The following is a 53,155-nucleotide window of genomic DNA, read 5'->3' on the forward strand; positions in this document are numbered from 1 at the left end:
TGATGCCGCGCGCTTTCTCTTCCGGCGCACCGTCGATTTGGTCATACGCTTTGAAGTCACCGAAATACTTGGTGATCGCTGCGGTCAGCGTGGTCTTGCCGTGGTCAACGTGGCCAATCGTGCCGATGTTGACGTGCGGTTTTGTACGCTCAAACTTTTCCTTTGCCATGATGGCCTCCTTTGTCGGTAATGAAGGGAGCCCCAGACCGGAGCTCCCTCAAATCTTCGCTTATGCGTATTTCGCCTGAATCTCGTCCGAGATGTTCTGCGGAACCGGATCGTAGTGCGAGAACTGCATGGTGAACTGGGCACGGCCCGACGACATCGAACGCAGAGTGTTGATGTAGCCGAACATGTTCGCCAGCGGAACGTTCGCATCAATTGCGATGGCGTTGCCGCGCGGCTCTTGGCCCGACACCTGGCCCCGACGCGAGGTCAGGTCGCCGATGATACCGCCGGTGTATTCTTCCGGGGTGATCACTTCGACCTTCATGATCGGTTCCAGCAGTTTCGCGCCTGCTTTGCGCATGCCTTCACGCATACACATCCGCGATGCGATTTCGAACGCCAGAACGCTCGAGTCAACGTCGTGGAACTTACCGTCCAGCAGGGCAACCTTGAAGTCGATCACGGGGAAGCCAGCCAGAGGGCCGCTATCCATGACCGAGTTGATGCCTTTTTCAACACCCGGGATGTATTCCTTCGGAACCGCACCACCAACGATGCGGCTTTCGAACGAATAGCCTTCGCCCGCTTCGGTCGGCTGGATCTCCAGCTTGACTTCCGCGAACTGACCCGAACCACCCGACTGTTTCTTGTGGGTGTAGGTGTGCTCGACCGGCATCGAGATGGTTTCACGATAGGCCACCTGCGGTGCACCAATGTTCGCTTCAACCTTGAACTCGCGCTTCAGACGGTCAACCAGGATGTCCAGGTGAAGTTCGCCCATGCCCTTCATGATGGTCTGACCCGATTCCAGGTCGGTTTCCACGCGGAAGGACGGGTCTTCGGCGGCCAGACGGGCCAGACCCTGGGACATCTTCTCTTGGTCGCCCTTGGTTTTGGGCTCAACCGCGATCTCGATCACCGGATCGGGGAAGGTCATGGTTTCCAGAACCACTGGATCCTTCGCGTCACACAGGGTGTCACCGGTGGTGGTGTCTTTCAGACCCGCCAGCGCGATGATGTCGCCTGCAAACGCTTCTTCGATCTCTTCCCGGTTGTTCGAGTGCATCATCATCATACGACCGATGCGCTCTTTTTTACCTTTGGTCGAGTTCAGGATCGAGTCGCCCTTGTTCATGGTGCCCGAGTAAATCCGGGTGAAGGTCAGCGAGCCAACGAAGGGGTCGTTCATGATTTTGAACGCCAGACCCGAGAAGGCCATGTCGTCGTCTGCACGACGCGCAATGTCACGAACTTCGTCCTCGTCGCCGGGCTTGAAGCCCATGTAGTCGACAACGTCCAGCGGGCTGGGCAGATAGTCGATCACAGCGTTGAGCAGCGGCTGAACGCCTTTGTTCTTGAACGCCGAACCACCCAGAACCGGAACGAACGCGATTTCCAGCGTACCTTTGCGCAGCAGTTTGCGCAGGGTCGGAACGTCGGGCTCATTGCCTTCCAGGTATTCCATCATCGCGTCGTCGTCCATTTCGACGGCCGCTTCGATCATCTTGCCGCGCCATTCGTCAGCCATGTCTTTCAGGCTGTCGCGGATCGGAGCTTTGATCCAGCTTGCGCCCAGATCTTCGCCCTGCCACAGCCACTCTTCCATGGTGACCAGGTCGACCAGGCCTTCCAGCTCGGTCTCGGCGCCGATCGGAATACCAACCGGAACAGCGCGTGCGCCGGTGCGGTCTTCGATCATGCGAACGCAGTTGAAGAAGTCTGCGCCGATCTTGTCCATCTTGTTGACGAAAACCATACGCGGAACCTTGTAGCGGTCAGCCTGACGCCACACGGTTTCGGTCTGGGGCTCAACACCGGCGTTTGCGTCCAGAACGCAGACGGCACCGTCGAGAACCGCCAGCGAGCGTTCGACTTCGATGGTGAAGTCAACGTGGCCGGGGGTGTCGATGATGTTCAGGCGGTGCTTGGGAGTTTCTGCGGTCTGACCGTCCTCGGTGCGCTCCCAGAAAGTGGTGGTCGCAGCCGAAGTGATGGTGATGCCGCGTTCCTGCTCCTGCTCCATCCAGTCCATGGTGGCTGCACCATCGTGCACCTCACCGATGTTGTGGGATTTACCAGTGTAATACAGGATACGCTCCGAGCAGGTGGTCTTACCTGCGTCGATGTGCGCCATGATACCGAAGTTACGGTAAAGTTCGAGCGGATATTCGCGTGCCATTTTTGATAAGCCTCTGAATTACCAGCGATAGTGGCTGAAGGCTTTGTTCGCCTCGGCCATCTTGTGGGTGTCTTCGCGCTTCTTCACGGCGGTACCGCGGGACTGTACAGCGTCCAGCAGTTCACCGGCGAGGCGTTCTTCCATGGTGTTTTCGTTGCGGCCGCGCGCAGCAGTGATCAGCCAGCGGATGGCCAGTGCTTCGCGGCGTTCGGGGCGAACCTCGACCGGAACCTGATAGGTTGCACCACCAACCCGGCGCGAGCGGACCTCGACCGACGGTTTGATGTTGTCGAGCGCTTCGTGGAACACTTCGACCGGGGCGCGCTTGATCTTGGTCTCAACGCGGTCAAATGCGTTGTAGACGATGCGCTCTGCGACCGACTTCTTGCCGTCGATCATCAGGTTGTTCATGAATTTGGTCAGAACCTTGTCGCCAAATTTGGCGTCAGGCAGGACTTCGCGTTTTTCGGCGGCGTGACGACGTGACATATCAGCCTCTCCTTCTTACTTGGGACGCTTCGCGCCGTATTTCGAACGGCGTTGCTTACGATCTTTGACGCCCTGAGTATCCAGAACACCGCGCAGGATGTGGTAACGCACACCGGGAAGGTCTTTCACACGGCCGCCACGGATCAGAACAACCGAGTGTTCCTGCAGGTTGTGGCTTTCACCGGGGATGTACGAGATGACCTCGAACCCGTTGGTCAGGCGCACTTTGGCAACCTTACGCATAGCCGAGTTCGGTTTCTTCGGTGTGGTGGTATAAACACGTGTGCAGACGCCGCGTTTCTGCGGGCACTGCTCCAGGTGCATGGACTTCGAGCGTTTTACTTTGGGCTGCCGCGGTTTGCGGATCAGCTGTTGAATAGTTGGCATTCCGGTTTCTTCCCCGTTTTGCAACACACATGACATGCACGCGGGTTGCGTGCGGTTAAATTCGCTGCACTCATGCGTCCACAAGCGCAAAACCCGCGAGCGTTCCCATTCCGAGGTGAACGTCGCGGTTTGTTATCAGAGGGCGCGAACGATAAAAGTGTCCGGGCCTTGACCAGTTCATTACTGAAATCGGTTATGGGGCGGCCCCCGGTACCGAGATGACGCGCGTAATAGGGGGAGTCGGGCCAAGTGTCAACAGTAACTCCTTGTCAGAAAGTCACGCTAGCCGCACCCCCACTTACCTGCCCGGTCATGCGTTTTCTGGCCTGTTGCGCGTTGCGGGTTTCTGGACGCGAGGGCATAGTCGCAACGACGACCTGAACCACGGATGATTCATGCAAGTCATAGGCCTCTGCCGCTTTTCCTACCCCGCCCTTGGCGGCTTTCAGGTCGAACATGACACGATCGAGGAACGCCGGCGGTATCTCTACAACCCGGCCCGTCTGGAAGAGCGGTTCCGCCTGTTCGAAACCACCACCCTGCCCTGTTTCAAGGAACAGACCGATGAGGATTTTCAGTTCCTGATTGTGATCGGGGAGTGCCTGCCGAAACCTGCCTTTGACCGGCTGCACGATCTGACCTCTGGCATGAAACAGGTCCGGATCATCGCGCGCGAACCCGTCCGGCACCGTAAAGTGATGAAACAGATCCTGAACGCGGCGCGCGACAACCCCAGCGCGCCGTGCCTGCAGTTCCGTCACGACGATGACGACGCCGTCTCGGTGGATTTCGTCGAACGCCTGCGCATCGCCGCGGTCGAGGGCGAAACTCTGATGGCGAACAACAAAACCGTCGCCATCGACTATAATCAAGGGTTCCTGGCCCGTTTCGGCCCGGATGGCATTCGGGCCGCACAAGTGTTTCGCCCTCTGCTGGGCGTTGGGCTCGCCATGCATGTGCGCGGCGGCTGCGAGCAGACGATCATGAATTTCGCCCATCATCGCATCGGGAACTTCATGCCGGTGATCAGCTATCCGGACGCGCCAATGTGGGTGCGTACGCTGAACCAGTTCAACGATTCACCCCATGCCCGCAAAAGCACCACAGAATTGTCCCCGCTGACACCCGAGCAGGAGGGCGAATTCATCGCCCGCTATGCTATCGAGCAGGACGCGGTCCGGCGGGCTCATTCCGCGGCGTGAGAGTGCCGTTCGCGGAACAGCGTAAATAGTCCGGCGCCCACCACCAACGCTGCCCCGAACAAAGTGACCGCGTCTGGCCAGTCTCCGAACACCAGCCAGCCCAAGGCCAGCGCCCAGATCAGGCTGGAATAACGGAACGGCGCGACAAATCCGACGTCTCCAACGCGCATGACCATGACGCTGCACAAGTAACCGGTCAGCACGAACACCGCAGCACAGGCAACCATCAGCCCGGCGCCCGTCGGGACCGGCTGCCAGCCTGACGCGAGAGAGGCGCATCCGGCCGCAACGGTGATGGTGAACGAAGTCGCCAATGTGACGGCCAGCGAAGGCACATGGATCGACATGCGCCGCGTGATCAGATCGCGGATCGTGACTGATACAACAGCGATCAGCGCGTAGATGGCATAGATGCTGAACCCCTCGGGGCCTGGTCGCACAATCAGCAGCATTCCGAGGAACCCCAGCACAATGGCCAGGACCCGCCGCCAGCCGATCTGTTCACCGAAGAACACCACCGCGCCCAGCGTCACGGTCAGCGGCAAGGCCTGCAGCACGGCCGTCACATTGGCCAGCGGCATATGCAGCAGCGCGGTCAGGAAGAAGAATGTGGCGGATAGTTCAGCCAAACACCGTGCCGCCACCAGCCACTTGTCATGGCGCGGAAAATTCAGATGCAGCGCCCCCAGATTGCGCGCCAGCAGGTACACCAGAGCCGTCGCCAGAACCCCACGCATGGCGACCATCTGGAACAGCGGCACCTCCGCCCCGGCGGCCTTGATCAACGCATCATTGATGGTAAAGGCCGCCATGCTGCCGTTCATCAACAGCGCGCCTTTTATGTTTGGGGTCATGAACGTGTCCTGATCAGCAGTGTTCAAAAACTGATACTATCTGCTTCGAATTGATCTGTCCGGTCAGATGGCGCACCCCGCCGATGACATCTTCGGTCGTCCACTGATCCAAACAAAGCCTGTCAACATCTTCCACCGTAATTTCCAGAACTGGTCCCGGATCGGCAATATCTGCGAGCACAGCTTTGGTGTTTGCTTGGCTCAACACACCCTCGTGATACGCCAATAGGGCAAAACTCACCTGAAACTCTTCGAGACCATCCAGGCGCATATCACGAAGCGCACCATAGGCTTTGGCAAAAGAGCTCTCCAAGTCCTCCAGACACCTTATGACCACGAAATCCATCAGCCACTCTGGCGGCGCCTCGACCTGCAGCAATAGTTGCGCTGCCCAGTCAGAGAGGTCTTCGGTTGTCCAGTAGCGTCCTTTGACAGCAGCGTAGACAGCACAGATTAAATCCTCTTGTGATCGAATTCTCAAGTTTTCGATTTGCATTTATAGAACCTACAATTCCCCGCGAACCTTCATCAATATCTTACCAAGCTTGTTCAATCCCTGCCCGTCCGGCCCGCAACCCCAATAGGAATCCATCGGCGCATTCTCGACGATCTCCGCTGTTCCAGTCCCCAGCAACACGTCACGAGGGCGCTCGTGCGTTGCGAACTTGACCCGAACAGCATCCAGCATGATCAGATCTTTCACCTCATCCCAATCCGACCGCAGAGCAACGTTCCGGGTCATGCCCAGCGCCTTGGCATTCTTCGGCCTGTTGCTGAGCCGAATACGTTCACGATATCCCGCATCATGGAATTTCTGTGCTTGGAAATAGTGCTCGACCGTGCGCCACCACATTCCATCCATAGCGACGCCAAATGGTGCAAAGTTCGAGAACTCGGCATACGGGTCCGTTTGCGCATAGAAGTAAACGGTTGATTCAAATTCGTTTTCACTCATACGGCAAGCGAACACCAGAATGCACCGCAAACGCAAGCGCGGCGGCTTCTTCCACGATGCCAAAAGAAAAGGCCCCGCGTTTCCGCAGGGCCTTTCCTGAAATTATACCAAAGCGCTTACTCGCGGCTTTCAGGTGTTTCCACCAGAACGTCCAGTTCGTCGCCGACCATGTCGTCTTCGACCATCGGCGCAGCCAGGGCAGCGGCGGCTTCGGCCTCTTCCCGGCGGGCTTCAATCACGACGTTGTCGCGCGACTGGGCAACCTGACGCACGGCCTGGGTCGCACCACCGGTACCGGCCGGGATCAGGCGGCCAACGATGACGTTCTCTTTCAGGCCAACCAGCTTGTCCTTCTTGCCCTGAACCGAAGCTTCGGTCAGCACGCGGGTGGTTTCCTGGAACGACGCCGCCGAAATGAACGAACGCGTCTGCAGCGAGGCTTTGGTGATCCCCAGAAGGATCGGCTCGCCCTGTGCCGGACGTCCGCCACGCGAGATAGTTTTCTCGTTGGCCGCGTCGAACTCTTGTTTGTCGACATGTTCGCCTTTCAGCAGGGTGGTGTCGCCTGAATCCAGGATCTCCCACTTCTGCAGCATCTGGCGCACGATGACCTCGATGTGCTTGTCGTTGATCTTCACGCCCTGCAAGCGATAGACGTCCTGCACCTCGTCGATCATGTAATCTGCCAGCGCTTCGACACCCATGATGGACAGGATGTCATGCGGCGCCGGGTTACCGTCCATCAGGTATTCACCCTTCTGGATGAAGTCCCCTTCGGCGACCGGGATGTGCTTGCCCTTGGGCACCATGTATTCGATGGTCTCCATGGACTCGTCAGCCGGTTCGATGCTGATGCGGCGCTTGTTCTTGTAGTCGCGACCAAAGCGCACGTAACCATCGGCTTCTGCGATGATCGCGTGATCTTTTGGACGGCGGGCTTCGAACAGTTCGGCCACACGCGGCAGACCACCGGTGATGTCCTTGGTCTTGGCGCCTTCACGCGGGATACGCGCAACAACGTCACCGGCTTCGACCTGCTGGCCATCTTCAACCGACAGGATCGCATCCACCGACATCGGGTAGTGAACCGGGTTGCCCGCATCGTTGCGGACCGGCTCGCCATCTTCACCGACCAGAATGATCTCGGGCTTGAGGTCGCTGCCTTTGGGGGCGGCGCGCCAGTCGATCACGATCTTCTGGGTCATACCGGTTGCTTCGTCGGTCTCGTCGCGGACAGCAAGGCCCGAAACAAGGTCGACGTATTTCGCGGTACCGGCTTTCTCAGCGATGATCGGCAGCGTGTAGGGATCCCATTCGAACAGCTTGTCGCCACGGGCCACTTTGGTGCCGTCCTTGACGAACAGCTTGGAGCCATAGCCCAGCTTGTGGCTGGCACGCTCTTCGCCATGCTCGTCTTTGATCACCAACTTCATGTTCCGGCCCATGACCAGGCTTTCGCCTGCCGCATTGACCAGAATCTGCGGGTTCTCGAAGGAAACGACACCGTCCTGGCTGGCTTCCTGGAACGACTGCTGACCACCTTGCGCAACACCACCGATGTGGAAGGTCCGCATGGTCAGCTGTGTACCGGGTTCACCGATGGACTGGGCGGCGATGATGCCGACAGCCTCACCCGTGTTCACCATGGTACCGCGTGCAAGGTCACGACCGTAGCAGGTTGCACAAACGCCTTCCTCGGACTCACAGGTCAGAGGCGAGCGGATGCGCATCGAGGCAACAGCTGCCTCATCGATGGTGTCAGCCATACGTTCGTCGATCAGCTGACCAGCGGCCACCAGAACCTCATCCGTACCCGGACGCAGAACGTCGTCAGCTGCCACACGGCCCAGCACACGTTCGGCCAGCGAGGCGACAACCTCACCGTCGTTCACGGCGGCTTCGGCAGTGATCGCACGCTCGGTGCCGCAGTCGATCTCACGAACGATGCAGTCCTGTGCCACGTCCACCAGACGACGGGTCAGGTAACCCGAGTTCGCCGTCTTCAGAGCGGTATCCGACAGACCCTTACGGGCACCGTGGGTCGAGTTGAAGTACTCGAGAACGGTCAGACCTTCTTTAAAGTTCGAGATGATCGGCGTCTCGATGATGTCACCGTTCGGCTTGGCCATCAGGCCGCGCATACCGCCCAGCTGTTTCATCTGAGTGACCGAGCCACGCGCACCCGAGTGGGCCATCATGTAGACCGAGTTCGGTTCCTGCTCGGACCCGTCTTCTGCCCGATCCGACGACGAGATCGTCGACATCATCGCCTCGGTGACGCGGTCGTTACACTTCGACCAGGCATCGACAACTTTGTTGTACTTTTCGCCCTGAGTGATCAGGCCGTCCATGTACTGCTGTTCAAAGTCCTTCACCTGACCGCGGGTGTCATCAACGATGCCCCACTTGTCGTCCGGGATGACCATGTCGTCCTTACCGAACGAGATGCCCGCCTTGAACGCTTCTTTGAAGCCCATCGACATGATCTGGTCACAGAAGATAACCGACTCTTTCTGACCGCAGTAGCGGTAGACGGTGTCGATCACCTGCTGCACTTCTTTCTTCCGCAGCAGGCGGTTGACCAGCTCGAACGGCGCCTTGTTGTTCATCGGCAGCAGAGCACCCAGACGCAGACGGCCCGGAGTGGTCTCGTAACGCTTCTGAACTTCGTTGCCTTCGTCGTCGATCTGCGTGATCCGCGCGGTGATCTTGGTGTGCAGATGCACTTCACCCGCGTCCAGCGCGTGCTGAACTTCTTCGATCGAACCAAACACTTTGCCTTCGCCCGGCATGCCCTCACGTTCCAGGGTCACGTAGTAGAGACCCAGGATCATATCCTGCGACGGAACGATGATCGGCGCGCCGTTTGCGGGCGACAGAACGTTGTTCGTCGACATCATCAGAACACGCGCTTCCAGCTGCGCCTCAAGGCTCAGCGGCACGTGAACGGCCATCTGGTCACCGTCGAAGTCGGCGTTAAAGGCCGAACAGACCAGCGGGTGCAGCTGGATGGCTTTACCTTCGATCAGGACCGGCTCGAACGCCTGAATGCCAAGACGGTGCAGCGTCGGCGCACGGTTCAGCATGACAGGGTGTTCGCGGATCACCTCGTCGAGGATATCCCACACTTCGGGACGCTCTTTCTCGACCAGTTTCTTCGCCTGTTTTACGGTCGAAGACAGACCCTTGGCTTCGAGGCGCGAGTAGATGAACGGCTTGAACAGCTCCAGCGCCATCTTCTTGGGCAGACCACACTGGTGCAGCTTGAGTTCCGGACCGGTCACGATGACCGAACGGCCCGAGAAGTCGACGCGTTTCCCCAGAAGGTTCTGACGGAAGCGACCCTGCTTACCTTTCAGCATGTCCGACAGCGATTTCAGCGGACGCTTGTTGGCGCCGGTGATCACGCGGCCACGACGGCCGTTGTCGAACAGAGCGTCAACAGATTCCTGCAACATCCGCTTTTCGTTGCGGACGATGATGTCAGGCGCGCGCAGTTCGATCAGACGCTTCAGACGGTTGTTCCGGTTGATGACGCGGCGATACAGATCGTTCAGATCCGAAGTCGCGAAACGGCCACCATCCAGCGGAACCAGCGGACGCAGTTCCGGCGGAATGACGGGGATCACGGTCATCACCATCCACTCGGGCCGGTTGCCCGACTCGAGGAAGGATTCAACAACCTTCAGACGCTTGATGATCTTCTTGGGCTTCAGTTCGCCGGTTGCTTCGGCCAGATCAGCGCGCAGTTGCTCGGCTTCGGCTTCCAGATCGATCTGGGCCAGCATCTCACGAATGGCTTCGGCACCGATATTCGCGGTGAACGCGTCCATGCCATAGGCATCCTGCGCGTCCATGTACTCTTCTTCGGTCAGCATCTGGCCGTAGGTCAGGTCGGTCAGACCGGGCTCGATGACGACATAGTTTTCAAAGTACAGAACGCGCTCCAGATCGCGCAGCGTCATGTCCAGCATCAGACCGATGCGGGACGGCAGCGATTTCAGGAACCAGATATGTGCGACGGGCGCGGCCAGCTCGATGTGGCCCATACGCTCGCGGCGGACTTTCTGCAGGGTGACTTCCACACCGCATTTCTCGCAGACAACACCGCGATACTTCATCCGCTTATATTTGCCGCACAGACATTCGTAATCTTTGATCGGGCCAAAGATACGCGCGCAGAACAGACCGTCACGTTCAGGCTTGAACGTCCGGTAGTTGATGGTTTCGGGTTTCTTGATCTCGCCATAGGACCAAGACAGAATCCGCTCGGGCGACGCCAGCGAGACCTTGATCTCGTCGAAGACCTTCGGGGGCGTCAGCGGGTTGAACGGGTTGTTGGTGATTTCCTGGTTCATTGGATTTCCTTTCCAAGCTCCGGGCAATTGATCGTAGACGTGTTGGTGATGTCGACGGGCCCGCGCGGCCCGTCACCGTGGACGTGAACATCGTCCGTCCAATCCACATCTTCTTTCGTGAGCAATTGCTTGGACCCACATGTTTCTGAAATTGCGGTCATGATTCCTTCGGGTTGAGATGCCCGAGACGTCGCTTGGTAAATTGCCACTTGGTGAGTGGCCGGTTTACCAAGCAAAGACGTCGATCCAGCAGGCAATTCCGAAATTGTGAAGCTCGACTCAGCCGAGCAAGCACACAGAACTGCTATTGGAGCGACAGACGTCATCGCTAATCTCACTCCTCAACCTCCGCATCCAGGAGTTCCATATTCAGGCCGAGGCCACGGACTTCTTTCACCAGAACGTTGAACGATTCCGGTACGCCCGCTTCAAAGTTATCCTCGCCCTTGACGATCGACTCGTACACTTTGGTCCGTCCGGCGACGTCATCCGATTTCACGGTCAACATCTCCTGCAGGGTGTAGGCGGCGCCGTAAGCTTCCAGAGCCCAGACTTCCATCTCACCAAAGCGCTGGCCACCGAACTGCGCCTTACCACCCAGCGGCTGCTGAGTAACCAGGCTGTACGGCCCGGTCGAACGCGCGTGGATTTTGTCATCCACAAGGTGGTGCAGTTTCAGCAGGTACTTGATGCCCACAGTGACCGGACGCGCGAATTGCTCACCGGTACGACCGTCGAACAGAACCGACTGACCGCTTTCCGAGAAGCCCGCACGCACCAGCGCGTCGTTGACGTCAGCCTCTTTGGCACCGTCGAAGACCGGGGTTGCGATCGGAACACCGCGGGTCACGTTGCCCGCAGCCTCGATCAGGCCATCCTCGTCCAGACCGCTGATGCCTTCTTCGTAGACATTCTCGCCATAGGCCAGCTTCATCGCTTCGCGAACCGGGGTCAGGTCGCCGGAACGGCGGTATTCACCCAGAGCGTCGTCGATGTTCAGACCCAGACCGCGCGCGGCCCAACCCATATGGGTTTCAAGGATCTGACCGACGTTCATACGCGAAGGCACACCCAGCGGGTTCAGACAGAAGTCAACCGGCGTACCATCGGCCAGGAACGGCATGTCTTCCATCGGAACAACCTTGGAAATCACACCTTTGTTCCCGTGACGACCGGCCATCTTGTCACCCGGCTGCAGCTTGCGCTTCACGGCGATGAAGACTTTGACCATCTTCATCACACCCGGCGGCAAGTCGTCGCCACGGCGAACCTTCTCGACCTTGTCCTCGAAACGGGCGTCCAGAGCGCGTTTCTGCACTTCGTACTGCTCGTTCAGAGCCTCGACGATCTGTGCGTCCTGCTCACCTTCAAGCGCCAGCTGCCACCACTGACCACGGGTCAGGGTTTCCAGCAGGTCCTCGGTGATCACCGACCCTGCCTTGACGCCTTTCGGGCCTTTGACAGCGGTTTTACCCAGGATCAGGCCTTGCAGACGCGCATAGATGTTGCGGTCAAGGATCGCCAGCTCGTCGTCCCGGTCACGGGCCAGACGTTCGACTTCCTCACGCTCGATCTGCAGCGCACGCTCGTCTTTTTCGACACCGTGACGGTTGAAGACGCGGACCTCAACGACCGTACCGTAATCGCCCGGCTTCACGCGCAGCGAGGTGTCGCGCACGTCAGATGCTTTTTCACCAAAGATGGCGCGCAGCAGCTTTTCTTCCGGGGTCATCGGGCTTTCGCCCTTCGGAGTGATCTTGCCGACCAGAATATCGCCTGGCTCAACATCCGCACCGATGTAAACGATGCCCGCCTCGTCGAGGTTGCGCAGCGCTTCTTCACCGACGTTCGGAATGTCGCGGGTGATCTCTTCCGGACCCAGCTTCGTGTCACGGGCAGCGACTTCAAACTCCTCGATATGGACCGAGGTAAAGACGTCATCCCGCGCGATACGTTCCGAGATCAGGATCGAGTCTTCGTAGTTGTACCCGTTCCACGGCATGAACGCGACGACCACGTTCTTACCCAGAGCCAGTTCACCCATATCGGTCGACGGACCATCGGCAATGACCTCGCCCTTCTGGACGGTGTCACCCACCTTGATCAGCGGACGCTGGTTGATGCAGGTGTTCTGGTTCGAACGCTGGAATTTGCGCAGACGATAGATGTCAACGCCCGCGTCGCCCAGTTCCAGATCCTCAGTGGCGCGGATAACGATACGCTGGGCATCGACCTGGTCGATGATCCCGGCGCGTTTCGCCTGAATCGCAGCCCCCGAATCGATCGCAACCTTTTCCTCGATCCCGGTACCGACCAGCGGCGCTTCGGCGCGCAGCAGCGGAACCGCCTGACGTTGCATGTTCGAGCCCATCAGAGCGCGGTTGGCGTCGTCATTTTCAAGGAACGGGATGAGCGATGCAGCGACCGAAACCAGCTGTTTCGGCGACACGTCGATCAGGTCCACATTCTCGCGCGGGGCGAGGGTGTAGTCACCGGCCTGACGGGTCGACACCAGATCGTTGATGAACTTGCCATCAGCGTCCAGAGTCGCGTTCGCCTGCGCCACGGTGTGACGCATTTCCTCGGTCGCGGACATGTAGTGAACCTCATCGGTCACCTCGGCGTCTTTGACGACGCGATACGGTGTTTCGATGAAGCCATACTTGTTCACGCGGGCAAAGGTTGCCAGCGAGTTGATCAGACCAATGTTCGGACCTTCGGGCGTTTCAATCGGGCACATCCGGCCATAGTGGGTCGGGTGTACGTCGCGAACCTCAAAGCCCGCACGTTCGCGCGTCAGACCACCCGGGCCAAGCGCCGAGAGGCGGCGTTTGTGGGTAACCTCCGACAGCGGGTTGGTCTGGTCCATGAACTGCGACAGCTGCGACGAGCCGAAGAATTCGCGGACAGCAGCGGCTGCCGGTTTCGCGTTGATCAGATCCTGAGGCATGACAGTGTCGATTTCGACCGACGACATACGCTCTTTGATCGCGCGCTCCATGCGCAGCAGACCGACGCGGTACTGGTTTTCCATCAGTTCGCCGACCGAACGCACACGGCGGTTGCCGAGGTGGTCGATATCGTCCACGTCGCCTTTGCCGTCACGCAGTTCCACCAGCGCCTTGATGCAGGCCACGATGTCTTCGCGGCGCAGCGTGCGCAGGGTGTCCGGCGCGTCCAGAGCCAGACGCATGTTCATCTTCACACGACCAACGGCGGACAGGTCATAACGCTCACTGTCGAAGAACAGGGTGTCGAACAGGGCCGACGCAGCCTCGACGGTGGGCGGCTCACCCGGGCGCATGACGCGGTAGATGTCCATCAGCGCGCTTTCACGGTTCAGGTTCTTGTCCTGAGCCATTGTGTTGCGCATGTAGGGGCCAACGTTGACGTTGTCGATGTCCAGAACCGGGATGTCGGTGATACCGGCATCGATCAGTTCCTTGACGGTGCCGCCGATCAGGTCGCCGTCTTTGTCGTATTCCAGAGTCAGTTCATCACCGGCTTCGACATAGATCGCGCCGTTTTCTTCATTGATGACGTCCTTGGCGACGTATTTGCCAACGATGTGATCGAACGGAACCAGCAGGTCGGTAACTTTGCCTTCGTCGATCAGCTTCTTGACCGCGCGCGGGGTGACTTTCTTGCCCGCTTCGGCAATCACTTCACCGGACTTGGCGTCGATCAGGTCATAGGTCGGACGGGTACCGCGGACACGTTCGGGGAAGAACGGCGTGATCCAGCCCTTCTTCTTGTCCAGCTTGTAGGACACGGTGTTGTAATACGCGTCCATGATCGCTTCCTGATCCAGGCCCAGCGCATACAGCAGGGTGGTCACAGGCAGCTTACGGCGACGGTCGATACGGGCGAACACGATGTCCTTGGCGTCGAACTCAAAGTCCAGCCAGCTGCCGCGATACGGGATGATGCGGCAGGCAAACAGCAGCTTGCCCGAAGAATGGGTCTTGCCCTTGTCGTGGTCAAAGAACACACCGGGCGAACGGTGCATTTGGGACACGATCACACGCTCGGTGCCGTTCACGATGAACGTGCCGTTCGGTGTCATCAGGGGCATGTCGCCCATGAACACGTCCTGTTCCTTGATGTCCTTGACCGATTTGGCGCCGGTGTCTTCATCGACATCAAACACGATCAGGCGCAGAGTGACCTTCAGCGGCGCGCTGTAGGTCATGTCGCGCTGCATGCACTCTTCGACGTCGTATTTGGGTTTTTCCAGATCGTATTTCACGAACTCCAGAACGGAGGTTTCGTTGAAATCCTTGATCGGGAAAACCGACTGGAACACGCCTTTGATGCCTTCGCCGTCAGTGGGCTGCTCTGCATCGCCGGAGCGCAGGAAAAGATCATAAGAAGATTTCTGCACCTCAATGAGGTTCGGCATTTCCAAAACTTCGCGGATTTTGCCGTAATATTTACGAAGACGTTTCTGGCCAAGGAACGTTTGAGCCATGTCAGATGTCACCTTTCGATGTTCTCAGCGGGCAAAGACACCGTCGGGCCCCGGCATCTTGCACATTCGAGACGACACGTCCGGATCAATTCATGGCCACCGTCCCGAAGGCAGCCTCCCGATCCAAGAACCGCGTCTTAGAAAACGCCCCACCCCATGAGGCCCTTTCTAAGACAGGTTCGGCTGGACCCGGATTTCTCCGGACCCAGCCAAATTTTTCGGCGCATCAGCGATGCACCAGAGACCAAGCTTAGGCCAGCTCGACTTCGGCGCCAGCTGCTTCCAGCTTGGCTTTGACGTCTTCTGCTTCTGCTTTGTCCACGCCTTCTTTGATCTTGCCGCCGGCTTCGACCAGTTCCTTGGCTTCTTTCAGGCCCAGGCCGGTGATGCCGCGAACTTCTTTGATGACGTTGATTTTCGATGCGCCGGCGTTCTTCAGAACGACGTCGAATTCGGTTTTTTCTTCCTCAGCTGCGCCACCGGCGTCGCCGCCAGCTGCGACCATTACGGCGCCGCCAGCTGCGGGCTCGATGCCGTATTCGTCTTTGAGGATGGTTTTCAGTTCTTGTGCTTCCAGCAGGGTCAGACCCACGATGCTTTCTGCGAGTGCTTTCAGATCAGCCATTTTATCAGCTCTTTCCGTTTACAGTGTGTGTTCCAACGTCAGGGCAAATGCCCCACGCAGATCATTCAGTGCCAACCGCTTACGCAGCTTCCGCCTTCTCTTCGATGGTGGAAAGGATGCTTGCGATGTTGCTTGCAGGTGCGCCAATCGCGCCGGCGATGTTCGAAGCAGGTGCGCCAATGCAGCCCACGATCGAAGCAATAAGCTCCTCACGCGACGGCATTTTCGAAACGGCTTCAACGCCTTTGCGGTCCAGAGCGTTCTCGCCCATTGCACCGCCGAGGATTTCAAAATTCTTGTTATCCTTGGCGAAGTCCTCGGCCACCTTGGCTGCTGCCACGGGGTCCTCGGAATAGGTCAGAACGGTCATCCCTGTCAGCAGGTCGGCCATGCTTTCACACGGCTTACCCTCAAGGGCGATTTTGGCGAGCCTGTTCTTGGCAACACGCACGGAGCCACCCGCGTCACGAGCACGTGCGCGAAGGTCCTGCATCTCGGCAACTGTCAGACCGGCGTAGTGCGATACCACTACGACGCCAGAGCTTTCGAAGATTTGGCCGAGTTCCTCGACCACTTTCTCTTTCTGGGCTCTATCCACAGTTCTCTCCAAGTTAGGGGCGATATCTCACCCCGGCTCATATTTGCCGCGGCTTGCGCCCCGGCGTTCAGGTCCGTTGTTACGGGATTGGCCAAAACTCGCCCGAGGATCGTGACCCTCAGAATTCTTTGGTCTTACCCGTCTCAGGCAGGGAATTAAGGGGCCAGATGGACCCACCCACCGTCTTGGACGAAACGAAATAAAGCGCACGACGAATCGCACGCTTTACTCCGCAGCTCTCTTTAGGGCAGATGGCCGGGGTTTCCAAGGGGTAAATTGACCGCCCGAGCGGTTTGGCAAGACCATGCCGCCGCGCCCCGGCCCCTGTCAGCGATTGACATGGCCTGCGCCCTGGGGTCCAGTCAACCAAACCCCTTGTTTCGCGTCCAGCTTTTGCCCCCTATGCCAACTCTCACAGAAGATGAACACAGGCGCGCAACCGAGTTTGCCGCAGAGTTCGCGCGCCATGCCGGGCTGGACGGGGCGTTGCAATTCGATTGCGTATACCGGTCGCACGGCTTTCCCGACACGCGACTGGTTCTTCGGGCACAAGGACCTTTGCGGGACTATGCGATAAAGATCGACACCACCTCGCCCGAGACCGGCCGGCTGCAGACAGAATTCGATATTCTGACCCGGCTGGCGCGGTATTTCGACCAGCACGAGACATCGCGCGTGGTGCACCCCCATTACCTGTCACCGGGGAACATGTTCTTTGTGTCCGAATTCATCGACCGGCCCACCGCCGTCGACGTGATCCACAACAGCGCAGACGACGAACAAGTTGCCCGGATCTACCGCCGCGCCGGGGCGTGGCTGCACGATCTGCATGGCTTTCAACCTGCCACGGAATATGAGTTCCGCCCGCGCTGGATGACTGACACCATCAACGATCTGCTGCCATCGGTGCCGCCGCACATCCGCACAGCAGGCGGCCAGATGGCGAAAATCCTGGAAAGCGCTGCGCTGCACCTGAAGGGTATCCCCGAAACACGGGTGTTTTCGCACGGCGACTTTCACGGCCAGAACCTGATTGTCGGCAAGGGCGAGATGATCGGGCTGGATTTCACCGAGGTGCGCGAGAAGCTCGCCGTCTACGACATCGTCGACTTCCTCAAATCGGATATCTTCCGCGATGCGGACCCTTCTGATGTGGACCGCAGCGGCATTGTCAAACTGAACAAGGACATGTTCTTTCGCCGTTATCGGCATCCGATCCATATGGGGATATTGGATTTCTGCATCCGCGGACGCCTTCTGAAAGATTGGCTGGCGTCGTGGCACGTCGATCACACCTGCAGCCCCTACGAAGAGGATCGACGGAAGCGTCTGGGTGTTCGGCTACACCTCGCCTTCAAGCAGGGCTAGGGCCAGGCCCCGGCCGCTGTTTGATAACGCCCTTGTTAACACCAATCTCAGGTTGACTGTTTACATCGGGGCCGTTTTATACCCAGATCAAACAGTAGCCGGTCTTTGACGAAAGACCCGCGAAAACAGGCGTTTTAAAGGTCTCTTTACTAAATGGTACTTCGCAGTTTTTTCGCCCAGGACAGTTCCAGCCTGGTTGTTACGTCAAGCTCTGATCCGGGAATTGTCGGCGATCCGATCATCAACAATTCCGACACTCCGAACGGGACCGTTTTTCAATATTCCGGCGGCACGGGAACCACGGTCACACTTGATGACACCAGTGGCAGCCGAGCTGTCTTCAATGACGATCAGGAATCGGGTCACGTTATTACCAATGGTGGTGGAATTGTCACCAACGGAACGCAGGTCGAATCCGAGTCGATCATTACCGTGCGCGCCCTGGACACCAACGGAATCCCAACCGGCCCCACGATCCAAATCTATGTGTTTTCGCAGAACGGGGTCACTCAGGATGTCTGGGGTTATGCAACTTCGGCGCCCCTGACACCCGGCACTTCGTATGTCAAAATCAGCGGCTCCAATTCGGGTAGCTCCTCTTATTCGGACTACATCACGTGCTTCGGGGCGGGAACTCTGATTGAAACCGCAGAAGGAGAGGCTGATGTTCAATCTCTCAAGCGTGGTCAGCATGTCTGGACCCGGGACAGCGGGCTTCAGCCAATCCTTTGGATCGGCACAACCGAGGTTCCCGGCGTCGGCGCATTTGCTCCTGTTGTCATTGAACCGGGCGCAATCGGAAATACGCGGGAACTGGTTTTGTCTCTGCAGCACCGGGTCCTGATTCAATCACCCGCGACCGATATGCTGTTCGCCTCGCCCGAGGTCTTCGTGGCAGCCAAGCATCTTTGCGGCCTTCCGGGCATTTCCATCCGCGAGATGGACCATGTCACCTACACGCATTTCATGTTTGACCGTCACCACATCGTCCGCTCGAACGGCGCACTGACCGAAAGCTACTATTACAGCGACACCGCGAAAAAAGCGCTCTCGTCACCGCAGCAAACGGAAATTCTTGCGCTGTTTCCGTCGATCCAGCACGCCAGCGACGCGTTCCGGCACACTGCGGCGGCGACGATTGGCGCGCGCGAGGCCAGCGTACTCCGCGCCTACCTCTGAACCGACGGAGATCAGAAACAGAAAAACCCGGGTTGCATCCACAACCCGGGTTCAATCTGTCTAAGCGGTAGCTTGCGGCTTATTCGCCCGATGCAGCCGCCACATCCAGAGTCACGCCCGGGCCCATGGTCGAGCTCAGCGCGATTTTCTTCATGTAGGTGCCCTTGGCGCCCGACGGCTTGGCCTTGGCAACAGCCGAGACGAAGGCACGGACGTTTTCGGCCAGCTTGGCTTCGTCGAAAGACGCTTTGCCAACGCCAGCGTGCACAACGCCGCCTTTTTCCGCCTTGAACTGAACTTCACCGCCCTTGGCTGCTTCCACGGCCGCTTTCACGTCCATGGTCACGGTGCCGACCTTGGGGTTCGGCATCAGGTTGCGGGGGCCCAGAACCTTACCCAGACGGCCGACGATCGGCATCATGTCCGGGGTGGCAATGCAGCGATCGAATTCGATGGTGCCGCCCTGAATGGTTTCCATCAGGTCTTCTGCGCCAACGATATCCGCGCCTGCTTCTTTCGCTTCGTCAGCTTTCGGGCCGCGAGCGAAAACAGCAACGCGCATCGCTTTGCCGGTGCCGTTGGGCAGACCGACAACGCCGCGAACCATCTGGTCTGCGTGACGGGTGTCAACGCCCAGGTTCAGCGCGATTTCGATGGTCTCGTCGAATTTCGAGGTTGCGTTGGCTTTGACCAGGGCAACAGCTTCTTCGACCGACAGGTTTTCCTTGCCGGCGAAAGCTTCGCGCGCAGCGCGGGTACGTTTACCGAGTTTTGCCATCTTACTTCACCTCGATGCCCATGGAGCGGGCCGAGCCCAGGATGATCTGCATTGCGCCTTCGACGTCGTTGGCGTTCAGATCTTTCATTTTGGCTTCGGCGATTTCGCGAACCTGCTTCGAGGTCACGGTGGCCACGGTCTCACGACCGGGGTTTTCCGCGCCACGGGGACGGTTACGCTTGCCGACCGGCTTCAGACCAGCTGCTTTTTTCAGGTAATAAGACGCGGGCGGCGTCTTGATGTCCATGGTGAAGGACTTGTCCTGATAGTAGGTGATCACGGTCGGGCACGGAGCGCCGGGCTCCATGTCTGCGGTCTTGGCGTTGAACGCCTTGCAGAATTCCATGATGTTGATGCCGCGCTGACCCAGCGCCGGACCAACTGGCGGCGACGGGTTCGCCTGACCTGCAGGAACCTGCAGTTTCATTGTACCAGCAAGCTTCTTGGCCATTTGGTTTTCCTTTCAACGTAGGTGGAACGCGTCCCACCCGGTTTATGTTGCGTGGTCCGATCCGGGATCGCGATCCCTGCAACCTCCCACGAGAGAATCTCGCCCGCAGACGATAGAGGCGGCGTTTACAGGGGAATGCAGGGGTTGGCAAGGGGACGAGCGTTCCGCTTTGAGTTTTCGAATCGGCACCGGTGACAAATCGCCAAGCCTTGGGGAACCGTGCGCGTTTCCCGGTTGCGCCAATAGCGCCTAACCCTTCGAAAAAACACCCAAATCCAGCAGGCCCCGAAGTGTTGAGCACGTCTTTGTCATTGCCTCACATCAAAACCCGCGCCTGTGGTATAGTCATAAAAAATAGGTTTTTTAGTGGAGGTTTATTATGATCTTTCGATTAATCGCAACGTTTGCCATTGCATTCTCTTTTGCAGGGACCGCGCCGCAAATCGCGCGGGCTGACGCAGGCGAAATCCTGGGCGGCGCTGTCGTCGGCGGCGTCATCGGGTACGCAATAGGCAAGGATCAGCAAAGAAAGCAGCAAGCCAGAACGACCACGAGGTCCTCACCGACTTACCGGTCGGGTATTCCGTCGACCTCGCAGGGCGCGCAGACACAGACCGCGCTCAACTATTTTGGCTACAATGCGGGACGGGTCGATGGCCAGGTCGGACGCGGCACGCGCACAGCGATCGAACGGTATCAGGCCTCCATGGGTTATCCTGTGAATGGCTATGATTTCCAACCCTATCAGCGCGACTTCCTTATGCAGGCCTACTATTGGGGAACCAGCGGCGGTCAGGCCTCAACTCAACTCTCGGGTCAGCCACTGCTGATGGCCTACCGCCAGCAGGTACATACCGGTTCTGCGCTGGCAGCCGCTCCTCAGGTACAGGCAACGCCCACACCGGTTGTGACCGCGCCTGCGCCAGCACCCGCGCCGGCACCCGAGGCGGCCGCGACTGAAACAACCTCCGCCAGCCTGCCGAGCCTGTTTTCCGGTGGTACCGGGGGTCCTTCCCTCGCCAATCGCTGCAGCGGAGTAATGCTTCAGACGTCAACAAATGGCGGCTATACGACTCTGTCAAACATGTCCGATCCTGATTTTGCACTCAGCGAACAGTTCTGCCTTGCCCGTAGCTATGCGATGTCGCGCGGAGAAGATTTGATGCAGGGCATCCAGGGTCTGACCCCGGATCAGGTCGCCGCTCAGTGCGACTCGTTTGGTGACATGTTGGCGCCGCAGGTTGTTTCGCTGTCTCTCAGTTCAAAAAATGAGGCGGAAACTCAAATGCGCAAACTTGCGTTGGATTCCGGGCTTAGCCCCGAGGATCTCGCCGCAACAAGCAAGGTTTGTCTGGCTATAGGCTATCGCGAGGACAACATGGATGCCGCCGTTGGCTCGGCGCTGATGTTGGTTGCAATGGGCGAACCCGCCTATGGAGAACTGATTGGCCACCATCTACGCGAAGGTTTCGGCGTACAGAAACGCCGCGACCTTGCCATGCAGTGGTATGATGCAAGCCTGTCGGCGCTGGACGCAGGATCTCAGGCCGTCTTCTTGCCCTCTCAGACCGACCGCCCGCAACTCTTGCGCGCTGCCATGGTCCAGACGCAATAAGCTGGCCATACTGCGCCGCTTGTGATTGCGGCAAAAAACAAAAAAGCCGCGATGCGTTGTGCATCGCGGCTTTTCAAATTCCTGAAGCGGCTTGCTCAGCCCTGCTTGGTCACCTGGGTAAAGTCCAGCTCGACCGGCGTTTCCCGACCAAAGATCGAAACCGAGACCTTCAGCTTCTGGTTCTCGTCGTCCACGCCTTCGACCATGCCATCGAAATCTTCGAACGGACCGTCGTTGACCTTGACCTTCTCGCCCACTTCGAACGAGATCATCAGCTTGGGCGCTTCTTCACCTTCCTGAACGCGGTTGAGGATCTGGTTCACCTCGGCGTCGCGCATCGGCATCGGGCGGCCTTGCGGGCCCAGGAAACCGGTGACGCGGTTGATCGAGTTCACAAGGTGATAGCCCTGATCCGACATCTCCATATGCACCAGCACATAGCCGGGCATGAAGCGGCGTTCGGTTGTGACCTTCTTGCCCCGGCGCACTTCGATCACCTCTTCGGTGGGCACCAGAACCTCATCGATATCGTCCTCAAGGCCCTGCTCGGCCACGGACGTGCGGATCTGCTCTGCGATCTTCTTTTCGAAATTCGAAAGAACGCTGACCGAGTACCACCGTTTCGCCATGAACCTGTCGTCCTTGTTTACTTTCGGTGCGTTCGGATCGCCGTAGGCACCGTCATTGAAATTCTATCGCATCACCCGGAATAAAAAGCGGCGCACAGCCCGAATCGCCGCACGCCCATTCCGAATAATACCGCGTCACCTACTCTGACATCGGGCTAGGCGCAAGGGGGCAGTGGCGTTTCCGCCCGCCCGGGTCGGTTTAGCCGAACACACCCAGGATCGCCTGAAGCCCACCGCGAATGGCCAGATCGACCAGCGCAAAGAACACGGCCGTCAGCGCCGCCATGATGAACACCATGACCGTGGTCAGCAGAACTTCGCGCCGGGTCGGCCAGACGACCTTTGCGACTTCGGCACGGACTTGCTGAATGAACTGGATCGGATTCATAGTTGCCATGTGGCTTGGTTCTCTCTGCTAGCGGATGGGCCGGACATAACCGGGCATTGCGGCAATTTCAAGGGCCGTCAGGGTCTGGGCTTGTCGTCCCATTCATCGCTGAGGATACGGCGCGCGTCCCCTTCGGGATCGTCATACTGGTTCGACCTCACCGTATAGATGAACGCCACTAGGCCAACCCCGCCCAAAAGCAGGGAAATCGGTATCAGATAGGCCAGAACTTCCATCGGTTTACCTCAGACGCAGGGCGTTCAGGGACACGGTGATGGACGAGGTCGACATCGCCAGCGCCGCAATCAGCGGCGTGGCCAGGCCAACCACGGCCAGCGGAACCGCGATGATATTATACACGGTGGCGATGCGGAAGTTTTCACGAATCCGTTTGGTCGCCTTCACGGCGGTATCGCAGGCATCTGCGATCGGGGCAAGATCATTGCCCAGCAGCACGATATCCGACGCCACCCGCGCCGCGTCCAGCGCCGAGGCCGGAGAGATCGACACATGCGCCGCTGCCAGCGCCGCCGTGTCATTCAGCCCATCGCCGACCATCAGGACGTGACGGCCCTGATCGCTCAGCTCCTGCACGCGGGCCGCCTTGTCCTGCGGCAGGGCCTGCGCGACCCAATTGTCGATTCCCAGTTTTTCAGCCAGCGCCTGCACTGCGCCCTGCGTGTCACCGGAAATCAGGATGACATCCTTGCCCGCATCGCGCAGGGCCTGAACTGCCTCGGCCGCGCCGGGGCGCAGGCTGTCCGTGAACAGGAAGGTTGCGGGGGCTTGCCCACCAACAGACAGCCAGGCCGCCGTCTGGTTACCTTCTTCCGCACCAGTCCATGCGGCGCGACCCAGACGCACGCGCTGGCCGCGCCAGCTGCCTTCGGTGCCATAACCCGGCACCTCGGTGACGTCTTTGAGGCTGGCCGGTTTGATCCCGGCGTCCCGCGCCGCCTTGGTCAAAGCCACCGACAACGGATGCGAGGATGCCTCGGCCAATGCCAGCGCGATCTCGAGGTCCGCGCGGGAATGATCGCCCAGATTGGTCAGTTCGGGCGTGCCCGAGGTCAGTGTGCCGGTCTTGTCGAAGACGACTGTGTCGACCTCAGCCAGGCGCTCCAGCGCGGTGGCGTGCTTGATCAGCATCCCCTTGCGAAACAGCCGTCCCGAGGCCGCCGTGGTCACCGCAGGCACGGCCAGACCCAACGCACAGGGACAGGTGATGATCAGAACGGCGGCAGCGATGTTCAGCGCGGTGCGGATATCGCCGGAATAGATATACCAGCCCAGAAAGCTGAGCGCCGACAGGATGTGCACGCCGGGCGCATAAAGCTTGGCCGCCTTGTCCGCCAGCGAGGTATAGCGCGACCGCCCCGATTCAGCGATGGCAACCAGATCGGCCATACGGTGCAGCGAGGTATCCTCGCCCACCGCCGTCGCCCGGATGGTCAGGGGGCCGGTCAGGTTGACCTCACCAGCACTGACGGTCAGGCCTGCTTCGGCGAAAACCGGCAGAGTTTCACCCGTCAACAAAGAGCGATCCAGTTCGGATTGGCCCGAGACGATTTCACCATCCACCGGCATTCGGCCACCGGGCCGGACAAGGATCAGATCACCAACGGCCAGCGTGGCCACGGCAACCTCTTCTTCGGCCTCATCGACCAGCTTGATGGCGCGGGGCACCTCAAGCGCAGTTAGCTCCTCGGCCGCAGACCGGGCGGCGGCGCGGGTGCGGTAGTCCAGATACCGGCCCGCCAACAGGAAAAAGGTCAGCGTCAGCGCCGCGTCGAAATAGGCGTGCTCACCGCTGAGCGCGGTTTCCCACAGCGACGTCACCAGCGCCAGCACGATGGCCAGCACAATCGGCACGTCCATGTTCAGACGGCGTACGCGCAAGGCGCTCCAGGCGTTGGAAAAGAAGGGCTGCGCGGAAAAGGCAATCGCGGGCAGCGCAATCGCCGCCGAGATCCAGTGGAACATGTCGCGCGTGGCGTCCGAGGCCCCCGACCAGACCGACACCGACAACAGCATCACGTTCATCGAGGCAAACCCGGCCACCGCCAGCCGCATCAGCAAATCGCGGCCCGCCTTATCCGCCTGCGTGGCCGACAGGGCGCCGGGGTCCAGCTCATGCGCTTCGAAACCCGCATTCTCCAGCACCGGGATCAGGTCGGCAGCGCGCAGATCGGGCGCCGCTTTGACCATCGCGCGCTTCAGGGTCAGGTTCACCCGCGCATCTTCCACACCGGGATGGGCGTTCAGCTCACGTTCCACCGTGGCGATACAGGCCGAGCAGTGAATGCCCGGCAGCGACAGCGCGATCTGCACATCCTGCGGAATGGGGCGCGCCGGTTCCGCCGGGCTGGCAATGCATCCAGGACAGGCCGCCGTGCCGGATGTTAGCTGCGCCGTCATCCGGTCACCCCTTCACATACAGCGGCACACGCTGCGCGAACTCAGCGCCCGAGCTGTCCTTGGCCACCAAACGGATGTTCCAGTTGCCCTTGCCCAAAGCCGCCGGGGCTGCGTAGGCCTGACCGTCAAAGGTGAAATCAGGCGCGAAATCCTCTTTCACATGGGTGGCGCGTCCGACGACGGCCTGCAATTCGGTCACTTTGACCGGGGCGCCGGTCTTGTCGGTGATGTGCAGGATCAGCAACCCGCCGGACATTTCGGCGCGGATGGTCCAACCCAGCGCCTGCTGTTCCTGTAGACGCTCGTTGAACTCCTGACTGGCGACATACGAGTTCTTCACCTCGAGCCCCGGAAAGGTCTTCACCGCGCTATAAGCCAACACGAGGTTGACGGCGATGATCACGCCAAAGGCGGCGACAAACACCGCCAGGGCGTGCTTTCCGGTGAACTGACGCTGGGCCATCTTAGTTTCCTCGTCCATTGAACGTGGTGTCCTTATAGGCGCGCTCACCGCTTTCCACATCCTCGACCCAGATGCGCACAGGCGTAGAGGCCGCAGCCGCAGGTCCGGTGCCTTTTGCCGAAATGATGTAAACGCGGGTCAATTGTGCCGTATCCGCTGTGACATTAACAGTGCTGCCCTCTATCCCTTCGATTTGCAGCTGCAGCGCCGGATCACCGGCCAGCGTCAGCTCGAACGGCCGGTCTTCACCATGTTTGTTGCGCAGGCGCACGTCATAGGTGTTGCGGATGGTGCCGTCGGACAGGGTCACGAAGGTCGGGTTGCGCACCGGTGCTACGGTCAGATCGATATCCGAGCGGATGAACAACGCAAACAGCAGGCCAAAGCCGACCGCCGCCCACATCGCCGTATACATGATGGTCCGTGGCCGCAGGATGTGTTTCCAGACATTCTTGGGCGGCTCGCCCGCGCGTTCACGGGTTTCATCGCTGAGCGCCATATAATCGATCAGGCCGCGCGGCTTGCCGATCTTGGCCATCATGTCATCGCAGGCGTCGATGCACAGCGCGCAGGTGATGCATTCCAGCTGCTGGCCATCGCGGATGTCGATGCCCACCGGGCAGACATTCACGCAGGCCATGCAGTCGATGCAATCACCCAACTCGGAATCCGCTGTCCGCTTGCCCTTGCCGCGCGGCTCACCGCGCCATTCGCGGTAGCCGACGACCAGAGTGTCCTCGTCCATCATCGCAGCCTGAATACGCGGCCACGGGCAGGCATAAATACAAATCTGCTCGCGCGCGAAGCCACCGAACAGAAAGGTCGTGCCGGTCAGGATCAGAACGGTTGTATAGGCAACCGGGTGGGCATTGCCTGTCACCAGATCACGCAGCAATGTCGGTGCGTCAGCAAAATAGAACACCCATGCGCCACCGGTGGCCACGCCGATCAACAACCACACGGTCCACTTGGTCAGACGCAGCCGGGCCTTGCGGAAATCCAGTTTCTCCTGCCGGTGCAGGCGCAGGCGGGCGTTGCGGTCGCCCTCGATCCAGCGTTCGACCAGAATGTAAAGGTCGGTCCACACGGTCTGCGGGCAGGCATAGCCGCACCACACACGCCCCAGCGCCGATGTAAACAGAAACAGCCCGAGGCCCGCCATGATCAGCAGGCCAGCGACGAAATAAAACTCATGCGGCCAGATCTCGATCCAGAAGAAATAGAATCGCCGGTTCGCAAGATCCAGCAGCACCGCCTGATCCGGCAGGCTGGGGCCGCGGTCCCACCTGATCCACGGCGTCAGATAATAAATCCCTAGCGTAACCGCGAGGATGATCCATTTCAGGTTTCGAAAAGGACCGGACACGCGCCGGGGATAGATGGGCTCCCTAGCGACGTATAGGCTGGGGGCGGGGTCGGAATCGCTCACGAGCTGGCTCCAGATGTGGCTGTTTTTTAGGCATCTTGTCCCAAATCACAACGCGTCCCACTTTGACATGGGTCAAAAGCGCATCGCACAGACACCTTTTGTCACATGCGACCGGATTGCCGCCTGAGCCATCCCACAAAAACCTTGACCGCGGGCCGAAGCGGCGTGTCACCGGTGACGATATGATAACCCCGTTCACCCGGTTCGCAAAACAGCTCGACAAGGCGGCCCGCTTTTATGTCGGGTTCGACGAAATGCCGCGCGGTGACGGTCACCCCCTGCCCGGCCCGCAGCCCTTCGAGCACCAGATTGCCCGGCAACACGATACGACCGGCACGGGGGCCGTGTTCGACACCCTGCCGGGCCAGCCACGAGGTCGCCTCGGTGGTTCCAAGCTCTTCTAGCCAGGGCAGCTGGCTCAGCTCGTCCGGGGTCATAGACAGCCTGCCCCGCAGCAGAGACGGCGCGGCAACAATCACGATCGGGCTTTGCAGCAATAGTTCCGATTCTAGGCCAGGCCAGTTCCCGTCCCCATACCGGATCGCCACATCCACCCCACCCGGACGCAGACTGACCAGATCAGGCGACGGATCCAGCACCAGAGGGATATCGGGATGGTCGAGTTGAAAAGCAGGCAGGCGCGGCATCAGCCACGAGGCCGCAAAAGACGCGGTCAGCGAAATGTGAACCGGACGGTCCTCGGCCAGGTGCATCAGGTCGGCCACGGCGTCCCCGATGGCGCCAAATCCCAGTTGCAGGGCACGGGCCAGCTTCTCGCCTGCGGGGGTCAGGGTCATGGACTTTCCGCTTCGGTCCAGCAGCGCGGCGGCAAGATGCTTCTCCAACGCGCGCAATTGCTGGCTGATGGCAGCGTGGCTGACATTCAGCAGCGCGCCCGCTTGCACCACATTCCCCGTTTCCGCAAAGGCATGAAAGGCCCTGAGTGACGCAAGGGGCGGCATCCGCAACCAATCCATATGTAAATCCTGCTTACACGTTTGATTTCCAATTGAGTCGCATTTTCACACCCGCAGATCAATCCTGAACCCAATTGCAACCAGAATCAGGAGAGATCAGATGCTGTCTGTTTTTGCCAGAACCTTCATGGTCGCCACCCAAACCGAGACGCGTCACAAACCGAAACAGCGGCTGCGCGATGATCCCTGGTGGAAAGTCAGCTTGCGCGTCACAGGTTCGGGCCCAAGATAACGGGTCCTCTGGACCGGGTCGGGGCGGAACACTAGTTTGGGGTTGTAGCACCGGCTGTTCAGGAAACGCGCGAACAGATGGAACAGCCGGTGCCTCAACCTTCGGGCGGCAAGCCGTCCGAAGGTATTCTTTAAACCTTACTGACCACCACCAAGCTGGTGGACATAGGCAGTGACAGCGCGGATTTGCGCGTCGGTCAGACGGTTTTCCCAAGCAGGCATCACACCAAAGCGGCTATAGGTCACCGTTTCGGTCAGAGCCTCTTGGCTGCCGCCATAGAGCCAGATGGCGTCGGTCAGGTTCGGCGCGCCCTGGAAGACATCGCCCTTACCGTCTTCACCGTGACAGGCCGCACAGTTGTCTTCAAAGACAACCTTGCCCGCCTGCGCCGCCGCATCGTCGGTCTGCGCATTGGTCAGCGACATGACGTACTGAACCACCTGCGTGATCTCTTCGCCTTCGAGAATCTCGCCAAAAGCCGGCATCTCGGAATAGCGCGCATCGTCGCTTTCCTCGTTCCGAATGCCGTGGGCGATGGTGAACTCGATATCTTCGAGCGTACCGCCCCACAGCCAGGCGTCATCCAGCAGGTTCGGGAAGCCGGTGGCACCCTGCGCACCCGAGCCGTGGCACTGCGCGCACCAGGTGCGGAACACAGCGCCGCCCGCGTTCACCGCATATTGCTGCAGTTCGGCATCGGCCGAGATCTGCTCCAGCGGTGTTTCAACCAGCTTGGCATTCCAGGGGGCGTTCGCCTCTTCGAAGGAAACCATTTCCTCCTGCACTTCCCCGCGCGAGGACCAGCCGGTCACACCAGCCGTTGCCGACTGAACCAGAGGCCATGCGGGATACATGATCGTATAGATCACGCCCCAGATGATGGTGACGTAGAAGGTCCACAGCCACCAGCGGGGCATCGGGTTGTCGAACTCTTCCAAGCCATCCCAGCTATGTCCGGTTGTCTTAGGATCGCCCGGCAGTTTTTCAGGTGTCTTGCTCATTGCCGCGCCTCCTCGGATGTGGCGGGTTTGTCTTGATGCCGGAACGGGATGTTGGCGGTGTCCTTGTATTCCTTGCTGGCACCGGGGCGGAAAACCCAGATGACGATGCCGACAAAGAAGGCAAACAACAGCAGCAGCATCCAGCTATCCGCGAATTGCCTCAGGAGTGTATATTCTTCCATCACACCCTCCTTAGCGGTTCGCGTCCGGGGTAAAGGTCGAGAAGTCGACCAGCGTACCCAGCATCTGCAGATAGGCCACCAGCGCGTCCGCTTCGGTCAGTTCAGCCTGACCGTCGAAGTTGCGCACACTGACCTTGTCGCCATAGCGTTCCAGCAGCCCGTCATAGTCGCTGTCCGGATCGGCCTGCGCACGGAAATCCGCCTGGGCGTTGGCCAGCATCTCTTCGGTATAGGGCGTGCCGACAAGGGCGTTTGCCTTCATGATGTCACCGATATACTTGCCGTCCAGCTTGCGGTGCTCGAGGAAGCCGTATTTCGGCATCACCGATTCCGGCACAACCGACTGCGGGTCACGCAGGTGGTCCACATGCCACTGGTCCGAGTAACGGCCACCCACACGTGCTAGGTCAGGCCCGGTCCGTTTGGAGCCCCACTGGAACGGGTGGTCATACATCGACTCAGCCGCCAGCGAGTAGTGGCCATAGCGTTCGACCTCGTCCCGCATCGGGCGGATCATCTGGCTGTGGCAGACATAGCAGCCTTCGCGGATGTAGATCTCGCGCCCCGCCATTTCGAGAGGGGTGTAAGGGCGCATGCCCTCCACCTTCTCGATGGTGTTCTCAAGGTAGAACAGCGGGGTGATCTGAACCAGGCCACCGATGGTCACGACCAGAAAGCTGAAGATCAGCAGGAGGGTCGCGTTGGTCTCGAGGATCTTATGTTTGTCGAGAATTGCCATTGCTCCGGCCCTCCTTATTCAGCCGGGACCGCGACGGTCAGGCTGGCCTCTTTGGCCGGCGCCTTCCGCACAGTCATCCACAGGTTGTAGCACATGATCACAGCGCCGGCGACGAACATCACGCCACCCAGAGCACGCACCACATACATCGGGAACTTGGCCGCCACGGTATCGGCGAACGAGTTCACCAGGAAGCCGTTGGCATCCACTTCACGCCACATCAGGCCTTCCATGATACCGGTCACCCACATCGACGCGGCGTAGAGCACGATGCCGATGGTGGCGAGCCAGAAGTGCCAGCTGACCATCTGCAGCGAGTACAGACGCTCACGCTTCCACAGGACAGGCACCAGGAAGTACAGCGCACCAAAGGTGATCATGCCGTTCCAGCCCAACGCGCCCGAGTGCACGTGACCAATGGTCCAATCGGTGTAGTGGCTGAGCGAGTTCACAGCACGGATCGACATCATCGGACCTTCAAAGGTGGACATGCCGTAGAAGCCGACCGAGATCACCATCATCCGGATCACCGGGTCGGTGCGCAGCTTGTCCCATGCGCCCGACAGGGTCATCAGACCGTTGATCATACCGCCCCACGAAGGCATCCACAGCACGACCGAGAACACCATGCCCAGCGTCGAGGCCCAGTCAGGCAGCGCGGTATAGTGCAGGTGGTGCGGACCGGCCCAGATATACAGGAAGATCAGCGCCCAGAAGTGGATGATCGACAGCTTGTACGAGAAAACGGGGCGTTCGGCCTGTTTCGGGATGAAATAGTACATCATGCCCAGGAAGCCCGCAGTCAGGAAGAAGCCCACGGCGTTGTGGCCGTACCACCACTGGATCATGGCGTCTTGCACGCCCGACCAGACGATGACGGATTTCGAACCCCAGATGCTGACCGGAATGGTCATGTTGTTGACCAGGTGCAGCATCGCAACGGTGACGATAAACGCCAGATAGAACCAGTTGGCCACATAGATGTGCGGTTCTTTCCGCTTGACCACGGTACCCAGGAACACGGCCAGATAGGCCACCCAGACAATGGTCAGCCACAGGTCAACATACCATTCAGGCTCGGCGTATTCCTTCGACTGGGTTCCGCCCAGAACATAACCGGTTGCGGCCAGCACGATGAACAGCTGGTAGCCCCAGAACACGAACCACGCCAGATTGCCGCCCCACAGGCGCGCGGCGCTGGTGCGTTGCACAACATAGAACGAGGTTGCGATCAGCGCGTTGCCGCCAAATGCGAAAATCACCGCCGAGGTGTGCAGCGGGCGCAAACGGCCAAAGTTCATGTAACCCTGCGCCCATTCGAAGTTCAGCACCGGAAAGGCCAGCTGGAACGCAATAAAGGTTCCCGCCAGGAACCCGACCACGCCCCAAAAGGCGGTTGCGATCACGCCGTAGCGGATGACCCCATCCATGTATTCGCCCGAGCGATCCACGAGAATATCTGGCTCATCGGTATTTCTAAGCGTCCAGATGAACAAACCAACGGCGATCACCATCACCAGAATTGCGTGCACCTGATACGCCAAATCGCGTGCATAGTTGGTTCCGATCGCCGCGAATATCGCGATCAGACCAAGCACGATCAGCTTGATGTAATTTGACATATTGCGTCCCTTTGCCATGCCCCACGCGATTCTTTATATGCCGCAGGGCTTATTTGACTGGCTGCTGTTTTGTCGGACAGAGGCCAGAACTGCTTTGATCTGTGTCAAGACAATAGCCCGATTTCTGTGACAATCGTTATTTGGCGGCTGGGTCATCAGGCCGCAGCAAGACGCTCTGCAGGCACGAGGTCAAAATGGCGTATAAATCTCTTCTCACCGTCATGACGGACACAAGCCCGAGCGATCCGGCCCTGGCCCAGATGGCGGCGCTGGCATCAGCACAGGACGCCCATATCGAGGCGCTCTGCCTGGGCGTCGACCGCAGCCAGACCGGATATTACTACGCGGGTGCCAACGCGCTGATTCTTCAGGAAACGCTGACCCGCGCCAATGCCGAAGCCGAGGAAATCCTGACCTACGCCAAAACCTATCTGGGCAAGACCGACACCCGCTGGTCCGCCGAAAGCGGCGTGGCTCAGATCTCGGATATCGGCCGCCACGTCGCCCATCGCGCGCGGTTCTCTGACCTTGTCATCCTGCCGCAACCCTACGGAGAGGATCGCGGCGCCGAGGCCGAACCCATCGTCGAAGCAGCGATGTTCGAAGGTCACGCGCCGGTTCTGATCACGCCGCAGAACGCCGCACCCTTCGCGCGGCCCGGCACGATCCTGATCGGCTGGAACGAAAGCGTCGAGGCCATGCGCGCCATTCGCCGCGCCATTCCCTTCCTGATCGAAGCCGATCTGGTGCGCATCGTCGTCATCGATCCGCCGCGCCACGGCCCCGATCGGTCGGACCCCGGAGGAATGCTGTCACAGATGCTGGCCCGCCACGGCGTAAAATGCGAGATCGACGTGCTGAGCAAAACCATGACACGCGTGTCGGACATCCTGAACCGGCACGCCGCAGACACCGAAGCGGACATGATCGTGATGGGCGCCTACGGCCATTCACGATTCCGCGAAGCCATTCTGGGTGGTGCGACGCGGAACATGCTGGAACAATCCTCGGTACCGGTATTCCTGACCCACTAGGCCAAATTGGATCGCAAAAGCCGCCCCTCGGGGGCGGTTTTTACTTTTTCACCAGCCCGATCAGGAACAGCAGGATCACTGCGCCGACAGTCGCGAAGAAGATGGAGGAGAAGACGCCGCCTCCGACAGCAAAACCCAGTGCCGGAAAGATCAATCCGGCAAGAAACGCTCCGACGACACCGACGATGATATTGCCGATCAGGCCAAAGCCGCGGCCTTCCATGATCTTGCCCGACAGCCACCCGGCGATTGCGCCGATGAACAGCATCGCCAGAATGCTACTGAATTCCATGCTTCGCTCCTGAGGATTGCGCAATTCAAGCCCAGTTAAGCACGGCGCGCAGTCTCAGTCACGCCGCAAGCGTGTCAGACCAGAAACCCGCCATCCGAGTCGTCGCCGGCCTCTTCCATCAGGCGGCCCATGTCGGGGATCGTGACGTGGCGCTTGCCTTCCAGCAAAATCACCTGATCCTTTTTCAGCGCCGAAATCTGCCGGCTGACCGTTTCCAGCGTCAGGCCGAGGTAATCCGCCATCGCCTCGCGGGTCAGGGGCAGGTCGAATATGATCGGGCCTGTATTACCTTTTTTGCTGATCGAGGCATCGCGGCGGGCGATGATCGACAACAGGCTGGCAATCTTCTCGCGCGCGGTCTTGCGCCCAAGCACCAGCATCCATTCACGGGCGGCGTCCAACTCGTCCAGTGTCATCTGCAGCAACCGGTGCGCGATGTGCGGAGTGGAGTTCATCAGTTCTTCGAAAGGTTTTTTGCGAAAGCAGCACATGACCAGATCAGTGGTTGCCTGAACGTCATAAGGCGCAGAATCACGTCCCGGCCGGCCAACGAAATCACTGGGCAGCAAGAGGCCGACCATTTGTGTCCGGCCATCCTCCATCGTCTGGGTCAGCGAGGCGATCCCCGACACGACCGAGCCGACAAAGTTCATCTGATCCCCGGACCAGATAATCGTCTGACCGGCTTCGAAACTGCGGTAATATTTAATATCTTCAAGCTCTTCCAGCTCGTTCGCATCGCAATGCGCGCACACTGCGCGATGCCGGATGGGGCAGTCTCCACAGTTCGTATGGTCGATCTTGAATATCGGTGTCATGCGCGTTTCCACTTGATCTCGGTCAATGCAACTTGGCGGCCCGTCCCCTAAACGTATCGCCATGATAGTAAAACCTCAATTGGCAAAGCTTGGACTATTTGACGCGAAAGTCCCGCGTTACACAAGCTACCCCACCGCCCCCCACTTCAGCAATGATGTGGGGTCAAGTCTTTATAGCGACTGGATTTCCGGCCTCAAGCCCGGAAGTTCCGTATCGCTGTATATCCATGTTCCCTTCTGCCGCAGGCTGTGCTGGTTCTGCGCGTGCCGCACGCAGGGCACGCAGACGGACAATCCGGTCATCGCCTATGTCGACGTGCTGAAGGCCGAGTTGGACCTGCTGGCCGAGCGTCTGCCCGAGGGGATCACCCTGTCGCGTCTGCATTGGGGCGGCGGCACGCCGACCCTGCTGAACCCGGATCTGATGCGCGATCTGGCAGCGCGGATTCTGGACGTGGTGCCGCTGGGACCGAACGCCGAGTTTTCGGTCGAGATCGATCCGAACGAGATCGACGAAGGCCGTCTGGACGCGCTGGCCGAGGCCGGTATGAACCGCGCCTCGATCGGGGTGCAGGATTTCGACGATGAGATTCAAAAGACCATCGGACGCATCCAAAGCTATGACACCACCCGCGAAGCGGTGGACATGATCCGTGCTCGCGGAATCAACAGCCTGAATGCCGACATCCTGTATGGCCTGCCCCATCAAACCAAAACCCGCATGACGGAGAGCGTGCAGAAACTGCTGTCGCTCAGCCCGGACCGGGTGGCGCTTTATGGCTATGCCCACGTACCGTGGATGGCCAAGCGGCAACAGCTGATTCCGTCGGACGCCCTGCCCACGCCCGAAGAGCGGCTGGACCTGTTCGACACCGCCCGCCGCCTGTTCATGTGGGACAATTATGCCGAAATCGGCATTGACCACTTTGCCACGCAGGACGACGGCCTGACCCATGCACTGAAAGCCGGGCGGCTGAAGCGGAACTTCCAGGGCTATACCGACGATCAGGCCGAGGTTCTGATCGGCGTCGGTGCCAGCTCGATCTCGCGCTTCCCGCAGGGCTATGCGCAGAATGCGCCCGCAACGTCTGCTCATACCAAGGCGATCCGCGAAGGGCGATTCTCGACCTCGCGCGGGCACCTGTTCAAAGGGCAGGACATCTTGCGTTCGCGGCTAATCGAGGCACTGATGTGCGACTTCCAGATCGACAGCGCCGAGATTCTGCGCGACCACGACATCACAGCCGCCGAGTTGCAGCGCATGTATCAGGATGCCAACAGCGCCTTTGACGGGTTGCTGCGCATCACCGAGGACGGGCTGTTCATCCCGCCCGAGGCGCGCCCGCTGACCCGCATGATCGCGCGCAGCTTTGACGCCTATGATCTAAGCAAAGCCGGCCACAGCTCAGCAATCTGACCCGTCAAGAGGTCAGGGCTTGACGCGGCGGGTCGGTTTTTCACACACTTGCAGGGCGGGCGAACGTCTCGCCCGCATCTGAGGCAGGCCGAGTAACAGACAATTGCGCCGACGCATTCGCGTGAGGCTACCTTTTTCGTGCAGTCGATCTGCAATTTGAAAGAGGGACAGCACCTATGCGCGTTTTCACCGTCCTCGGCCCCAGCCAATCGGGCAAAACAACCCTGGTCGAGGCCATCAGCCGCCTCGACGACCGGCCCACAACATTCGACGTTTCCGGAACCGTGCATTTGCACGGTTTTTCTTACTTGGACGAGCCCTGGTGCGCGATCGACGTGGATGGCGGCGGCGACAACCTCGCCTATGTCGGTCCGGCTATGGCAATCTCGGACGCCGCCGTGGTGGTTGTCCCGCCGGACCCGAACGCGGCCGTCCTGTGCGCCCCCTACCTCCGGCTGGTCGAAGAGGCGGGCATTCCCTGTTTCCTGTTCATCAACCGCATGGATCATCCCAATGGCCGCATCCGGGACATTATCGCGGCGTTGCAGACCTATTGCACCCACCACATCGCCCTGCGGCAGGTGCCGATCCGCGAGGGAGACACGATCATCGGCGCGGTCGATCTGATCTCGGAACGGGCGTGGAAATACCAGGAGGGGCAGCCCTCGGCCCTGATCGAACTGCCGCAATCGGTCGAGGACCGCGAACAGGAGGCCCGCACCGAGTTGCTGGAAACCCTGTCGGATTTCGACGACCATCTGTTGGAACAGCTGATCGAGGACAAGCAGCCCCCCAGCGACGAGGTCTATGATCTGGCCGCGCAGGTGCTGCAGAACCACCAGCTGATCCCGGCCTGTCTGGGCGCGGCCAGCCATGGCAACGGCCTGACCCGCCTGATGAAGGCACTTCGACATGAGGCACCAGAGTTCGACATCGCCGCCGACCGTGACGAAGCCGCCGAGAACGCCCGCGCCATTGCCGGGTTTGCAGATGTGAAAAAGCATATCGGCAAGATCGTCGTGCTGCGCGGATTGGGTGATGGCGTCAAAGCGCATGAGAATCTGGGCGGTGAAACCGTCGGCAACCTGACCACGCTGGACGCCAAGACACAGATCGCGGACCTGCCTGCCGGGCAAATCGGGCTGGCGGTCAAATCCGACCACCTGAACCCCGGCAACCTCTATGACAGTACCGAGGCGGCACCGCTGCCGGAATGGGCCTCGTCCCATCCCATTGCCTTCCGCCAAATCGTGTCCCCAGCGCATGAACGCGACGACGTGCGCCTGTCGAACGCCCTGACCCGTCTGGTCGAGATCGACCCCGGCCTGCACCTAGAGCAGGACGAACTGAGCGGCCACGCCATTCTGGGCTCGCAAGGGCCGCAGCACATGCGGCGCGTCACCGCCAAGCTGGCCGAGGATTTCGGCATCGAAATCGCGACCGAACAGGTTGAAACCGCCTATCGCGAAACCATCCGTGCGCCCGTCGAACATCGTCACCGTCACCGCAAGCAATCCGGTGGCGCGGGGCAGTTTGCCGATGTGGTGATCTCGGTCGCGCCAATGCCGCGCGGCGCAGGGTTCCAGTTCGAGGAAATCGTCAAGGGCGGTGCGGTGCCCAAGAACTATATTCCCTCGGTCGAACACGGCGCCAAAGACGCGCTGGCGCAAGGGCCTGAGGGTTTTCCGGTGGTCGATGTGAAGGTCACGCTCAGCGATGGCAAGCATCACAATGTGGACAGTTCGGATTACGCCTTCCGAACTGCGGGCAAGAACGCCGTGCGCGAGGCCTTGCCACAGGCCAAACCCGTGGTCCTGCAACCGATCCTGAACGCCGAGATCCACCTGCCCTCGGATTTCGTCGGCGATCTGGTTCCGACCATCAGTTCACTGCAGGGTCAGGTTCTGGGCTTTGAAGGCAATCCCAACGCCTCGGGCTGGGAGATTTTCAACGCCCAGCTTCCCGCCGTGGCCGAGGATGAGCTGCACCGCACCCTCGCCGGTGCCACGCGCGGCACCGGCTGGGTCAAGCTGAGCTTTGATCACTATGAAGAGCTGCGCGGGCCGGTGCCAAAATCGGCATCGCGTGAAACGGCTAACGCCTGAAGAAACGTGGCGGGCTGATCTCAGCCCGCCGCCGCAATCAACTCGCGGGTATAGTCTGTCTGGGCGTTTTCGAACAGATCCTCGGCCGTGCCCATCTCGACCACGTCACCGTTCCGCATCACGATGACCTGGTGGGACATGGCGCGCACGACCTTGAGGTCGTGGCTGATAAACAGGTATGCCAACCCGTATTTCCGCTGCAGATCACGCAGCAGGTCGACGATCTGCACCTGAACCGTCATGTCCAGCGCGCTGGTGGGTTCGTCCAGCACCAGCAATTTGGGCCGCAGCACCATGGCGCGCGCGATGGCGATGCGCTGGCGCTGCCCGCCTGAGAACTCATGCGGGTAGCGGTCCATCGCCGCCGGGTCGAGGCCCACTTCGGTCATCACCTCAGCGACCAGTTCACGCGGGGCGCGGTGTGGGTCGACGTTGTGGATCGCCAGCCCCTCAGCGATGATCTGCTGGCAGGTCATCCGCGGGCTGAGGCTGCCGAACGGGTCCTGAAACACGATCTGCATATCTTTGCGCAACCGCCGAAGCCGACGCGTGGACCAGCGGCGCACGTCCTGATCGCGGAAGGTGATCCCACCCTCGGACGCGATCAACCGCATGATCGCCAGCGCCAGCGTGGTCTTGCCCGAGCCGCTTTCGCCGACAATCCCCAGCGTTTCACCTGCGCGAACACTCAGCGTAGCGTCGTTGACGGCCTTCACATACCCGACCGTGCGCTTCAGAAATCCACGCTGGATCGGGAACCAGACCTTCAGGTGGTTCGTCCGGGCGACCTCTTCGGCCTCTGGCGCGACCGGGTCGGGATGGCCCGAGGGCTCGGCGCCAAGTAGTTTGCGCGTATAGGGGTGCTGCGGGTTGTCAAATATCTCGGCGGTGGCGCCGGTTTCGACGATCTCGCCGTCCTTCATCACGCAGACCCGGTCTGCGATGCGTCGCACGATGCCCAGATCATGAGTGATGAACAGCATCCCCATATTCTCGGATTTCTGCAGCTCGGCCAGCAATTCCAGAATCTGCGCCTGAATGGTCACATCCAGCGCGGTGGTGGGCTCGTCCGCGATCAGAACGTCCGGCTTGTTGGCCAGCGCCATTGCGATCATGACCCGCTGCCGCTGCCCGCCCGACAGCTGGTGCGGATAGCTGTCCAGCCGCTCGCGCGGATCACGGATGCCGACCTTGGTCAGCAGTTCGACAATGCGCTCCCGCGCCGCGTCGCCGGTCAGCCCCTGGTGCAGGGCCAGCGACTCGGCCATTTGCTTCTGGATCGTGTGCAGCGGGTTGAGCGAGGTCATCGGCTCTTGAAAGATGAAACTGATATCGTTGCCGCGCACATCCATCAGCTTATCCTGCGAGGCGCCGATCATCTCGTCGCCATCGTATTTGACGGAGCCTTCGACAATGGCGCTGTCGCCCAGCAAGGACACGGTGGACAGGGCGGTGACGGATTTGCCCGAACCGGACTCACCCACCAGAGCCACGGTTTCGCCCCGATCCACGGTGAAGGACACGCCTTTGACCGCCGCGCTGATCTGCCCGTCCTGCCGGAACGAGACCTTGAGGTTGTTCACTTCCAGCAGGCTCATGAGAAGGTCTTTCTGGGATCAAACGCATCGCGCACGCCTTCAAAGATGAAGACCAGCAGCGACAGCATGATGGCAAAGGTGAAGAACGCGGTGAAAGCCAGCCATGGCGCCTGCAGGTTCTGTTTCGCCTGCAGGGTCAGTTCCCCCAGCGACGGGGCCGAAGATGGCAGGCCGAAGCCGAGGAAATCCAATGAGGCCAGACCCGCGATGGTGCCAGTCACAATGAACGGCATGAAGGTCAGCGTCGCCACCATCGCGTTGGGCAACATGTGGCGGAACATGATGGTCATGTTGCCCACGCCCAACGCGCGTGCCGCGCGGACGTATTCAAGGTTCCGCGCCCGCAGGAACTCGGCCCGCACGACCCCAACCAATCCGGTCCAGCTGAACAGGATCATCAGGGCCACCAGCAGCCAGAAACTGCGCCCCAGAATGGCGAACATGATGATGATCACATAGAGCGACGGCGTGGCCGACCAGATTTCGATGATGCGTTGGAACACGAGGTCCAGCCAGCCGCCGAAAAAGCCCTGAATGGCCCCGGCGAAGATGCCGACGATACTGGCCGCACCCGTGACCATCAGTGTGAACAGAATCGACAGGCGGAAGCCGTAGATCACCCGCGCCAGCACATCACGTTTGGTATCATCCGTGCCCAGCAGGTTCTGCCCGTTGGGCGGCAGAGGCGCAGCCCCCGGACGATCCACGCTGGTGTTGAAGGAATAGGGGATCAGCGGCCAGATCGCCCAGCCGCGTTCGAACCCGTCAGCCTGATAGGTCCCGGCCTTGATCTCATCAATGATGCCTTCGGGATCGTCGAAACAGTCTTCGATCCCGCCGCTGTCGATCAGGCACTGCACCTCGGGGTCGCGATAGATCGCTTCGGTTTGGAAATCACCGCCGAACTCGGTTTCCGGGTAGAAGTTGAAGATCGGCGTGTAGAACTCACCCCGGTATTTCACCAGGATCGGTTTGTCATTGGCGATGAACTCGGCAAACAGCGACAGACCGAACAGCACCGAAAAAATGATCAGCGACCAGAACGCCCGGCCATTGCGGCGGAAGTTGCGCCAGCGGCGCTGGTTGAGTGGAGACAGCGCCATCTTACCCCTCCCGCTTTTCGAAATCGATGCGCGGGTCGACCAGCACATACATCAGGTCGCTGATGATGCCGACGACAAGGCTCATCAGACCGAAGATGAACAGCGTCCCAAAAATCACCGGATAATCCCGCGCCACGGCGGCCTCGAACCCCAGACGGCCCAGACCGTCCAGTGAGAAGATGGTCTCGATGATGATCGAGCCGCTGAAGAACACGCCGATGAACACGGCCGGAAAGCCCGCGATGACGATCAGCATGGCATTGCGGAAGACGTGGCCATACAGCACCTTGCCCTCACTCAGACCCTTGGCGCGTGCAGTCATGACGTATTGTTTCTTGATCTCGTCCAGAAACGAGTTCTTGGTCAGCAGGGTCAGTGTCGCAAAGGCCGATATCGTCAGGGCAATTACCGGCAGGGTAATGTGCCAGAAATAGTCGGCGATCTTACCAAACAGGCTGAGACTGTCCCAATTGTCCGAGGTCAGCCCCCGCAGCGGGAATATCTGCCAGTAGGAGCCACCTGCGAACAACACCAGCAGCAGGATCGCGAACAGAAAGCCGGGGATGGCATAGGCCACGATGATCATACCGCTGGTCCAGGTGTCGAAACGCGATCCATCCTTGACCGCCTTGCGAATGCCCAGCGGGATCGACACCAGATAGGCAATCAGGGTGGACCACAGACCCAGCGAGATCGACACCGGCATCTTTTCCAACACCAGATCAATCACGCTGATCGAGCGAAAATAACTCTCACCGAAATCCAGCGTCAGGTAATTACCCATCATGTCGAGGAACCGCTCAAGCGGCGGTTTGTCGAACCCGAACTCTTTCTCCAGCTCTTCGATGAACTCGGGTGGCAGGCCACGTGCACCAACATAGCGATCGTTGACGCCGCCGGATTGCTGCTCAATATCGCTGCCGCCGCCGGCGATGCCTTCAAACACGTCACCACCGCCCTCCATCTGGGCGATGATCTGTTCAATCGGACCGCCGGGGACAAACTGAACCAGCGTGAAGTTGACGATCATGATCCCAAGCAGGGTTGGAATGACCAGCAACAGGCGTCTTAGAATATATGCTCCCATGAGGGCGGATTACCTCAACGCACCCGAGGACTTCAACTCGGCTTCTTTCTCTGCATTGATCCACCACAGATCCTCGACACCCAGCTCGTAAGGCGGCAGGTTATCCGGGTGTTCATAAATATCCCAATACGCGACCCAGTGTTTGCCCAGATACCATGTCGGCACCATGATCCGCTTGGCCCGCAGGACACGATCCAGGGCACGGACATTGGCAAAAAGCTCTTCACTCTCCTCGGCTGACGCGATGTTGTCGATCAACGGCTCGATGTCCGGGCCATGCACGCCTGACGGGTTGAAGACCGAGTAAGACGCAGCCTCAGTTCCGAACTGCTGATACAACCCGGTCGAAGGCTGCAACGACTTCGGGTATCCGCCTACGATCATGTCAAAATCGCGGTCCCTGCGGCGCAGGGTGAACTGGGCGTTGTCCACCCGGTTATAGCTCGCATCGATTCCCATTGCCCGAAGGTTGGCGACAAAAGGCTGAATGAGCCTGTCCAGCGTCGGCTGGTCTGACAGAAATTCGATAGACAGCACTTTGCCCTTGTCGTTGCGACGAATGCCGTCGTCCCCAACCAGCCAGCCAGCTTCGTCCAGCAGCTTCATCGCCTTGCGCAGGTTGCGGCGGTCATTCTGGCGTGCGGGCTTGGATTCATGCGCCGAGACCGGTTCCTGGGTCAGGATTGCCGGGTCCAGCGCGTCGCCCAGTTCTTGCAGGACCTCAAGCTCGCGCCCTTCGGGCAGGCCGGTTGCCTCAAGATGCGTTCCTTCCCAGAACGAACTGCGCTGTTGGAACAACCCGTATTGCAGGCTTTCATTGGTCCATTCAAAGTTATAGGCCAACTGGACCGCCTCGCGCACGCGGGGGTCCTGGAACTTGGGGCGGTCAAGGTTCATGACAAAGCCCGACGCTGACGGGACGTTGCCATTTTCCAACTCGGCCCGAACCACATCGCCATTTGCAATCGCCGGGAAATCATAGGCCGTTGCCCAGCTTTTGGAGTTGTTTTCCTGCCGCAGCGTGAATGTGCCCGCCTTGAAACCCTCCATCGCAGCGATGGAATCGGCGAAATACTCGATGCGGATGGTGTCAAAGTTGTTGCGGCCCACGTTTACGTTGACGTCATCCCCCCAATAGTCGGGGTTGCGCTTGTAGACGATGCGCCGGTTGATGTCATAGCTGTCCAGAACATAAGGCCCCGAGCCGATGCCCGGATCAAGCCGCGACTTGTCCAGCCGCCGGTTTTCGGGGTCTGCCTCGAACCATTTCTTCGAGAAGATCGACGTGGCCCCAACTTGCGAAATCCGGCCCCGGCGCGGGAAGTCCGGCGAGAAATAGAACTTCACGCGATGGGTATCCAGCGCCTCGGCCTTGGGGATTCGCAAGCGAATTGCGTCGGCATAGGATTTCAGCCCCTGGTCCAGCAGCAGATTGTGGGAAAAGACGACATCCTCGGCCGTCACCGGCGTGCCGTCGGAAAACCGTGCCTCCGGCCGGATGTTGAAAATCACCCAATCATAGCTTTCAGGGTATTCTAGGCTTTCGGCCAGCAGGCCGTAATAGGATGCAGGTTCGTCATAAGACGGGACAAGCAGGCTTTCGTAGTGATCTGCAGACCGGGCACCTGCCCGGCCCTGCCGTGTATAGGGGTTGAAACTGTCAAACGTCCCCTGTGCGGCATAGGACAACTCTCCTCCGCGCGGCGCGTCCGGGTTCACATAATCGAAATGGGCAAAGCCTTCGGGGTATTTCAGATCTTTGAACTCAGAGAACCCGTAGCTTTTGATGATCTTTTCTTCGGCAAACAGCTGCGCCGTCGCCAACAGGACCAGAAACAGCCCCAGCATTGACGTATAAGCCCAACCCCTGAAATCCAATGCACGCGCCTGAACGGATACTCTGTTGGATCTCATCTTGCTCATCCCCTGCTTGGCCTCTGCCTTTAATCTTATGCGTGCCAGCTAAATGACCAGCACTGTCAGGTTCAAGTTTAGAATGCGTGAACGCTTTGTGAAGATGTCGTTAGGCAAAAATAAAGCCGCTGCGCGGGGCAGCGGCTTTGAAATTCAGTGCGGTTGATCACAGGATCAGTTGCCGATGGTCTGCAGATAAGCAATCAGATCGGCGCGGTCCTGCGGTTTTTTCAGGCCGGCAAAGCTCATGGAAGTGCCCGAGATATAGCTTTTCGGGTTCGTCAGGAATGCATCCAGTGCTTCCGGTGTCCAGTTGCCGCCATGGGCCTGCATCGAAGGCGAATAGCCGCCGAAGCCATTCGCCGAGGCGACCGGGCGATCCACGACGCCGTACAGGTAGGGGCCGGTTCCGTTGGCGCCATCTTCAAGCTTGTGGCAAGCCGAGCATTTGCGGAAGACGCGCGCGCCCTTTTCCGCATCGGCGGCGGCCAGCATGTCTTCGAATACCACCTCTTCGCCGTCGGCGCTTTCACCCGCGCTTTCGGTTTCGATGATATAAGAGGCCGTCTCGCCATGCCCATCGGCATGGTACAGCGCCTCGGCGCCCCATTTTGCCAGAAGCAGCACCAGGAAGGTGCCAAACAGGCCTGCGGCGGCCTTGGTAACTGTCATCGTGTCGAACATTGATCGCGTGTCCATTTCAGCTGTCTGCGGGGTGTCTAAGGGTTCCCCTCGCAAGAGGCAAGGTATAGACACCGCGACTAAACGCCCAATTCTGGAACTTGTTGCACGGAATCGATCAAATGACCAATCGTATCGCATTTCAGGGGGAACCCGGTGCCTATAGCCACGAGGCCTGCCGCAATGCGCGCCCCGATATGGAGGCCCTGCCCTGCCGCACGTTCGAAGATGTGATCGAATCGGTTCGGTCCGGCGACGCCGATCTGGCGATGCTGCCGGTCGAGAACACCACCTATGGCCGGGTGGCCGATATTCACCGCCTTCTGCCGCACAGCGGGCTGCATATCATCGATGAGGCCTTCGTGCGCGTGCACATCAATCTGCTGGCGGTACCCGGCGCGACTCTGACCGATGTCACCGAGGCGCATTCGCATCTGGTCCTGCTGCCGCAATGCGCCGGGTTTCTGAAGGAACACAACATCCGCGGACGCGTCAGCCCCGACAACGCCCGCGCAGCGCGTGAGGTCTCGGAACAGGGCGATCTGCATTCGGCGGCACTGGCCAGCGAATTGGCCGGGGAAATCTACGGTTTGAACGTTCTGGCCCGCCACATCGAGGACCACGACAACAACACCACCCGTTTCTTGATCATGTCCCCAGAGGCGGACCAATCCCGGCGCGGACCGCACGGCATGATCACCAGTTTCGTCTTTCAGGTGCGAAACATCCCGGCGGCGCTGTACAAGGCGATGGGGGGCTTTGCCACCAACGGCATCAACATGACCAAGCTGGAAAGCTACATGGTCGACGGGTCATTCACCGCGACTCAGTTCTATGCCGATATCGTCGGCCATCCGGACGACCGCAACGTGCAACTGGCCATGGAAGAGCTGGAGCACTTCACCACCAATGTCGAAGTGCTGGGCGTCTACCCGGCCGCGCAGCCGCGCGGGTAAGCCAGCAGGCTCAATCGACGGTATAGGATTTGCACACGGCGCCGTGGTGCGACCTGTAATCAACAAAGCCCATGGCTGAGTAATAAGCCAAACCTTCGGCGTTGTTGCGCGAAATAGTCGCGTCAATCGCAGCCAGTTCCCGCGCTTTCGCAGCCTCCAATGTTACACGAAACAAAGCCCGCCCCATGCCCTGACGTGCGGCCGAGGGGCGGATATGCGTGCCAATAACGCCCCAGCCCACCGGCGCACCGTAGGGGTTGCCTTCGACCGCAATCTTTATGGATTGGAACCCCAGAACGCAGCCGCCCCGAACCGCCACGGTACACCGCAGCTGATCCGGGTGGGTCAGGTAGTTCGCGGTCGCAAAACTCAAATCACTGGGCCTGCTGCGCTTGCCGGCGGCCGCGATCTCTTGCAAAACCTCGGAAATTCCTTCGGCATCGTCCAGCCCTGCTTGCCGGATAATCAGATCACCCATTGCTCGCCCCCTCAGGTGCCATGTAGGTAGCGTTCTTCGATTTCACGAGCGAATTCGTTCAGGCGCAGCTGAAACTGCCGCCGGAACCGCGCCTGACCCAGCCTCAGCGATTGCAGCAACAGCCGCGCGGGCAGAGATCGGGCGGCAAGCGACATGTCGACGCTCAGGCGGGTGCGGCGCTGCGACAAGGCCAGGAATTCAATGATCGTCACCCCGTTCATGCCTTTGCTGATAGCGTCGAACCGTAACAGAGACGGCGGGTCGCACTCGGCCATCTCGATTGCAATTTGGCGGGGCTTTCCGCGCAGCTGGAACTCGGTTTCCCATTGCGTGCCCGGCACCACGCCCATATGGCCCGACAGGCGCCGCACTTCGATCCCGCGACGCATGGCCATGCGCTCGAACCGCTCAAAATCGGCGACCATTTCGAATACCGCGTTGATGGGGGCGTCGATGTCTTCGCGCGCTGTAAACTGCATGACGTTTCGTGGTTCTCTTCGCTATAGGCTCAGTATCTGTCAGTCCAGCGTATCCGCAAGCCAGTTTTGCAGCAGGAAATGTGCAATAGCCCCCTTGCGGGCTGGCAACAGCCTCGGATGCTCTCCGGCAAAGGCCTGCATCATCTCGGGCTTGCTGACCCACATTGCATCCTCGATTTCCACCGGATCGATGGTGATCTCACGCGACAGCGCCTCACCTGCGCAGCCGAACATCAGTGAGGCCGGAAACGGCCAGGGCTGGCTGGACAGATAGCTGACCGCACCGACCGGTACCCCGGCCTCTTCCATCACCTCGCGCCGGACCGCAGCCTCAAGCGTTTCTCCGGGTTCGACAAAACCGGCCAGCAGCGAATACATCCCCTCGGGCCAGCCCGGAGACCGCCCCATCAGCACCGAATCCCCATGCGTGATCAACATGATGACCACAGGGTCGGTGCGCGGGAAATGCTGCCCGCCGCAGGACGGGCAACTGCGCTGCCACCCGGCCTGTGTGATTTCGCTGGCGACGCCGCAGCGGGCGCAAAACCGATGGGTTTCATGCCAACCGATCACTGCCTTGGCCGCCGCGGCCAATTCCGCATCGCGGGTGGACAGGCGGGTCATGATCCGGCGCAGTTCAGCAAAGACATGGCCTTGCGGCAGGTCCGGATGCTGTTGCTCGGTCCGATCGACAAACGCCCCCAACTGCGACATGTCCAAACCTTCGGGGGACCAGTTCGAGATATCGAGTGCAAAAACCGGCGATCCGTCCGAGACGCCCAGAAACACCGGTTCCTCAACGCTGCCGCCCGGCCCGTTTGCGACCAGATCATGGGTCATCGGGATCAGGCCCAGCCGATCCAGCGCCTCGCCCTGAACCAGCGGTTTGCCACGCCAAAGCAGCATGCAGGACGCTTGCGGATGGGCGCGCATCTGTGCCAGCTGTTCCGCATCCCCCCGGATATGGGCCGCACGCTCCAGGCCCGAGCCGCCAAACGTCACAAGTTCCGCGTGTTTCATGAGTGTTCCTTTGGGTCTTTGGCACAGGGCTGCCACGGCTGCAGCAGCGTTGCAATGGCAATTCCAAACACCCGGAAACCGAAGGCCGTCAAATGATCGCAGTCACGCGTTATATGTTGCACCTATTATACTTTTTGGGGAAAATGCTTAACATATAACTGCCAAAAGTAGAAATTTGTCACGCTCCATTCCTCTGCCAAGCCCTGCATTGAAGATACGGATTTTGGCGACATCCGATCTGCATATGAACCTGAGCGGCTTCGACTATTACTCGGACGCCCCGGAACCCACGATCGGGCTCACACGGACCGCCAGCCTGATCCGGGCCGCGCGGTATGAGGCGATGGCGGCTGGCGCGTTGGTTCTGTTGTTCGACAACGGAGATTCGCTACAGGGCACTCCGATCGGGGACTGGGCTGCGGAACCGGCCAATGCGCCGCATATCCTGATGCGGGCCTTTGGTGATCTGGCCTATGACGCCATCGGGCTAGGCAATCATGATTTCAGCTTTGGGCTGGAGGTTCTGGATCGCGTTCTGGCTGATGCCCCCTGCCCGGTGGTATGCAGCAGCGTGCACCGGAAGGACGCCGATCCTCTGTGGCAAAGCCATGCCATCCTGACGCGCACGGCCCAGTGCCAGGGCCAGCAGGTTGCGCTGAAGATCGGCCTGTTTTCGGTACTTCCCCCACAAACCGCAAAATGGGAGGCCCATCGGCTAAAGGACCGGGTCACTCTGGACGACATCCTGACCTGCGCCCGCTCCAAGGTGCGGGACTTGCAGGCAGAGGGTTGCGATCTGATCCTTGCGCTGGCGCATACCGGGCTGGGGTCGCCCATAGCGGAACCCGATATGGAAAACGCTGTCATCCCGATGGCCGCCATCAATGGCATCGACGCCGTGATCGCCGGGCATTCCCACCTGACGCTGCCCGGCCCCGCGCATGAGGGGTTGGATCATGTCGATGCAGTCCAAGGGCGGGTTCACGGAAAACCGGTGGTCATGCCGGGTCCGGCCGGATCAAATCTGGGGGTGATTGATCTGAAGCTGCACAGGATCAAGGACGGCGGGTGGGTGATTCAGGACCACAGCACCGAATTGCGCCCGATCTACCCGGCGGTGCCTGACAGCGAGGCCCAGCCCGTTGAAGAAGATCCCGATTTGCTGCGCCTCTTCGCCAAGGGTCATTCGGAAACACGCCGTCACACGGCGCAGCCGGTGGGCCGGACCGACCAGCATCTGCACAGTTATTTCAGCTTTTGCGCCCCGGACAGAGGGCTTGCATTGGCCGCAGCGGCGCAGGCGGCGGCCCTGCGCCCCTACCTGCAAGGGACACCCTTTGCGGAACTGCCGCTTCTATCTGCAGTGGCACCTTCGAAATTCGGAGGACGCGCCGGGCCGCGGTTTTTCACGGATGTGCCACCGGGGCAGGTTTTCCTGCGCCACATTAACGACCTGTATGTCTTTCCCAACGAATTGCAGGCCGTTGTCGTCAACGGAGCGCAGATTGGCGACTGGCTGGAAATGTCGGCAGGTTTGTTCAATCAGATCGAACCCGGCCGCGAAACCGATCTGGTCGACCCCAGCCGCGCCGGGCATAATTTCGATGTTCTGCAGGGGCTGAGCTGTCAGATCGACCTGTCGCACCCATCGCGCTTTGACGCCGCCGGTCGCCTGACCGACCCCGCGCATCGCCGGATTCACGACATCCAGTTCGAAGGGCGCCCCGTGACCCCGGACCAGCGCTTTGTCGTGGCGCTGAACAATTACCGCGTCAATGGAGGGGGGCATTTCCCCTTTGTCGACCGGGCCGAACCGATTCCGGTGCCGGCTCAACCCGTCCAGCGCATCCTGCAAGATTATTTCTCGGGCGCCCTGCCGCGCGACCCGCTGGAACACGCGCCCCGCGCCTTTCGGTTTGCGCCATTATCCGGGGCGACAACCTTGCTCCGGACCGGCCCAAAGGCCCACGATCACATTGCCGAGCTTGAGAAATACAGCCCACAGTTACTCGGAGAAGACGAAGAAGGCTTTTTGCTGATCCGTTTGACGCTCTGACGGGTTGTCTTTTCCACGCCCGTTGCCTATATCGACCGATGAGAGGTTGGCGCGGGCGAGCGCCTCGCCAACCTGGTCAGGTCCGGAAGGAAGCAGCCACAACGAGCCCCGCTTGGGTCGATGTCCAACCTCTCACTTCTTCCTCACAGAGAATGCAAAACGCCGGACCCGGCAGTATCATGCGATCAGCCGGGGCCAGAGGGCAGCGTTGCGGCGGGCGAAAGCTCCGATATGGCCCACTTCGGACAGGCCGAATTCAGCAGGTGACAACAGATGGCGGCGCGCGTGCGGCCCGTACAGATCGGCCAGCCGCCACACCGCGTTCGGCGGCACCACATCGTCATCCTCGAAGGTGAACAGATCCACAGGCGTCTCCGACTGCGCCCAACGCGCCTCGGGCAGAGTGATCCCGATCTCGGGCAGGTAGTTGCGCGGCGCGGTGCACCACCGCCGCCACTGCCAATAGACGCTTGCCGGCAGATCGGCCCCGAATCCCAGCGCCTTGCCCGGAAGATAGCCCAGAGCTTTCACCGCCAGCGGCGCGTGGCCGTACCAGAACAGCAATGCCAGCGCCCGGTAGGGCCAGGGATGGTCCGACACCGTCACCGGGCCAGAGCAAACACAGATCATGCGGTCGATCTGATCGATATCGGGTTGTATTGGCCCCAGCATCCCGCCGACGGAATGCCCGATGCTCCACTGCTGCGCGTCAGGGAACCTGCGTCGCATTTCAGCCCGGGCAGCTGGCATGTCGATCAGGGCCCAATCGGCCATCTTGACCCGCGATGCCTTCAGCGGCCCGGTCAGCGAATGGCCGAAATCACTGTAATCATAAGTTAGACAGGCCATCCCCTGCGCCTCGGCCAGCCAGCGGGCAAAGTGCTGATAGTAATCCCTCGGCACGCCCGTTGCGCCATGAATGACCACCGCCACCCGAGGCGCCGATGCCGGCATATACAGACGTGCGGATAAGGTGCCCGCGCATGATGGAAACTGGAAATCCTCGGTCGAAACAGTCTGTGTTGCGTCCAGCATGGTGCGGCCTCCGGGATTTTTGAACCGATTGGTTCACTTTCTCCAGTCCGCCGTGTTTCCGTCCGCAAGTCAACTATGACCATACGTCCACCTGGCCACGCAAATTGCCCGCTTGACTCGGGTCGCCCGCACCCGTTAGCGATGGCTTGATGGTTCTCGACCCCGATCTCGGGGCGGGATGAAAAGGGAACACGGTGCGGTTCTGCCCGGTGATGCCGGAACGAACCAAGGCCGCGACTGCCCCCGCAACTGTAAGCGGTGAGCAATGCCGAAACACCACTGGCCGAAAGGCTGGGAAGGTCGGCAAAGCGATGACCCGCAAGTCAGGAGACCTGCCATCGAAGCAAAACCGAAACTCGGGCGGGGTGTCCGGGCAGGTCGTCAGCACGCTGTCACACCTGATCTACGCCCCCGTCCTGCGCGCGGAGGGCGCATCATGATCTGGAAGACGAAGACACATCAATTCACCGCAACCGTGTGCCAGAAAACCGGCAAGACCTGCCCGGCCCTGGCACAGATGGCCCGCGCCGTCGTGCAGGCGATGGAGGCCGCTGCACCGGCGACCACCCCGGATTTCGAAGTTGAGGGCAGCAGCGAACTGGCCCATTGCGCTCAGGGCTGTTTCGCACGGTTTCGTGCACAGGCGGAACAGATTCGCGTGTTTTGCGGGACCGATGCCGACACCGCGATCGAAACGCTGGACGACTATGCAGATATGATGTTCTGCCTTGAATTCACCACACGCCCGGCCAAGCTGTTGCCGACACCGCCCTGCGCGATGCTCGAGGCCTCGGTCATTGCGCAAAGCCCGGTCGTGCGGCCGGAACGGCACGCGGCGCTCTGAACTAGTGGTAAGGCCGGGTGCTGGCCGCCTGTGCGGCCCAGTCCAACTGGCCGTCAGTCTCAACGGCGCAGGGCCGTACGGCGCGCAGGCGTTTCAGCGCTGCCTCGGGGCGTTCGCCGTGTTCGACCATAAGGCGCAGGACGATCATCCCGGACCGCCCGCAGCCACCCCGGCAATGTGCCAACACGCGCCCTCCGCGGGCCAGAACCTGTGCCGCCGCCGCGCTGACCTCAGGCCATGCGGCCTGCACCTCAGGCGGCGGCGCACCAAAATCCGTGACCGGCAGATGCGCCCAGCCGATTGCCGCGGCGCGCAGGTCGTCGCCGAATCCGGCGGCCCCCTCCTGCAGCATTTCACCCTCGGTAGTCATGGAAATCACCAGATCGGGCTGCCAGTCGCGGATGATGTGAAAATCCTGCCGATAGTTGCCCGCTCGCCCTGGCAATGGCGACAGAGCAACCGTGCCGTTGCCCACCTGCACGGCGTGAATTGCGAACAGTCTCAAGTGATAACCCTCCTGCCTATGCGTCTATGGTACATAAACTGCGACGCAAACGGAAATTCGCCAAGCGGGATGTGGACGCGGGCGGCGGGGGTCTCTACGCTGCATCGGAACCCGAATCCGACAGAGCAGACATGACCGACACGCCCAGCCCCGCCTATCAGGTTCTTGCCCGCAAATACCGCCCGGAAACCTTTGCCGACCTTGTGGGTCAGGACGCCATGGTGCGCACGCTGAAAAACGCGTTCGAGGCCGACCGGATCGCGCAGGCCTTCATCATGACCGGCATTCGCGGCACCGGCAAAACCACCACGGCGCGGATCATCGCCAAGGGCATGAACTGCATCGGCCCCGATGGCGAAGGCAAGCCGACCACGGAACCCTGCGGCCAGTGCGAGCATTGCGTGGCCATCATGGAGGGCCGCCACGTCGACGTGATGGAGATGGACGCCGCCAGCCGCACCGGTGTCAACGATATTCGCGAGATCATCGACAGCGTCCGCTATCGCGCGGCTAGTGCGCGCTACAAGATCTACATCATCGACGAGGTTCACATGCTCTCGACCAGCGCCTTCAACGCGCTGCTCAAGACGCTTGAGGAACCGCCCGAGCATGTGAAGTTCATCTTTGCCACAACCGAGATTCGCAAAGTACCGGTGACGGTGCTGTCACGCTGTCAGCGCTTTGACCTGCGCCGGATTGAGCCCGAGGATATGATCGGCCTGCTCAGCAAGATCGCAGCGGCCGAAAATGCCCAGATCGCCGACGACGCGCTTGCGCTGATCACCCGCGCCGCCGAAGGGTCGGCACGGGATGCGACCTCTCTGCTGGATCAGGCGATCTCGCACGGGGCCGGAGAAACCAGTGCCGATCAGGTGCGCGCGATGCTGGGTCTGGCCGATCGCGGCCGGGTGCTGGACCTGATGGACATGATCCTGCGCGGCGACGCGGCGGGCGCCCTGACCGAACTGAGCGCGCAATATGCCGAGGGCGCCGACCCGCTGGCCGTGCTGCGCGACCTCGCCGAGATCACCCATTGGGTCTCGGTCGTAAAGATCACCCCGGATGCCGCCGAAGACCCGACCGTTTCGCCAGACGAACGCGCCCGCGGCGTGCAGATGGCCGAGGCCCTGCCGATGCGGGTTCTGACCCGGATGTGGCAGATGCTGCTGAAAGCGCTGGAAGAGGTCTCGGCCGCGCCAAACGCCATGATGGCCGCCGAAATGGCAGTGATCCGTCTGACCCATGTGGCCGACCTGCCCAGCCCAGAGGAACTGATCAAACGGTTGCAGGACGCACCGCCGCCGCCACCAAACGGAGGCCCCGGCGGCGGCATGGCCGTGCCGTCCCCTGCGCCTGCTCATGCTACGTATACCTCAACCGCGCGCGGTCCGGCCGGAACACCCACAGCCGCGCTGGCTCAAGAAACCCAGGCAGCCCTTGCGCGGTATCCCAGCTTTGACCATGTCGTCGAACTGATCCGAACGAACCGCGACGTGAAACTGCTGGTCGAGGTTGAGAATGGCGTGCGCCTCGTGTCCTATTCGCCCGGTCGGATCGAGTTCACACCAACGGACAACGCACCGACGGATCTGTCCCAAAGGCTCGGCACGGCGCTGCAACGATGGACCGGAAACCGCTGGGCGGTGTCAATCGTCGCCGACGGAGATGCCGCAACCATCGCCGAAGTGCGGGACGCAGCCGATTTGGCATTGAAAGCTCAGGCCGAGCAACATCCTCTGGTTCAGGCTGTGCTCATGCAGTTTCCCAAAGCCCGGATAAAAAGCATCGAAACCCCTGAGCAGCGGGCCGCGAAAGTCGAAACCGAAGCCCTGCCCGAGGTCGAAGACGAGTGGGATCCGTTCGAAGAGGACTAACGCAAACCTTCTCCGAAATTCTCCCGCGCCCGCCACGGCCCATCGGCTGTCGCCGATATCCCTGAGCGGCCTTGGGCCCGGCAGCGCGGGCTTTGCCCGCGC

General features: G+C 60.1%; 49 protein-coding genes, 1 other RNA gene and 1 riboswitch. Of the genes, 14 read left to right on the top strand and 36 right to left on the bottom strand.

The window, feature by feature from the left end; translation table 11 throughout:
* The 4 genes from ACR0DO_RS18090 to rpsL all read right to left on the bottom strand — a co-directional run.
* On the bottom strand, positions 1-169 hold a 169-nt coding region (locus ACR0DO_RS18090), incomplete at its 3' end, for a GTP-binding protein (protein ID WP_480559235.1).
* Positions 170-229: 60 nt separating this feature from the next.
* Entirely contained in the window at positions 230-2,347 is a 2,118-nt protein-coding gene (gene fusA / locus ACR0DO_RS18095) for an elongation factor G (RefSeq protein WP_170446861.1), read from the bottom strand.
* 18 nt (positions 2,348-2,365) lie between these two features.
* On the bottom strand, positions 2,366-2,836 hold the full coding sequence (gene rpsG, locus ACR0DO_RS18100; protein ID WP_170446863.1) for a 30S ribosomal protein S7: 471 nt from the start codon (positions 2,834-2,836) through the stop codon (positions 2,366-2,368).
* Between the two features lie 15 nt (positions 2,837-2,851).
* Positions 2,852-3,223 (bottom strand): 30S ribosomal protein S12, encoded by a 372-nt coding sequence (gene rpsL, locus ACR0DO_RS18105; RefSeq protein WP_005621086.1) that lies wholly within the window; start codon positions 3,221-3,223, stop codon positions 2,852-2,854.
* A gap of 395 nt (positions 3,224-3,618) precedes the next feature.
* Between rpsL and ACR0DO_RS18110 the strand changes: the two genes are divergently transcribed.
* Positions 3,619-4,425 carry a putative rhamnosyl transferase gene (locus ACR0DO_RS18110; protein WP_480560905.1) on the top strand — a complete coding sequence of 269 codons (807 nt, stop codon included), beginning with the start codon at positions 3,619-3,621 and terminating at the stop codon, positions 4,423-4,425.
* Here the strand turns inward: ACR0DO_RS18110 and ACR0DO_RS18115 are convergent.
* The 7 genes from ACR0DO_RS18115 to rplJ form a co-directional block, all read right to left on the bottom strand.
* Positions 4,410-5,279: a DMT family transporter gene (locus ACR0DO_RS18115; RefSeq protein WP_480560906.1), complete on the bottom strand. Its 870-nt coding sequence runs from the start codon at positions 5,277-5,279 to the stop codon at positions 4,410-4,412. The genes ACR0DO_RS18110 and ACR0DO_RS18115 overlap by 16 nt on opposite strands.
* A 13-nt stretch (positions 5,280-5,292) precedes the next feature.
* The gene (locus tag ACR0DO_RS18120) at positions 5,293-5,775 is read right to left on the bottom strand and encodes a hypothetical protein (RefSeq protein ID WP_480560907.1); all 483 of its coding nucleotides are present in this window, start codon (positions 5,773-5,775) and stop codon (positions 5,293-5,295) included.
* 9 nt (positions 5,776-5,784) lie between these two features.
* Entirely contained in the window at positions 5,785-6,234 is a 450-nt protein-coding gene (locus ACR0DO_RS18125; RefSeq protein WP_480560908.1) for an NADAR family protein, read from the bottom strand.
* 116 nt (positions 6,235-6,350) lie between these two features.
* A complete protein-coding gene (gene rpoC, locus ACR0DO_RS18130) occupies positions 6,351-10,592 on the bottom strand; it encodes a DNA-directed RNA polymerase subunit beta' (protein WP_480560909.1) in 4,242 nt (1,413 codons plus the stop codon).
* Positions 10,593-10,926: 334 nt separating this feature from the next.
* Positions 10,927-15,063, bottom strand: a complete 4,137-nt coding sequence (gene rpoB, locus ACR0DO_RS18135; RefSeq protein WP_480560910.1) for a DNA-directed RNA polymerase subunit beta — start codon at positions 15,061-15,063, stop codon at positions 10,927-10,929.
* A gap of 250 nt (positions 15,064-15,313) precedes the next feature.
* Positions 15,314-15,688 carry a 50S ribosomal protein L7/L12 gene (rplL, locus tag ACR0DO_RS18140; RefSeq protein ID WP_170446876.1) on the bottom strand — a complete coding sequence of 125 codons (375 nt, stop codon included), beginning with the start codon at positions 15,686-15,688 and terminating at the stop codon, positions 15,314-15,316.
* A gap of 79 nt (positions 15,689-15,767) precedes the next feature.
* Positions 15,768-16,286 carry a 50S ribosomal protein L10 gene (gene rplJ, locus ACR0DO_RS18145; RefSeq protein ID WP_170446878.1) on the bottom strand — a complete coding sequence of 173 codons (519 nt, stop codon included), beginning with the start codon at positions 16,284-16,286 and terminating at the stop codon, positions 15,768-15,770.
* 402 nt (positions 16,287-16,688) lie between these two features.
* On the opposite strand from rplJ, the gene ACR0DO_RS18150 reads away from it, so the two are divergent.
* Together ACR0DO_RS18150 and ACR0DO_RS18155 are read left to right on the top strand one after the other, a co-directional pair.
* Positions 16,689-17,654 (top strand): phosphotransferase, encoded by a 966-nt coding sequence (locus ACR0DO_RS18150; protein ID WP_480560911.1) that lies wholly within the window; start codon positions 16,689-16,691, stop codon positions 17,652-17,654.
* Positions 17,655-17,807: 153 nt separating this feature from the next.
* Positions 17,808-18,833: a Hint domain-containing protein gene (locus tag ACR0DO_RS18155; protein ID WP_480560912.1), complete on the top strand. Its 1,026-nt coding sequence runs from the start codon at positions 17,808-17,810 to the stop codon at positions 18,831-18,833.
* A 79-nt stretch (positions 18,834-18,912) separates the two neighbouring features.
* Here the strand turns inward: ACR0DO_RS18155 and rplA are convergent, their stop codons facing one another.
* Complete coding sequence (gene rplA / locus ACR0DO_RS18160) at positions 18,913-19,611, bottom strand: 50S ribosomal protein L1 (protein WP_170446884.1); 699 nt, start codon at positions 19,609-19,611, stop codon at positions 18,913-18,915.
* A gap of 1 nt (position 19,612) precedes the next feature.
* Entirely contained in the window at positions 19,613-20,062 is a 450-nt protein-coding gene (gene rplK, locus ACR0DO_RS18165; RefSeq protein ID WP_010440985.1) for a 50S ribosomal protein L11, read from the bottom strand.
* Positions 20,063-20,441: 379 nt separating this feature from the next.
* Here rplK and ACR0DO_RS18170 point away from each other — a divergent pair, with 379 nt between their 5' ends.
* Positions 20,442-21,677, top strand: a complete 1,236-nt coding sequence (locus ACR0DO_RS18170; RefSeq protein WP_480560913.1) for a peptidoglycan-binding domain-containing protein — start codon at positions 20,442-20,444, stop codon at positions 21,675-21,677.
* A 95-nt stretch (positions 21,678-21,772) separates the two neighbouring features.
* Here the strand turns inward: ACR0DO_RS18170 and nusG are convergent, their stop codons facing one another.
* The 7 genes from nusG to ACR0DO_RS18205 form a co-directional block, all read right to left on the bottom strand.
* Positions 21,773-22,306, bottom strand: a complete 534-nt coding sequence (gene nusG / locus ACR0DO_RS18175; protein WP_170385962.1) for a transcription termination/antitermination protein NusG — start codon at positions 22,304-22,306, stop codon at positions 21,773-21,775.
* 199 nt (positions 22,307-22,505) lie between these two features.
* Entirely contained in the window at positions 22,506-22,703 is a 198-nt protein-coding gene (gene secE / locus ACR0DO_RS18180; protein ID WP_170446889.1) for a preprotein translocase subunit SecE, read from the bottom strand.
* 68 nt (positions 22,704-22,771) lie between these two features.
* Entirely contained in the window at positions 22,772-22,930 is a 159-nt protein-coding gene (ccoS, locus tag ACR0DO_RS18185) for a cbb3-type cytochrome oxidase assembly protein CcoS (RefSeq protein ID WP_170328799.1), read from the bottom strand.
* A gap of 4 nt (positions 22,931-22,934) precedes the next feature.
* A complete protein-coding gene (locus ACR0DO_RS18190; RefSeq protein ID WP_480560914.1) occupies positions 22,935-25,112 on the bottom strand; it encodes a heavy metal translocating P-type ATPase in 2,178 nt (725 codons plus the stop codon).
* Between the two features lie 4 nt (positions 25,113-25,116).
* Positions 25,117-25,575, bottom strand: a complete 459-nt coding sequence (locus tag ACR0DO_RS18195) for a FixH family protein (RefSeq protein ID WP_170447206.1) — start codon at positions 25,573-25,575, stop codon at positions 25,117-25,119.
* Between the two features lies 1 nt (position 25,576).
* A complete protein-coding gene (gene ccoG, locus ACR0DO_RS18200) occupies positions 25,577-27,004 on the bottom strand; it encodes a cytochrome c oxidase accessory protein CcoG (protein WP_170673258.1) in 1,428 nt (475 codons plus the stop codon).
* Positions 27,005-27,105: 101 nt separating this feature from the next.
* Positions 27,106-27,981: a LysR family transcriptional regulator gene (locus ACR0DO_RS18205; RefSeq protein ID WP_480560915.1), complete on the bottom strand. Its 876-nt coding sequence runs from the start codon at positions 27,979-27,981 to the stop codon at positions 27,106-27,108.
* A gap of 100 nt (positions 27,982-28,081) precedes the next feature.
* Between ACR0DO_RS18205 and ACR0DO_RS18210 the strand changes: the two genes are divergently transcribed.
* Positions 28,082-28,213, top strand: coding sequence for a hypothetical protein (locus ACR0DO_RS18210; protein ID WP_480560916.1), 132 nt, complete (start codon positions 28,082-28,084; stop codon positions 28,211-28,213).
* Positions 28,214-28,350: 137 nt separating this feature from the next.
* Here the strand turns inward: ACR0DO_RS18210 and ccoP are convergent, their stop codons facing one another.
* Genes ccoP through ccoN form a run of 4 tightly spaced genes read right to left on the bottom strand, consistent with a single transcriptional unit; the run spans position 28,351 to position 31,757 of the window.
* A complete protein-coding gene (gene ccoP / locus ACR0DO_RS18215) occupies positions 28,351-29,214 on the bottom strand; it encodes a cytochrome-c oxidase, cbb3-type subunit III (protein ID WP_170446897.1) in 864 nt (287 codons plus the stop codon).
* A complete protein-coding gene (locus ACR0DO_RS18220; protein ID WP_170328812.1) occupies positions 29,211-29,396 on the bottom strand; it encodes a cbb3-type cytochrome c oxidase subunit 3 in 186 nt (61 codons plus the stop codon). Before ACR0DO_RS18220 ends, ccoP begins: the two co-directional genes overlap by 4 nt.
* Before the next feature lie 10 nt (positions 29,397-29,406).
* Positions 29,407-30,135, bottom strand: a complete 729-nt coding sequence (gene ccoO, locus ACR0DO_RS18225) for a cytochrome-c oxidase, cbb3-type subunit II (protein WP_170446899.1) — start codon at positions 30,133-30,135, stop codon at positions 29,407-29,409.
* A gap of 14 nt (positions 30,136-30,149) precedes the next feature.
* Positions 30,150-31,757 carry a cytochrome-c oxidase, cbb3-type subunit I gene (ccoN, locus tag ACR0DO_RS18230; RefSeq protein ID WP_170446901.1) on the bottom strand — a complete coding sequence of 536 codons (1,608 nt, stop codon included), beginning with the start codon at positions 31,755-31,757 and terminating at the stop codon, positions 30,150-30,152.
* A 194-nt stretch (positions 31,758-31,951) separates the two neighbouring features.
* On the opposite strand from ccoN, the gene ACR0DO_RS18235 reads away from it, so the two are divergent.
* Entirely contained in the window at positions 31,952-32,791 is an 840-nt protein-coding gene (locus ACR0DO_RS18235) for a universal stress protein (RefSeq protein WP_170446903.1), read from the top strand.
* A 40-nt stretch (positions 32,792-32,831) separates the two neighbouring features.
* Here the strand turns inward: ACR0DO_RS18235 and ACR0DO_RS18240 are convergent, their stop codons facing one another.
* Both ACR0DO_RS18240 and fnrL read right to left on the bottom strand, forming a co-directional pair.
* Positions 32,832-33,083 carry a GlsB/YeaQ/YmgE family stress response membrane protein gene (locus tag ACR0DO_RS18240; protein WP_170673247.1) on the bottom strand — a complete coding sequence of 84 codons (252 nt, stop codon included), beginning with the start codon at positions 33,081-33,083 and terminating at the stop codon, positions 32,832-32,834.
* A 74-nt stretch (positions 33,084-33,157) separates the two neighbouring features.
* Positions 33,158-33,901: a transcriptional regulator FnrL gene (gene fnrL, locus ACR0DO_RS18245; RefSeq protein ID WP_170446908.1), complete on the bottom strand. Its 744-nt coding sequence runs from the start codon at positions 33,899-33,901 to the stop codon at positions 33,158-33,160.
* A gap of 61 nt (positions 33,902-33,962) precedes the next feature.
* Here fnrL and hemN point away from each other — a divergent pair, with 61 nt between their 5' ends.
* Positions 33,963-35,318, top strand: coding sequence for an oxygen-independent coproporphyrinogen III oxidase (gene hemN, locus ACR0DO_RS18250; protein ID WP_480560917.1), 1,356 nt, complete (start codon positions 33,963-33,965; stop codon positions 35,316-35,318).
* 176 nt (positions 35,319-35,494) lie between these two features.
* Positions 35,495-37,423: an elongation factor G gene (locus ACR0DO_RS18255; RefSeq protein ID WP_480560918.1), complete on the top strand. Its 1,929-nt coding sequence runs from the start codon at positions 35,495-35,497 to the stop codon at positions 37,421-37,423.
* A 20-nt stretch (positions 37,424-37,443) separates the two neighbouring features.
* Here the strand turns inward: ACR0DO_RS18255 and ACR0DO_RS18260 are convergent, their stop codons facing one another.
* From ACR0DO_RS18260 to ACR0DO_RS18280, 5 genes are all read right to left on the bottom strand, one after another.
* Entirely contained in the window at positions 37,444-39,021 is a 1,578-nt protein-coding gene (locus tag ACR0DO_RS18260) for an ABC transporter ATP-binding protein (RefSeq protein WP_480560919.1), read from the bottom strand.
* The gene (locus tag ACR0DO_RS18265) at positions 39,018-40,124 is read right to left on the bottom strand and encodes an ABC transporter permease (protein ID WP_480560920.1); all 1,107 of its coding nucleotides are present in this window, start codon (positions 40,122-40,124) and stop codon (positions 39,018-39,020) included. The genes ACR0DO_RS18260 and ACR0DO_RS18265 overlap by 4 nt, the downstream gene beginning before the upstream one ends.
* A 1-nt stretch (position 40,125) precedes the next feature.
* Positions 40,126-41,211: a microcin C ABC transporter permease YejB gene (locus ACR0DO_RS18270; protein ID WP_480560921.1), complete on the bottom strand. Its 1,086-nt coding sequence runs from the start codon at positions 41,209-41,211 to the stop codon at positions 40,126-40,128.
* A gap of 9 nt (positions 41,212-41,220) precedes the next feature.
* On the bottom strand, positions 41,221-43,125 hold the full coding sequence (locus ACR0DO_RS18275; RefSeq protein WP_480560922.1) for an extracellular solute-binding protein: 1,905 nt from the start codon (positions 43,123-43,125) through the stop codon (positions 41,221-41,223).
* A gap of 174 nt (positions 43,126-43,299) precedes the next feature.
* Positions 43,300-43,809 (bottom strand): c-type cytochrome, encoded by a 510-nt coding sequence (locus ACR0DO_RS18280; RefSeq protein WP_170447208.1) that lies wholly within the window; start codon positions 43,807-43,809, stop codon positions 43,300-43,302.
* 119 nt (positions 43,810-43,928) lie between these two features.
* Between ACR0DO_RS18280 and ACR0DO_RS18285 the strand changes: the two genes are divergently transcribed.
* Positions 43,929-44,762: a prephenate dehydratase gene (locus ACR0DO_RS18285; protein WP_170673234.1), complete on the top strand. Its 834-nt coding sequence runs from the start codon at positions 43,929-43,931 to the stop codon at positions 44,760-44,762.
* A 10-nt stretch (positions 44,763-44,772) separates the two neighbouring features.
* Here ACR0DO_RS18285 and ACR0DO_RS18290 read toward each other — a convergent pair whose 3' ends face one another.
* Genes ACR0DO_RS18290 through nudC form a run of 3 tightly spaced genes read right to left on the bottom strand, consistent with a single transcriptional unit; the run spans position 44,773 to position 46,739 of the window.
* Complete coding sequence (locus ACR0DO_RS18290; RefSeq protein WP_480560923.1) at positions 44,773-45,240, bottom strand: N-acetyltransferase family protein; 468 nt, start codon at positions 45,238-45,240, stop codon at positions 44,773-44,775.
* A gap of 11 nt (positions 45,241-45,251) precedes the next feature.
* On the bottom strand, positions 45,252-45,719 hold the full coding sequence (locus tag ACR0DO_RS18295; RefSeq protein WP_480560924.1) for an SRPBCC family protein: 468 nt from the start codon (positions 45,717-45,719) through the stop codon (positions 45,252-45,254).
* A gap of 39 nt (positions 45,720-45,758) precedes the next feature.
* A complete protein-coding gene (nudC, locus tag ACR0DO_RS18300; RefSeq protein ID WP_480560925.1) occupies positions 45,759-46,739 on the bottom strand; it encodes an NAD(+) diphosphatase in 981 nt (326 codons plus the stop codon).
* A 208-nt stretch (positions 46,740-46,947) separates the two neighbouring features.
* Between nudC and ACR0DO_RS18305 the strand changes: the two genes are divergently transcribed.
* Together ACR0DO_RS18305 and ffs are read left to right on the top strand one after the other, a co-directional pair.
* The gene (locus ACR0DO_RS18305; RefSeq protein WP_480560926.1) at positions 46,948-48,795 is read left to right on the top strand and encodes a bifunctional 2',3'-cyclic-nucleotide 2'-phosphodiesterase/3'-nucleotidase; all 1,848 of its coding nucleotides are present in this window, start codon (positions 46,948-46,950) and stop codon (positions 48,793-48,795) included.
* Between the two features lie 39 nt (positions 48,796-48,834).
* An RNA gene (gene ffs / locus ACR0DO_RS18310) (signal recognition particle sRNA small type) lies at positions 48,835-48,933 on the top strand.
* A gap of 39 nt (positions 48,934-48,972) precedes the next feature.
* On the opposite strand, the gene ACR0DO_RS18315 is transcribed toward ffs, so the two are convergent.
* The gene (locus ACR0DO_RS18315; protein ID WP_480560927.1) at positions 48,973-49,830 is read right to left on the bottom strand and encodes an alpha/beta hydrolase family protein; all 858 of its coding nucleotides are present in this window, start codon (positions 49,828-49,830) and stop codon (positions 48,973-48,975) included.
* 133 nt (positions 49,831-49,963) lie between these two features.
* A riboswitch (cobalamin riboswitch) is annotated at positions 49,964-50,184 on the top strand.
* Between ACR0DO_RS18315 and ACR0DO_RS18320 the strand changes: the two genes are divergently transcribed.
* Together ACR0DO_RS18320 and ACR0DO_RS18325 are read left to right on the top strand one after the other, a co-directional pair.
* Entirely contained in the window at positions 50,142-50,270 is a 129-nt protein-coding gene (locus ACR0DO_RS18320; protein ID WP_480560928.1) for a hypothetical protein, read from the top strand. (Overlaps the previous riboswitch by 43 nt.)
* Positions 50,267-50,674, top strand: a complete 408-nt coding sequence (locus ACR0DO_RS18325) for a hypothetical protein (protein WP_480560929.1) — start codon at positions 50,267-50,269, stop codon at positions 50,672-50,674. Before ACR0DO_RS18320 ends, ACR0DO_RS18325 begins: the two co-directional genes overlap by 4 nt.
* 1 nt (position 50,675) lies before the next feature.
* On the opposite strand, the gene ACR0DO_RS18330 is transcribed toward ACR0DO_RS18325, so the two are convergent.
* On the bottom strand, positions 50,676-51,179 hold the full coding sequence (locus ACR0DO_RS18330; RefSeq protein ID WP_480560930.1) for a protein-tyrosine phosphatase family protein: 504 nt from the start codon (positions 51,177-51,179) through the stop codon (positions 50,676-50,678).
* A 26-nt stretch (positions 51,180-51,205) separates the two neighbouring features.
* Between ACR0DO_RS18330 and ACR0DO_RS18335 the strand changes: the two genes are divergently transcribed.
* Positions 51,206-53,053 (top strand): DNA polymerase III subunit gamma/tau, encoded by a 1,848-nt coding sequence (locus tag ACR0DO_RS18335; RefSeq protein ID WP_480560931.1) that lies wholly within the window; start codon positions 51,206-51,208, stop codon positions 53,051-53,053.
* Positions 53,054-53,155: the final 102 nt, after the last annotated feature.

This window comes from Ruegeria sp. AM9 (genome assembly GCF_056540565.1).

Excerpts from the sequence above, each read along its gene's own strand:
- fusA (WP_170446861.1), bottom strand. The coding sequence starts at position 2,347 with ATGGCACGCGAATATCCGCTCGAACTTTACCGTAACTTCGGTATCATG.
- rpsG (WP_170446863.1), bottom strand. The coding sequence starts at position 2,836 with ATGTCACGTCGTCACGCCGCCGAAAAACGCGAAGTCCTGCCTGACGCC.
- rpsL (WP_005621086.1), bottom strand. The coding sequence starts at position 3,223 with ATGCCAACTATTCAACAGCTGATCCGCAAACCGCGGCAGCCCAAAGTA.
- ACR0DO_RS18110 (WP_480560905.1), top strand. The coding sequence starts at position 3,619 with ATGCAAGTCATAGGCCTCTGCCGCTTTTCCTACCCCGCCCTTGGCGGC.
- ACR0DO_RS18115 (WP_480560906.1), bottom strand. The coding sequence starts at position 5,279 with ATGACCCCAAACATAAAAGGCGCGCTGTTGATGAACGGCAGCATGGCG.
- ACR0DO_RS18120 (WP_480560907.1), bottom strand. The coding sequence starts at position 5,775 with ATGCAAATCGAAAACTTGAGAATTCGATCACAAGAGGATTTAATCTGT.
- ACR0DO_RS18125 (WP_480560908.1), bottom strand. The coding sequence starts at position 6,234 with ATGAGTGAAAACGAATTTGAATCAACCGTTTACTTCTATGCGCAAACG.
- rpoC (WP_480560909.1), bottom strand. The coding sequence starts at position 10,592 with ATGAACCAGGAAATCACCAACAACCCGTTCAACCCGCTGACGCCCCCG.
- rpoB (WP_480560910.1), bottom strand. The coding sequence starts at position 15,063 with ATGGCTCAAACGTTCCTTGGCCAGAAACGTCTTCGTAAATATTACGGC.
- rplL (WP_170446876.1), bottom strand. The coding sequence starts at position 15,688 with ATGGCTGATCTGAAAGCACTCGCAGAAAGCATCGTGGGTCTGACCCTG.
- ACR0DO_RS18150 (WP_480560911.1), top strand. The coding sequence starts at position 16,689 with ATGCCAACTCTCACAGAAGATGAACACAGGCGCGCAACCGAGTTTGCC.
- ACR0DO_RS18155 (WP_480560912.1), top strand. The coding sequence starts at position 17,808 with ATGGTACTTCGCAGTTTTTTCGCCCAGGACAGTTCCAGCCTGGTTGTT.
- rplA (WP_170446884.1), bottom strand. The coding sequence starts at position 19,611 with ATGGCAAAACTCGGTAAACGTACCCGCGCTGCGCGCGAAGCTTTCGCC.
- rplK (WP_010440985.1), bottom strand. The coding sequence starts at position 20,062 with ATGGCCAAGAAGCTTGCTGGTACAATGAAACTGCAGGTTCCTGCAGGT.
- ACR0DO_RS18170 (WP_480560913.1), top strand. The coding sequence starts at position 20,442 with ATGATCTTTCGATTAATCGCAACGTTTGCCATTGCATTCTCTTTTGCA.
- nusG (WP_170385962.1), bottom strand. The coding sequence starts at position 22,306 with ATGGCGAAACGGTGGTACTCGGTCAGCGTTCTTTCGAATTTCGAAAAG.
- secE (WP_170446889.1), bottom strand. The coding sequence starts at position 22,703 with ATGGCAACTATGAATCCGATCCAGTTCATTCAGCAAGTCCGTGCCGAA.
- ccoS (WP_170328799.1), bottom strand. The coding sequence starts at position 22,930 with ATGGAAGTTCTGGCCTATCTGATACCGATTTCCCTGCTTTTGGGCGGG.
- ACR0DO_RS18190 (WP_480560914.1), bottom strand. The coding sequence starts at position 25,112 with ATGACGGCGCAGCTAACATCCGGCACGGCGGCCTGTCCTGGATGCATT.
- ACR0DO_RS18195 (WP_170447206.1), bottom strand. The coding sequence starts at position 25,575 with ATGGCCCAGCGTCAGTTCACCGGAAAGCACGCCCTGGCGGTGTTTGTC.
- ACR0DO_RS18205 (WP_480560915.1), bottom strand. The coding sequence starts at position 27,981 with ATGGATTGGTTGCGGATGCCGCCCCTTGCGTCACTCAGGGCCTTTCAT.
- ACR0DO_RS18210 (WP_480560916.1), top strand. The coding sequence starts at position 28,082 with ATGCTGTCTGTTTTTGCCAGAACCTTCATGGTCGCCACCCAAACCGAG.
- ccoP (WP_170446897.1), bottom strand. The coding sequence starts at position 29,214 with ATGAGCAAGACACCTGAAAAACTGCCGGGCGATCCTAAGACAACCGGA.
- ACR0DO_RS18220 (WP_170328812.1), bottom strand. The coding sequence starts at position 29,396 with ATGGAAGAATATACACTCCTGAGGCAATTCGCGGATAGCTGGATGCTG.
- ccoO (WP_170446899.1), bottom strand. The coding sequence starts at position 30,135 with ATGGCAATTCTCGACAAACATAAGATCCTCGAGACCAACGCGACCCTC.
- ccoN (WP_170446901.1), bottom strand. The coding sequence starts at position 31,757 with ATGTCAAATTACATCAAGCTGATCGTGCTTGGTCTGATCGCGATATTC.
- ACR0DO_RS18235 (WP_170446903.1), top strand. The coding sequence starts at position 31,952 with ATGGCGTATAAATCTCTTCTCACCGTCATGACGGACACAAGCCCGAGC.
- ACR0DO_RS18240 (WP_170673247.1), bottom strand. The coding sequence starts at position 33,083 with ATGGAATTCAGTAGCATTCTGGCGATGCTGTTCATCGGCGCAATCGCC.
- fnrL (WP_170446908.1), bottom strand. The coding sequence starts at position 33,901 with ATGACACCGATATTCAAGATCGACCATACGAACTGTGGAGACTGCCCC.
- hemN (WP_480560917.1), top strand. The coding sequence starts at position 33,963 with ATGATAGTAAAACCTCAATTGGCAAAGCTTGGACTATTTGACGCGAAA.
- ACR0DO_RS18255 (WP_480560918.1), top strand. The coding sequence starts at position 35,495 with ATGCGCGTTTTCACCGTCCTCGGCCCCAGCCAATCGGGCAAAACAACC.
- ACR0DO_RS18260 (WP_480560919.1), bottom strand. The coding sequence starts at position 39,021 with ATGAGCCTGCTGGAAGTGAACAACCTCAAGGTCTCGTTCCGGCAGGAC.
- ACR0DO_RS18265 (WP_480560920.1), bottom strand. The coding sequence starts at position 40,124 with ATGGCGCTGTCTCCACTCAACCAGCGCCGCTGGCGCAACTTCCGCCGC.
- ACR0DO_RS18270 (WP_480560921.1), bottom strand. The coding sequence starts at position 41,211 with ATGGGAGCATATATTCTAAGACGCCTGTTGCTGGTCATTCCAACCCTG.
- ACR0DO_RS18275 (WP_480560922.1), bottom strand. The coding sequence starts at position 43,125 with ATGAGATCCAACAGAGTATCCGTTCAGGCGCGTGCATTGGATTTCAGG.
- ACR0DO_RS18280 (WP_170447208.1), bottom strand. The coding sequence starts at position 43,809 with ATGTTCGACACGATGACAGTTACCAAGGCCGCCGCAGGCCTGTTTGGC.
- ACR0DO_RS18285 (WP_170673234.1), top strand. The coding sequence starts at position 43,929 with ATGACCAATCGTATCGCATTTCAGGGGGAACCCGGTGCCTATAGCCAC.
- ACR0DO_RS18290 (WP_480560923.1), bottom strand. The coding sequence starts at position 45,240 with ATGGGTGATCTGATTATCCGGCAAGCAGGGCTGGACGATGCCGAAGGA.
- ACR0DO_RS18295 (WP_480560924.1), bottom strand. The coding sequence starts at position 45,719 with ATGCAGTTTACAGCGCGCGAAGACATCGACGCCCCCATCAACGCGGTA.
- nudC (WP_480560925.1), bottom strand. The coding sequence starts at position 46,739 with ATGAAACACGCGGAACTTGTGACGTTTGGCGGCTCGGGCCTGGAGCGT.
- ACR0DO_RS18315 (WP_480560927.1), bottom strand. The coding sequence starts at position 49,830 with ATGCTGGACGCAACACAGACTGTTTCGACCGAGGATTTCCAGTTTCCA.
- ACR0DO_RS18320 (WP_480560928.1), top strand. The coding sequence starts at position 50,142 with ATGACCCGCAAGTCAGGAGACCTGCCATCGAAGCAAAACCGAAACTCG.
- ACR0DO_RS18325 (WP_480560929.1), top strand. The coding sequence starts at position 50,267 with ATGATCTGGAAGACGAAGACACATCAATTCACCGCAACCGTGTGCCAG.
- ACR0DO_RS18335 (WP_480560931.1), top strand. The coding sequence starts at position 51,206 with ATGGTACATAAACTGCGACGCAAACGGAAATTCGCCAAGCGGGATGTG.